The organism is Trujillonella humicola (assembly GCF_046233715.1).
GTDB classification, from domain to species: domain Bacteria; phylum Actinomycetota; class Actinomycetes; order Mycobacteriales; family Geodermatophilaceae; genus Trujillonella; species Trujillonella humicola.
On record NZ_JBJNRJ010000017.1, the window covers coordinates 1 to 54,324 of the forward strand.

Here is a 54,324-nt window from a genome sequence, read left to right on the forward strand (position 1 = left end):
CCCCCCCCCCCCCCCCCCCCCCCCCCCCCCCCCCCCCCCCCCCCCCCCCCCCCCCCCCCCCCCCCCCCCCCCCCCCCCCCCCCCCCCCCCCCCCCGGCCGCACGGTCAGGTGAGGTTGGCGGGGGCCTCGGCGGGGACGTCGAGGTGCTCGAGCAGGGCGACGACGAACTCCTGCGGCCGCTCCACGTGCGGCGAGTGCCCGACCCCGGGCAGGAGCACCTCGCGGTAGGCGCCGCCGGTCGCGGCGTAGCGGTCCAGCAGCGCGCGGGTCTGGGTGACCATCGGCTGCGGCGGGCACTCCGCCTCTCCCGGCCAGCCCGGCACCGCGCCGAGCGAACCGAGGTAGGCCAGGTCGAACGCGGAGGTGTCGGAGACGATCGCGTCGGCGTCCCCGCGGATCCACAGGACCGGCGGCTTGGCCTCCAGGTCCACGACCGGGGACAGGTCCAGCACCGTCGGCGCCATCGTGTTGAGGACGCCGCGGCTCCCCGGGGCCACCCCCGGCCAGGTGCTGCTCGGCGTGCTGTCGCCGGGGTAGTGGTCGTCACCGGTGCGCGTGCTGAGCATCGAGGCGACCAGCACGTCCTCGACCGCCGGGTCCAGCGGCAGCGCGCCGGGGGCGACGTAGAAGGCGCGCAGGATCGAGCGCGGGCTGGTGGGCGCGTCGGCCGTGGTGTCGCCGGCGGCGAGCGCCGCGACGAACTCGGGGTTGGCCGCTCCGCCGCCCGAGCCCGCGCCGTCGGCCGCGAGCAGGCGCCCCTCGGGCCCGGCGGTGCCACCGAAACCGTGCGGGGACACCGGCGCGACGAGCGCGACCGAGGCCACCCGCGCCGGCGCGTCCAGCAGGTACTGCAGGACGACGGCAGCGCCCATGCTCCAGCCGACGAGGTGGACCCGGGCCGGGCCGAGCGTGTCGACCAGCGCGGCGACGTCGTCGGCCCAGTCGCGCACGCCGCGGCGGGCGTCGACCGGCAGCGGATCGGTGTCGCCGTATCCGCGCAGGTCGACGGCGAGCGGGCGCACCCGGCCGGTGCCGGCCAGCGCGAGCATCGTCGGCTGCCAGAACAGCGACGAGCTCACGTTGCCGTGCACGAACAGGACGACGTCCCCGCCGGCCCCGGCCAGCCCACCGAGGTCGACGTTGTCGGGGTGGACGACGTTCTGCGTCAGCCGCGGGGTCGCCACCCGGGTGGCGCGGACGTCGGGCAGCAGCACACCTGTCATGGGGCCTCCTCGGGGCACGGGGTGGCCCACGCTAACCGGGCGGCGACGACGCCCGCCGCATCCCGGGAACTGCCAGGGAGCCGACCTACCCTCGGTGGCGATGTCCACCCCCCGCCACCGGAGCCGGTCCGGCGCCCGCGGCGGGACCGGACGCCGAGGAGCCACCGCGCGGCGGGGCGGGACCAGAACCCGCCGGCGGGGGCCGGGACGACCCGTCGGCCGGCGCGGACGCCGGAGCCTGGCGCCGGCGTGGCTGGGCTGGGCCGCCGCCCTGGTGGTCCTGACGGTGCTGGTGGTCGTGGGGATCACCAGGGCCGGTGAGCGCACCCCCGCCACGGCGACCGGCCGGTGCACCGTGGCCGGCAGCGATCTGGTGCTGACCGGCGAGCAGGCCGCGTCCGCGGCGACGATCGCGGCGGTGGCACGGGCACGGGGCCTGCCGGAGCGGGCGGTGGTCATCGCCCTGGCGACCGCGCAGCAGGAGTCGACGCTGCGCAACCTCGACTACGGCGACCGCGACTCCCTCGGGCTGTTCCAGCAGCGGCCCTCGCAGGGGTGGGGCAGCCCGGAGCAGGTGCAGGACCCGGTGTACGCGGCGGGCAAGTTCTACGACGGCCTGGTCGAGGTGCGCGGCTGGGAGACGGGCCGGCTGACGGAGGTGGCCCAGGAGGTGCAGCGCAGCGGCTTCCCGGAGGCCTACCAGAAGCACGAGCCGATGGCCCGGGCCTTGACGACCGCGCTGCTCACCGGCGGCCTCGGCTGCACGTGGCAGCCGCCGGAGGTGGGCGGACGGCTCAGCGAGCGGACCGCGGCGGCCGCCGGGCAGGCGGAGCGGGAGCTGGGCGTGCCGGCCGACGAGGAGTTCGGTGCCGTCTCGATCGACCCCGCCGCCGGCTGGCTGGGCGCGAGCTGGGCCGTCGCGCACGCCGAGCGGCTGCAGGTGGACTCGGTCTCCTACGCCGGCCGGACGTGGACCGTCGACGCCGGCTGGGCCGACTCCGGCGCGGGCGACGGCGCCGTCCGCCTCGAGTTGATCACCTAGGCCAGGCCCATGCGGGCGCGGCCGTCCGGCGCCCCGGTGCAGCCGGCGGGCGAGGGGTGGGCGGGCTCGGTCAGGCGACGCGCAACCGGAGCGCGTACAGCTCGGGGTGGTCGGCGAAGGCTGGCGCCCCGCGCGGGGCGCGGCCGGGGATGCCGACGCTCCAGGTCTGGGCCAGGGCCAGCAGCGACACGACGGCGAGGACGGCGAGGAGGACGAACAGCGCGGTCACGGGAGACCTCCAGGTGCGGGGGCGCGGCGCCCCGGGGCGGGTGGCGCGCCGCCGGTTCGGCGGTGGCGCGTCGCGACGGTGCGCCCGGTCGCTTGCACGGAGGTGGCGGTGCACCTGCACCGCACTGGCAGTGCCGCCTGCGGGAGGCCGGTCAGTAGTAGCCGGTGCTCCCGTCCAGCAGTTCCCGCACGGCGTCGAGGTGCCCCACGTGCCGGGCCGTCTCCTCGACCATGTGGGTCAGCACCCACCGCAGGTGCACGCCGGCGCAGTACTGCTCGTTGCGGCAGGCGTCGTCCAGCGCGGCCGCGGCCACGATCTCGTTCGACCGGGCGCACTGCGCCGCGTACTCGTCGAGCAGCCGCTGCAGCGGAGCGCCCTCCACCTGCATGTCGGCGTCCGGCCGGGACTCGTCGAACTGCACGTTCGTGCCGGTCGGCGCGCCGGCGACGAGCACCTCGAACCAGCAGTGCTCGGTCCACCGCAGGTGGGACACGATGCCGGCCACCGTCATCAGCGGCGAGCTCGGCAGCACCGGCCGGTGCGCGTCGGCCTCGGCCAGGCCCTGGCACTTCCAGGGGACCAGCGCGCGCTGCAGGTCCAGCCAGCCGGTCAGCTGCGTGCGCTCGTCCCCGTCGACGGGCGGGCGCACGCGAGGTGGCGTCATGCCGCCCGATGCTGGCCCGCCCCCGGGGCTACCGCAGCCCGATCACGCCGAGAGCCGCTCCGCGGCCGCGTCGATGCGCTCGTCGGTCGCCGTCAGCGCCATGCGGACGTGCCGCGCGCCGGCCGGACCGTAGAAGGAGCCGGGCGCGGCGACGACGCCCAGGCCGGCCAGCCAGTCGATCGTCGCCCAGCAGTCCTCGTCGCGGGTGACCCACAGGTACAGCCCCGCCTCGGAGGCGTCGATCCGGGCGCCGGCGCCGCGCACGGCGGCGGCGAGCCGCTCCCGGCGGGCGCGGTAGCGCTCGCGTTGGCGGTCGACGTGCGCGTCGTCGGCCAGGGCCGCGGCCATCGCGGCCTGGACCGGCCCGGGCACGAGCAGGCCGAGGTGCCGGCGGACGTCCCACACCCGGCGCACCAGCTGCGGGTCGCCGGACAGCAGCCCGGCGCGGTAGCCCGCGGCGGTGGACTGCTTGGACAGCGAGTGCACCGCGAGCAGGCCGGTGAGGTCGTCACCGGCGACGGCGGGGTGCAGGAGGGACCGGGGCGCGACGTCCCAGCCGAGCATCGCGTAGCACTCGTCGGCGACCACCGGGACGCCGTGCCGGCGCCCCCAGGCCACCCAGTCGCGCAGCTGGTCGTCGGAGAGGACGCGGCCGTGCGGGTTGCCCGGCGAGTTCAGCCAGACCAGCACGACGTCCCCGGGTTCGCCCGGCGGGACGTCGCTGCGCAGCACCGACAGCCCGGCCACCACGGCGCCGACCTCGTAGGTCGGGTAGGCGATCTCGGGGATCACCACCGTGCCCGCGCCGCGCAGACCCAGCAGCGTGGGCAGCAGGGCGACGAGCTCCTTGGAGCCCACCGTCGGGACGACCGAGGGAGCGGCCGCGAGCGGGTCGGGCAGCCGCACGCCGAGCCGGCGCTCCAGCCAGCCGGCCGCCGCCGTCCGCACGTCCGCGGTACCCAGCGCCGTCGGGTACCCGGGCGAGTTGCCCGCCGCGGCGAGCGCGGCGGTCAGGACCTCAGGGGTGTCGTCGACCGGGGTGCCGATGGACAGGTCGACGACGCCGCCGGGGTGCGGGGGGGGGGGGGGGGGGGGGGGGGGGGGGGGGGGGGGGGGGGGGGGGTGGGGGGGGGGGGGGGGGGGGGGGGCGGGGGGCGGGGGCGGGCGGGGGCCGCCGGGGGGGGGGGGGGGGGGGCCGCCGCCGGGGGGGGCGCCCGCCAGCGAGTCCCAGGGGAAGTCCGGCAGCCCGGCGCCCGCCTCGTGGGGCGTCAGTGCCCTTCGCCCTGGGGCGGCAGCGCCGCGACCAGGGGGTGGTCCTTGGCGATCTTGCCGGTCTTGGCCGCGCCGCCGGGGCTGCCCAGGTCGGAGAAGAACTCCACGTTGGCGTTGTAGAAGTCCTTCCACTTGTCCGGGACGTCGTCCTCGTAGTAGATGGCCTCCACCGGGCAGACCGGCTCGCACGCACCGCAGTCGACGCACTCGTCGGGGTGGATGTAGAGCATCCGGTCGCCCTCGTAGATGCAGTCCACCGGACACTCGTCGATGCAGGCCTTGTCGAGGACGTCGACGCAGGCCTGGGTGATCACGTAGGTCACGGTGTTGCCTCCCGAACACGCGGCTCGACCGGGGCTCCCGCCTCCGGCCACATCTCGTCGCACAGTATGACGTCCCGCCCGTCGGCGGGTGCGACCGGCCGGGGAACTCACCCCGTCGAGTCGTCCGCGACCGGCGCCGCGGAGGATCGGACCATGGGACAGAGCCGCTCGCCGCTGGACGTCGCCGGGCTGGAGCGCCTGGCCGCCCGCGGGTGGCACGGCTGGGAGTGCGACCGGCTCGGGGACTGGCTGCTGCGCGCCGGCGGGGGCTTCACCGGCCGCGCCAACTCCGCGCTGGTGGTCGGGGACCCGGGACGCGCCCTGCCCGAGGCGGTCGACGCGGTCGCCCGCTGGTACGCCGAGCGCGGCCTGCGACCGACGGTGCAGCTGCCCGGCGCGCAGGCCCGCGCGGCGGGGACCGCCTTCACCGCGGCCGGCTGGGAGCGCGACGAGGACGTCCTGGTGCTGACCGCGCCGCTACCGCCGGGGAGCGGGGACCCGGCGGTGCCGGTCGTCCTCTCCCCCGCCCCGGACGACGCCTGGCTGGCCGGTTACCGGCACCGGGGCTCGCCGCTCCCGCCGGCCGCACGGCGCGTGCTCACCGGCGCGGAGGACGTCGTCTTCGCCTCGGTCCGGCCGGCCGCCCCGCCGGCGCCGCCGGCCGCCGTCGCCCGGGGGGTGGTCACCGACGACTGGCTGGGCGTCAGTGCCGTGACGGTGGCCGAGGAGCACCGCCGCCAGGGTCTGGCCACCGCCGTGACGGCCGCGCTGTACGCGTGGGCCGCGGGACGGGGCGCGCGCTGGGCGTATCTGCAGGTGGCCGCCTCGAACACGCCGGCGCGGGCGCTCTACCGACGGGACGGCTTCATCGAGCACCACCGCTACCACTACCGGCGGGCGCCGCTGTCCTGAGCGGAACCGGACGGCTCGCGCGGCACGGGCGGGGTCCCGAGCACGCGGCCGACGGCGACCGAGGCCCCGAGCACGCCGAGCAGCAGGAAGCCCAGGCCGCGCCAGTCCCCGGGCAGGAGGACGTCCCCCTCGGGCCGCTGCTGGCTGGCCGGGACGACGACGAGGAGCCACACCACCGCGGGGACCACCGCGGCCACCCGTGAGCGGGTGACGTGGTGGGTGAGGGTGACCAGCAGGAGGTTCGCGGCGAAGGCGGCGGGGATCGACAGCGGCAGGGGGACGGAGCCGACGTGCAGCGGCAGCCAGAACACCTGCACGACGGCGAACCAGGCGGCCACGACCGCGGCGACCAGACCGCCGGCGACGGCTCGGAGGCGGCCGGCCGGCGTCACCCGGTCAGCCCGGCGAACAGGTCGTCCTCCCAGCCCTCGGGCCCGGTCCCGGCCGGCCCGCGCTCGCCCCGGACCAGGCGGTAGTGCTCGATGCCGAGCACCTCCTGCCCGAAGTTGTTCGACAGCGCGAAGAACGGGCCGTCGACGGTGATCTGGGTGGCGTGCGCGCGCATGGCGGCGTCCTTGGCACCGGCGTGCCCCCGCCCGTCGACGGCGGCGGTGACCAGCTCGTCGGGCACCCCGAAGGGGATCTCGTCGATCTCGCCCAGCTGCTCGAACGGCGAGGCCTGCCCCAGCGACGCCATGGCCTCGGCGCCGGCCCGCAGCACCGACCGCGGGACGCAGCACCAGTAGACCTTCGCCACGTCCCACGGCTGCCCCAGGTCCGGGCGGTAGGCGGGATCGGCGGCGGCGTCCACCGCGGCCATCGCGACCCGGTGGGCCTGGATGTGGTCGGGGTGGCCGTAGCCGCCGTTCTCGTCGTAGGTGACGACGACCTGCGGCCGGATCTCCCGGACGACGGCGACGGCGTGCCCGACCGCCTCGTCCAGGTCGGCGTTCCAGAAGGCGCGCGGCTTGGTGTTGGCCTCGGTGCCCATCATCCCGGAGTCGCGGTAGCGCCCCGCGCCGCCGAGGAAGCGCCAGTCGGTCACCCCGAGCGCGGTCATCGCCGCCGACAGCTCGCCGATGCGGAAGCCGCCGAGCTGGTCGGCCTGGTCGGCGGCGAGCTGGGCGAGCCCGGGGACGAGGACCTCGCCCTCCTCGCCCAGCGTGCAGGTCAGCAGCGTGACCTCGGCGCCCTCGGCGACGTAGCGGGCCATGGTGGCGCCGTTGTTGATCGTCTCGTCGTCGGGGTGGGCGTGCACGAGCAGCAGCCGGCGGTCAGCGGTCACGGTGGGCCATCCTCCCGCACGGGGATCACCCAGCCCGCTCGACGGGGACGACCGTGCGGGCCTCGGCGAAGTGGCAGGCCGACGGGTGCCCCTGGCCGCGGTCGACGAGCGCGGGCGGCTCCTCGGCGCAGATGTCCTGGGCCTTCCAGCAGCGGGTGCGGAACCGGCAGCCGGAGGGCGGGTCGGCGGGGCTGGGGACGTCCCCCTGCAGCAGGATCCGGTCCTTCTGCCCGCGCAGCGCCGGCTCGTGCAGCGGCACCGAGGACAGCAGCGCCTGCGTGTAGGGGTGCGACGGGGTCGTGTAGACCTCGACGTCGGTGCCCTCCTCGACGATGGAGCCGAGGTACATGACCGCGACGCGGTCGGAGATGTGCCGCACCACCGACAGGTCGTGGGCGATGAAGAGGTAGGAGAGCCCGAGCTCGTCCTGCAGGTCCTCGAGCAGGTTGACGACCTGGGCCTGCACGGAGACGTCGAGGGCCGACACCGGCTCGTCGCACACGATGACCTCGGGGCGCAGTGCGAGGGCCCGGGCGATGCCGATCCGCTGCCGCTGGCCGCCGGAGAACTGGTGCGGGTAGCGGTTGACGTAGTCGGGGTTGAGGCCGACGCGGTCGAGCAGTTCCTGGGTCCGCTGCAGGCGGCCCTTCTTCGGCGCGACGTCGGAGTGCACCGACCACCCCTCGGCGACGATGTCGCCGACGGTCATCCGCGGGTTCAGCGACGCGTACGGGTCCTGGAAGATGATCTGCACCTCGCGCCGGTAGGCCTTGAGCGCGCGGCCGGTGAGCCGGGTGACGTCGCTCCCCTTGTAGACGATGGAGCCGTCGGTCGGCTTCTCCAGCGCGACCAGCAGCTTCGACACCGTCGACTTGCCGCAGCCGGACTCGCCGACCAGGCCGACGGTCTCGCCGCGGCGCAGCGTCAGGTCGACGCCGTCGACCGCGCGGACGTGGCCGATGGTCCGCTTGAAGACGACGCCCTGGGTGAGCGGGAAGTGCTTCTTCAGGCCGCGGATCTCGAGCAGGGTCTCCCCGTCCGCGCCGCGGATGCGGCCGGCCGGGGACGACGCGGACGCCGCCGTGGCACCGGTGGGCTCAGACACCCAGGACCTCCTCGCTGTAGTGGCAGGCCGCCTCCCGGCCCGGGACGACCAGGCGCAGCGGCGGGACGTCGGTGGCGCACTCGCGGCCCGGCGCCGCGGCGGCGCCCAGCTTGCGGTGCGCGCACCGCGGGTGGAACGGGCAGCCGGCCGGGATCGCGGCGAGGTTCGGCGGCTGGCCCACGATCGGCTGCAGACGGCCCCCCTTCGCCTCGACCTGCGGGACGGAGCTCATGAGCCCGCCGGTGTAGGGGTGCGCCGGGTCGGTGAACACGTCGTCGACGGTGCCCCACTCGACGATGCGGCCGGCGTACATGACCGCGACGTCGTCGGCGACCTCGTTCACCACGCCCAGGTCGTGGGTGATGAGGATCAGGCCCATCCCGGTCTCCCGCTGCAGGTCCTTGAGCAGGTCCATGACCTGCGCCTGCACGGTGACGTCGAGAGCCGTGGTGGGCTCGTCGGCGATGAGGATGCGCGGGTCGAGCGCGATCGCCATGGCGATCATGACCCGCTGGCGCATGCCGCCGGAGAACTGGTGCGGGTAGTCGTCCACCCGCTTGGCCGCCGCCGGGATGCGGACGCGGTCCATCAGCTCCACCGCGCGCCGCTTGGCCTCCTTGCGCGAGGCGCCCTGGTGGACCCTGAACATCTCGCCGATCTGCCATCCGACGCTGTAGACCGGGTTCAGCGACGACAGGGCGTCCTGGAAGATCATCGAGATGCCCGGGCCGCGCAGCTTGCGCTGCTCCTCGGCCGACATCTGCAGCATGTCCCGGCCCTGGAAGCGGATGCCGCCCCCCGTGATGACCGCCGGCGGCGTGTCGAGGATGCCCATGATCGCCTGGGCGGAGACCGACTTGCCCGACCCGGACTCGCCCAGGATGGCGAGGGTCTGCCCCTCGGCGAGGGTGTAGCTCACCCCGTTGACGGCGTTGACCACACCGGCGCGGGTGCGGAACTCGACGTGCAGGTCGTCGACGTCCAGCAGCGCCGCGCCCGGGGCGGCCGGCGGGAGGGTGGACGTGGTCTCGGGTCGGGTCATGCGCGCTGCCTCGGGTCGAGGGCGTCGCGCAGCGCGTCGCCCATCATGATGAAGGCCATCACGGTCAGGGTCAGGACGATGCTGGGGAACAGCACCAGGTGGGGCTCGGTCCGGATGAGGTCCTGGCCGGCGGCGATCTGCAGCCCCCACGACAACGCCGGCCGCTGCAGCCCGACGCCCAGGTAGGTCAGGGTCGCCTCGGCCGCGATCAGCACGCCGATGGTGATCGTCGTGTAGACCAGCACGGGCGCGACCGCGTTGGGCAGGATGTGCCGGAGCAGGATGCGGCTGTTGGAGGCGCCCATGGCGCGGGCGGCGGCCACGTAGTCGGAGCTCTTGACCGCGATGACCTGGGAGCGCACCAGCCGCATCGCCGTCATCCAGCCGAACAGCGCCAGTGCCAGCGCGACGGCGCCCGGTCCCCGGCTGTTGATGATCGGGATGTCGGTCTGCGGCCCCACCCGGAGCAGCACCAGCGCCCCGAGGACCAGCGGCAGGGCGTAGAAGACGTCGGCGATCCGGGAGAGCACCCCGTCGGTGAAGCCGCCGAAGTACCCGGCGATGGCGCCGACGACCACACCGAGCAGCAGCACGACCAGGACGGCGAACACGCCGATGATCAGCGAGTTCCGGGCGCCGTAGACCACGGCGGCCTGGTAGTCGCACCCCTGCTGGTCGAACCCGAACCAGTGCTGCGCCGACGGCCTGGCCCTGGAGTTGGCCAGCACGCAGTCGCGCGGGTCGGCCCCGCGGGCGAACAGCTGCGGGAACAGGGCCATCAGGACGAACACGAGGGTGAGGAAGGCGCCGATCCAGAAGAGGACGTTGCGCTTGAGCGAGTCCCACGCGTCGGACCACAGGCTGTTCTGCCGGGCGCTGGTGACGTCGACCGACGGGCTGGCCAGCCCGGTGGTGGTGCCGGCCTCGACCTCGTCGTGCAGCAGGTCGCGCTGTTGCTGGTCAGTCATAGCGGATCCTCGGGTCGAGGACGGCGTAGAGCACGTCGACGACCAGGTTGAAGAAGATGAAGAAGAAGACCATCAGCGTCACGATGCCGACGACGACGGCGCCTTCCTGCCGGCCGATGGAGTTGAAGACCTCGCGGCCGATGCCGGGCAGGTTGAACACCGACTCGGTGACGATCGCGCCGCCGAGCAGGGCCCCGATGTCGGCGCCGATGAACGTCACGACGGGGATCAGGCTGTTGCGCAGCGTGTGCCGGACGACGACCCGGCTCGGGGGCAGTCCCTTCGCCTTCGCCGTCCGCACGTAGTCGGCGCGCATGTTCTCCGCGATGCTGGTCCGCGTCAGCCGCGCCACGTAGGCGAGGGAACCCGCGGCGAGGACCAGCCCCGGGAGGATGTAGCTGTACCAGCCCTCGCGGGTGCCGGCGATGGGGAACCAGCCGAGCTTGAGCCCGAAGGTGAGCTGCGCGAGGAAGGCGAGCACCAGGATCGGGATGGACACGATGACGGTGGTGGAGACCAGCACCAGGTTGTCGAAGAAGCTGTTGCGGCGGATCCCGGCGAGCACGCCGGCGATCAGGCCGATGACGGCTTCGAAGATCACCGCGACGATGGTCAGCCGGATGGTGACCGGCAGCGTGCGCTCGATCGTGTCCAGCACCGGCCGGTCACGGAAGTCGGTGCCCAGGTCACCCTGGAACAGGCCCTGCAGGTAGTACCAGTACTGCTGCCACAACGGGGCGTCCAGGTGGTATCGCTCCCTGAGCACGGCCTCGGTGGCGGGCGAGACCCGCCGGTCGCCGCCCAGGGCGGCGATGGGGTCACCCGGCAGGGCGTACACCATCGCGAAGATCAGGACGGATGCCCCGAGCAGCACGGGGATGGTCAGCAGAAGTCGGCGGGCGATGTAGCGGCCCATGGTCCCCCTCCGGGGTGCGTGGCGACGCGGTCAGCTCCCGCGCGCCGGAGTCCATCGTGCCGGTCGGTCGCCGCACGCGCTCGCGCGTGCGAGCAGCGTCACGGGCGCCACCAGCGCGCCGGCAGCGCACGCGCCGCCGGGGACGACCGTCCTGGTCGGACGGACGCCCCCGGCGGGTGGTGCGGGTCCTGCTGGCGGGTCAGGTCAGTTGACGGTGACCTCGGTGAGGACGACCCGCTGGAACAGGTCGAGCCGCACGTTGTCCACGTTCTCGCTGTGGACGCTCTGGATCTCGGTGAAGAACATCGGGGCCATGGGCATGGCCTCGGCGATGATGTCCTCCGCCTGCTGGTACAGCTCGATGGCCTCGTCCTCGCTACCGGCCTGGTCGCCCTGGCTGATCAGGTCGGCCACCTGCGGGTCGGTGTAGAAGGAGTAGTTCGACCCGACGGGCGGCAGCGAGGCCTGGGTGAGCAGCGGGGTCAGGTAGCTCTCAGCCGCCGGGTAGTCGAAGCTCCAGCCGAAGCGGAACGGACCCGTGAAGCCCTGCTCCTCGCCCAGCGGCAGGTACTGGGCGAAGTCCAGGTCCCCGCGCAGGGCGAAGTCGACGCCGAGGTTCTGGCGCAGCTGGTTGCCCACGGCCTCCATCCAGGCGTCGTGGCCGGCGCCGGCGTTGAACCAGAGGTCGACCGGCTGGCTGCGGTCGAAGCCCGCCTCGTCCAGCAGGGCGTTGGCGGCGTCGGCGTCGAAGGTGCAGAAAGTGCAGGAGGCCTCGCGGTAGCCGTCGACGACCGGCGCGATGAACGAGTCGGCCGGGGTGCGGGTGCCGGAGAAGATCGCCTCGGAGATGGCGCCCCGGTCGATGCCCATGGAGATCGCCTGGCGGACCCGCGGGTCACCGAAGCGGGCATCGTAGGTCGGGAAGCCGAGGTAGGTGATCTGCGAGACCTCGGTCCGGATGAAGCGGTCGCCGAACTCGCTCTCCGCCGACTCGATGACCTCCGGCGGGATGACGTCGACGATGTCGACGTTGCCGTCCTGGGCGTCGGTGTAGGCGGTGCTCTGCTCGGTGTAGATGACGAACTCGACGCCGTCGGCCTGGGCGGCGTCGTCCCCGGCGTAGTCGTCGTAGCGGGTCAGCGTGATGCCCTGACCCGGCTGGAAGTCGCCGTCGGCCTGGAAGGGGCCGTTGCCGATCGGCCGGGTGCCGAAGGCGTCGGGGTCCTCGAAGAAGGCGTCGGGCAGCGGGTAGAACGAGTTGTAGCCCACGACCGCGGGGAACAGCGCGAAGGGCGCGGTCAGCTCGACGGTGAAGGTCAGGTCGTCCTGGACCTGCAGGCCGGACAGCTCGGTCGCCGCCCCGCTCTCCAGCTCGGAGTACCCGTCGATGCGGGACAGGTAGGAGCCGCCGTCCTGCGTGTTCTGCGGGTCGGCGGTGTAGTTCCAGGCGTCGACGAACGACTGGGCGTCGACCGCGGTCCCGTCGTGGAACGTCCACCCGTCCTTGAGGGTGATGGTCCAGCTCTGGTTGTCCTCGGACTCGATCGACTCGGCGACGCCGTCGTAGACGACCTCGCCCTCCTCGCTGAACTTCACGAGGCCGGTCCACAGCGCGTTGACGATGCGGTCGCCGTTCTGCTCGGTCGTGTCGCCGGGGACCAGCGCGTTCTCCGGCTCCGAGGTGTAGATGGTGAACGTGCCGGCGCCACCGCCACCGCCGGAACCGCCGTCGTCGCCTCCGCCGCCGCAGGCGGACAGCAGCATGGCGCCGGCCACGGCGGTCGCGACGAGCGCGGCAGGGCGCTTGTTGAGCTTCACGTGAGAGGCCTCTCTCGTCCCGTGTTCACGGGTGATACGGACTGGGCAGACCAGGCCCCGGCGCGAGGCCGGCGGCCTGGCGGTCATCTGTCGGGCGTGTGAACGGAGAGTGATCGCTCCGTGACACTGCACCAACGCTAGGCGGCCTCCCGGGGGCCCGCCACCGGCGTTGTCCGATTGTGACCGGAGCTCACGATCGCACACCGCCACCGGAAGCCATCCGTGGGGAGGGGGCCCCGACAGGAGCGCTTGCGGCCCGCGCGGCTGACACCCGGACGGATTACGGCGACCGCGGAGCGTGTCGTCGCAGGTCGGGGTGGGTAGTGCTTCCTCCGCATCCGAGGAGAGGAGCTCACCATGAGCAGCGAGGACAAGCTCAGCAACAAGGCCCAGGAGCTGGCCGGCCGGGGCAAGGAGACGCTGGGCGCGGCCACCCACGACCGGGACCTCGAGGCCGAGGGCAAGAAGGACCAGACGGCGGGCAGCCTCAAGCAGGCCGGCGAGAAGATCAAGGACGCCTTCAAGTGATCCGGCCGGCCTGCGGGCCGGCGGTACGGCGCACCGACGAGGGGGTGCGGGCTGCGGCCCGCACCCCCTCGTGGCGTGCGGTCAGCGGGCTGCGCCGCGCCCCAGCAGGGCGGTGACGGCCGGCAGCAGCGGGCGGTCGGCCGGGATCCAGTCCAGCTCCGGCAGGTCGGCGGCGCGCACCCAGCGCAGCTCGGCGTGCTCGTGCGGGGTGACCACGCCGGCGGCGACCCGGCCCCACCACACGCGCAGCGTCGACGCCCCGGGAGCGCCCCCGCCCACGACGCCGTCCAGGGGGACCTCGCCGAGGAACGCCTGCGGCGCCACGTCGACCCCGAGTTCCTCGCGGCACTCCCGGACCAGCGCGTCCAGGTCGGGCTCCCCCGGCTCGACCTTGCCGCCGGGGAACTCCCAGCAGCCGGCGAAGGGGCCGCCGGCGCGCTGGGCGACCAGCACGCGGTCTCCCTGCACGAGGGCGACCCCGACCACCTGCACGACGTCGAGGGCCGCTCGCGCGGCCGCGGCGGCGTAGGCGTCCAGGTGGGCCTGCATCGCCCGGACGACGCGCCGGCGCAGGACCAGCTGGTCGACCGCGCCGGCGACTCCCGGCGGCAGGGCGGTCGCCCAGTCCAGCTGCTCGTCCACGAGCGTGCCCGCCCCGGTCGCCGAGTAGCGGCGGGAGTGGGTGAGCCACCGCCACCCGCGGCGCGGCCCGGCGGCGTAGACGTCGCGGAACGGCCGCAGGGACACGACCTCCTGCAGCGGCTCGCCCCACGGACGGCCCAGGGCCCGGGCGACGTCGAAGGCAACGGTCAGCGGGGCCTCGACCACCGTGGTGAAGCGGAGCTGGTACACCGCGTCACCCTGGCAGACGGCGCCGCAGTGGCCGGAGAGGCGGCAGGATGGGGCGATGCGCATCACCGCCCGGGTGGACTACGCCGTCCGCGCCGCCGTCGAGCTGGCCGCCGTCGCACCCGGCGCCCTGACCTGCGGCGAGATCGCCGCCGCGCAGGAGATCCCCGCCCGGTTCCTGCAGTCGATCCTGGGCGACCTCCAGCACGCCCGGCTGGTGACCAGCCAGCGCGGCCGGGAGGGCGGGTACCGCCTGGCGCTGCCGCCGGAGGAGATCTCGATCGCCCGCGTCATGCGCGTCGAGCAGGGCTTCCTCGCCGAGGTGCACGGCCAGCGCCCCGAGGACGTCAGCTACCCCGGCACCGCCGAGCCGCTGGCCGCGGTGTGGGTGGCCGCGCGGGCCGCCTACCGCCGCGTGCTCGAGGAGGTCTCGCTGGCCGACGTCGTCGCCGGCAAGCTGCCGGCCGACGTGGCCGAGCTGGCGGCGGTCGAGGACGCCTGGCGGTCCTTCGGCGACTCCCCCGGGGCCTGACCGCCGCAGCGCTGCGCGAGACTGGCGCCCATGAGCAGCTCTCCCCGGGCCGGCGTCGCCGTCTTCCTCACCGGGCTCTCCGGCGCGGGGAAGTCCACGATCGCCGACGCCCTGGTGGCGCGGCTCGAGGCCGACGGGCGGCCGGTCACCGTGCTGGACGGGGACGTCGTCCGCACGCACCTGTCCAGCGAGCTCGACTTCAGCCGGGAGCACCGCGACCTCAACATCCGGCGCATCGGCTTCGTCTCCGGCGAGGTGGTCCGGCACGGCGGCACGGTCGTGGTCGCGGCGATCGCGCCCTACGAGCGGGCCCGCGAGGAGGCCCGCGCGCTCGTCGAGGAGCACGGTCGCTTCCTCCTGGTGCACCTGTCCACGCCGCTGGCGGTGTGCGAGGGGCGCGACGTCAAGGGGCTGTACGCTCGCGCCCGCGCCGGGGAGATCCCCGGCTTCACCGGGATCGACGACCCCTACGAGGCGCCCGCCCGGCCCGACCTCGTCATCGACACCTCGGTGACCCCGCTGGAGGAGTCGGTGGCGCGCATCCGGGCGGCGATGGACGGGCAGCCCGCGCCGGTCGCCTGAGGGGACACCGGCGGCCGGCCGTCGCCCGGGTCACACCTGCCGCACGCCGGCGGTGTGAGACGATCGCTGGCGTGACCGGTGGTGGCGTGCTCCTCGTCGCGCGCCGGCACGTCGACCTGGCGCGCGTGAGCAGCGCCGCGTGTCGCGCCGCGCGCTGACACCAGTCCGCCCCGCAGCACCACGCTGCGCCTCCGACCTGGCAGCGCCTCCCGACCGGGACCGGCCCCGGCGAACGGCGCAGGAAGAAGTACCTGTCGTGTCCTCACCCACGCGAACCAGCAACCGCCCCCAGCGAGGCCAGGGCCAGTGGGCGCTCGGCTACCGCGAGCCCCTCAACCCCAACGAGCGGATGAAGAAGGACTCCGACGGCCTCGAGGTCCGCCAGCGGATCATCGACATCTACGCGAAGGCCGGCTTCGAGTCCATCGACCCGCAGGACCTGCGCGGGCGGATGCGCTGGATGGGCCTGTACACGCAGCGCGCCCAGGGCATCCCCGGCGGCAAGACCGCCGTCCTGGAGCCCGAGGAGCTCGAGGACTCCTACTTCATGATGCGGGTGCGCATCGACGGCGGGCAGCTGACCAGCGACGCGCTGCGGGTCATCGGCGGCATCAGCACCGAGTTCGGCCGCGACGTCGCCGACGTCACCGACCGGCAGAACGTGCAGTACCACTGGATCCGCATCGAGGACGTGCCCGAGATCTGGCGGCGGCTGGAGACGGTCGGCCTCAGCAGCATGGAGGCCTGCGGGGACGTGCCGCGCGTCATGCTCGGCTGCCCCCTCGCCGGGATCCTCGAGGACGAGGTCCTCGACGCCACCGACGTGATCGCGCAGACCGTCGAGAAGTACGTGGGCAACCCCGAGTTCAGCAACCTGCCGCGCAAGTGGAAGACGTCGATGTCCGGCTGCGTCGACCACTGCACCGAGCCGGAGATCGACGACGTCGCCTTCGTCGGCGTCCGCAACGAGGCCGGCGAGGCCGGCTACGACCTGTGGGTCGGCGGCGGGCTGTCGACCAACCCGATGTTCGGCAAGCGGCTCGGCGTCTTCGTCCGTCCCGACGAGGTGACCGAGGTCTGGGCCGGCGTCACGTCGGTGTTCCGGGACTACGGCTACCGCCGGCAGCGCAACCGCGCCCGCATCAAGTTCCTGGTGGCCGACTGGGGGCCGGAGAAGTTCCGCCAGGTCCTGCAGGACGAGTACCTGCACCGCGCCCTGCCCGACGGCCCGGCGCCCGCGCCGGCCAAGCACGACCAGCGCGACCACGTCGGCGTCAGCCGGCAGAAGGACGGCCGCAACGCCGTCGGCTTCGCGCTGCGCACCGGCCGGATCAGCGGCTCGCTGCTCACGACGATCGGGGACCTCGCCGACGAGTACGGCCGGGGCCGCGTCCGGACGACGACGCAGCAGAAGCTGGTCATCCTCGACGTCCCGGACGAGAAGGTGGAGGCGCTGGTCGAGGCACTGGCCGCGCACGACCTGCAGGTGCGGCCCAGCGCCTTCCGCCGCGGCACCATGGCCTGCACCGGCCTGGAGTTCTGCAAGCTGGCGATCGTCGAGACCAAGCAGCACGCGCAGGACCTCTACGCGGAGCTGGAGAAGCGGCTGCCCGACTTCGACGTGCCGATCGGGATCAACGTCAACGGCTGCCCGAACAGCTGCGCCCGCTTCCAGACCGCCGACATCGGCTTCAAGGGCTCGATGGTCAAGGACGACTCCGGCGAGATGGTGGAGGGCTTCCAGGTGCACCTGGGCGGCCACCTCGGCGTCGAGGCGGCGTTCGGCCGCAAGTTCCGCGGGCACAAGGTGACCAAGGCCGAGACCGCCGACTACTGCGAGCGCGTCCTGCGCGGCTTCCTCGACCGCCGCACCGACGGCGAGTCGTTCGCGCACTACGTCTCGCGGGCGGACGAGGACTGGCTCCTGTGAGTGACGAGGGCGGCGGATCGGGAAGGCAGCGCCAGCTGCCGGTGTTCCACTGCCCGTACTGCGGGGACGAGGACCTCACCCCCTACGACGACGAGAAGGCCTCGGGCTGGCGTTGCAGCGCCTGCCTGCGGGCGTTCTCCGTCCGCCTGATCGGGACGGGAGTGCAGCAGGGATGACGACCGCCATCGCGGCGACGCCGGAGCTCGCGGCCGAGGCCGACGCCCGCTTCGAGGGCATCGCCGACCCGGTGGAGCAGGCGCTGGCCGTGCTCGCCTGGGCCGGGGAGACCTTCGGCGACGACTTCGCGGTCACCTCGTCAATGGCCGACGGCCTGCTCGCGCACCTGGCCTCGCGCGCCGTCCCCGGGGTGCAGGTCGTCTTCCTCGACACCGGCTACCACTTCGCCGAGACCCTCGGCACCCGTGACTGGGTGAGCGGCGTCATGCCGATCACGCTGGTGAACGTCACCCCGCCGCGGACCGTCGCCGAGCAGGACGCGGAGCACGGCCCGGAGCTGCACCAGCGCGACCCCGACCTGTGCTGCTCGCTGCGCAAGGTCCAGCCGCTGGCGCAGGCGCTGGCCGGCTACGTCGCGTGGGGCTCGGGCGTGCGCCGGGACGAGTCGCCCACCCGCGCGGGCACCCGCGTGGTCGACTGGGACGCCAAGCGCGGCATGGTCAAGGTGAACCCGCTCGCGGCCTGGACCGATGCCGACGTCGACGCCTACCTCGCCGAGCACGGGGTGCCGGTGAACCCGCTGCAGGAGATCGGCTACCCCTCGATCGGCTGCGCGCCGTGCACCCGCCCGGTCGCACCGGGCGAGGACCCGCGCGCCGGCCGCTGGGCCGGCCGCGGCAAGACCGAGTGCGGCCTGCACACCTGAGGAAGGACCCCGTCCTCCGCACCCTCCGCGAGCTCGGGGTGAGCCTCGGGACGGGGCCGTAGCGGCAGACTGGGCGTCATGTCACGACCCCCGCGTTTGTCCCCCGACGAGGTCTTCGCCGCCCTGCGGGAGCTGCCGCTGTGGTCCGGCGACGCCGACGGCCTGCGGCGCAGCGTCGAGCTGCCCGCGTTCGCCGACGCCGTCGCCGCGCTCGTGCGGATCGGGTTCCTCGCCGAGGCGATGGACCACCACCCCGACGTCGACCTGCGCTGGCGGACCCTGCACCTGGCGCTGGTGAGCCACTCCGCCGGCGGGGTGACCGAGCTGGACCTGGAGCTGGCCCGCCGGATCGACACGGCCCTGCCCGCCTGAGGGGACAGGGCCGCGCCGGCCCTCAGCTGCCGATCACACCGCCGTCGTCCTTGGTGACGACCACGGTCGCCGAGCGGGGCGTGTCGATCCCGTCCTGCTGCGGCCAGGTGCTGCCCCCGTTCTCACCCGGGTGCTGCAGGTTGACGAACATCGTCCGCCGATCCGGCGTGACCGCGATGCCGGTCACCTCGCAGCCCGTGACGCCGGTGAGGAAGCGGCGGACCTCCGGCTGCGCGGCCCACGGCGCCGTGGCGTCCGCGGCCAGCATCTGGTTGTTGACCCCGCCGGGCTGCGAGCCGTCGGTCTGGATCCACGCCCGGCTGTCGGGGTCGATCCACAGGCCGTCGGGTGAGCCGAAGGCGTCCTCGGCGTCGATCGTCGAGCCGTCGACGCCGCCGCCCGGGCCGGCGAGCAGGAACAGGTCCCACCGGAAGCGGGTGGCGGTGTGGTCGCCGCCCTGCTCGTCCCACCGCACGATGTGGCCCCAACGGTTGGCGATCCGCGGGTTGGGGCCGTTGGGGGCGGTCCGGGACGTGTTGTTGGTCAGGGTGACGAAGACCGTGCCGGTGCGCGGGTCGACCGACGTCCACTCCGGCCGGTCCATCGGCGTGGCGCCCACGGCGGTGGCCGCGAGCCGGGTCTTGACCATGACGTCGCCCTGGTCGGCGTACCCGTTGGCGGCCGTGAGCGGCCCCTGGCCGTGGACCAGCGGGATCCAGTCCCCGCTGCCGTCCTCGTTGAAGCGGGCGACGTAGAGGGTCCCCTCGTCCAGCGGGCTCCTGCCCTGGGCCCGCATCGACTGCCAGTTGCGCGCGCTGACGAACTTGTAGACGTGCTCGCCGGCCTGGTCGTCGCCCATGTAGACGACGACCCGCCCGCCCCGGGACACGTGGACGGTGGCGTCCTCGTGCTTCAGCCGGCCGAGCGCTGTCCGCTTGACCGGGGTCGAGGTCGGGTCGAACGGGTCGATCTCGACGACCCAGCCGAAGCGGTTGGGCTCGTTGGGGTCCTGCGGGGTCACCCGGAACCGGGCGTCGTGGACCGCCCAGCCGTTGCGGTCGCCGCCGACGCCGTAGCGGGTGGCCAGGCCGGCGTTCTCGCCGTCCAGCGCGCCGTCGACGCGGAAGTAGCCGTTGAAGTTCTCCTCGCAGGTCAGGTACGTGGCCCACGGGGTCTCGCCGTTGGCGCAGTTGTTGACGGTGCCCAGCGGGGTGCGGCCCTGGGGGTCGACGGCGGTGCGCACGAGCCGGTGACCGGCGGCGGGACCGGAGAAGGACATCGGGGTGTTCGCGGTGATCCGCCGGTTGCGGCGCGACCGCAGGACCTCCCACTGGCCGTTGCGCGCGCGCTGCACCTCGACGACCGCGACGCCGTGGGCGTTCTGCGACTTCCTGACGCCCTCGGCCGTGACCGGGACGTAGTTCGGCACGTAGGTGCCCGTGTGCAGGTAGAACTCGTCGGTGTACTCGTGGTTGAGCACCAGCAGACCGTTCTCGCTGCCGCGGGGGCCGTTGTGCAGCGGGAAGTAGGTCATGCCGTCGTGGTGCATGCCGACCTGCTCGGCCTGCTGCGCGGCCGTGTTCCCGCCGGGGTTGCCACCCGGCTCGCCGGGGGTGCCCGGCACGAAGGCGGGGAACGAGCCGAGGATCGGCGTCCCCCACGGGATGAAGGGCCGGGCGGTGTAACCGCGCGGGACGACGACCTCGTCGGCGGTGCTCGGCGGGATCGGCTGGAAACCGAGGCGACCGCCGTGGGGACCCCCTCCACCGCCGGGGCCGCCGCCGGGGCCGGCGGGTCGCGCCGCGGCGGCCGGCGGGTCGATCAGACCGGCGGTGAGGAAGCCGGCCGCGGCGAGGAAGCCGCCGGCCAGGACGCCGCGCCGGCTGAGCCGGCTCTCGGCGACGGCCATCAGGTGCGGGGCCGTGGACGGGTTGGTGGGGACGTCCTCGGGGTCGAGGGGGTCGGCCGCGCGCTCGTGCAGCGTCGTCACGGGAGGTGCTCCAGGGGTCCGGGGATCGGGGCGGACCGAAGCTAGGAACGCCGATCGACGCAGGCATGGCCGTCGGGCACAGCGGACGTGAAGAGACCGTCCACGCCGCGTTCACCTGCGCGGTGTACCGCCGGGGATCAGTCGGTCGGCGGCAGCACGAGGAGCCGGAGCAGGCGGTCGGCCTCCGCGTCGGGATCGGCCGTGAGGCCGGTGTGCACCGGACCGGTCTGGACGACGGTGCTGCGCGGCGCCGTCAGCCAGCGGAACCGCGAGCCGAGCGCCTCCCGGCCGGCCGCGCCCGCCGCCCCGTCGGCGGCGCACACGTCGGCCACGGCCTGCAGTGCCCGGGCGATCGCGTCGGCGTCGGCCGTCGGGTCCACGGCGTGCAGCCGCGCGGGGTCCAGGTGCAGCCGGACGCCGAGGTAGTCCCGCTGCCGGCTGTAGACGATCACGCCGGCGTTGAGGAACTCGCCCCGCTCGACGCGCGGCACCACCCGCACGACGGCGTACTCGAAGGTGTCCCTCACCGCTGGATCACGCAGCTCCGGTTCGTCCCTCACCGCTGGATCACGCAGCTCCGGTTCGTCCCTCACCGCTGGATCACGCAGCTCCGGTTCGTCCCTCACCGCTGGGTCACCCCTTCGGGCGGCGGCGGCCCCAGCCAGGCCGGGCGGTTCTGCCCGGCCCGGTGCCGCTGCCGGCCGGCACCCCCGGCGGCCGCGGCGGCGACGAGGCCGGGCAGCCAGGCGTCCCGGGCCGCCAGCCGGGAGAGGAGCTGGTCGACGTAGCGCTGCCGCACCGCGGACGGCGGCTCGTCGGCCGCCGGGCCCTCGAGCCACTCGTCGGGCACCTGGCCCAGCACCCGCTCGAGCAGCGGCCGGCTCACCCGCGGGCCGAGGTCGGCGTCCGCGGCGCGGACGTCGGGCCGGCACTCGACGAGCGCGTGCTGCGCGGCGTCGTAGGGGCGCGCCACCGCCGCCTGCGCGCCCGGCCAGTTGTGGTGGAAGGTCAGCGCGGCGCCGTGGTCGATGAGCTGCAGGCGACCGTGCCAGAACAGCATGTTCGGGTTGCGCCACGACCGGTCGACGTTGCCGATCAGCGCGTCGAACCACAGCACGCGGCCGGCGAGGGCCCCGTCGACCTCGGCCACCCCGGCCTCGAGGTCCAGCGCTCCGGGGAGGTAGTCCAGGCCGAGGTTGCGGCCGGCGGAGCGCTGCAGCAGCTCCTGCACCTCCTGATCGGGCTCGCCCACCGCCAGCTCGGCGGCCACGTCGACCGTGACCAGAGCGGGCACGGGCAGGGCCAGTGCACGGGCGAGCTCCCCGCAGACCACCTCGGCGACCAGCACCCGCACGCCCTGCCCGGCAGCCCGCCACTTGACCACGTAGGTGCCGAGGTCGTCGGCCTCCATGAGACCCGGCAGCGAGCCACCCTCGCGCAGCGGGGTGACGTAGCGGGTGGCGGTGACGGCGGGCAGCACAGTGCGGGTCAACCTAGCGGCCGGGCACACTCGGCAGGCGTGGGACTCCTCCGCGCCGTGACCCCGGCCGACCTCGCCGACGTGCCGCTGACCTACCCGGAGGTCGGCGCCACCGCCGATCCGGTGCTGCCGGCGGGCTACCGGCACAGCGAGCACACCGTCGTCGTGGGCACCGGTCGCGCGGCCTTCGAGCGGACGGTGGCGGCGGTGTTCGGCTGGGCGGTGCAGCGCGGCGTGGGTCTGCGGGTGCGGGCCAGCGGACCCGCGACGGAGCCGGGCACGGTCGTCGTCCTCACCGCCGGGCTGGACCGGCTGGGCTACGACATCCCCTGCCGGGTCGTCTGGGCGCGCACCGAGGGGGACGAGCAGGGCTTCGCCTACGGCACGCTGCCCGGGCACCCGGAGAGCGGGGAGGAGGCGTTCCTCGTGCGGATCTCCGGCTCCGGCGAGGTCACCGTGGTGCTGCGGGTCTTCTCCCGGCTCGCCTCGCCCGCGGCGCGGCTGGCCGGGCCCGCGGCCTGGTGGGTGCAGGCGCTGGCCACCCGGCGCTACCTGGCCACCCTCCGGAGGGCCGCCCGCGGTCGATGAGTCCGCGGCCCGGAGCCGGTCGGTACGGCATGGGACTGGGAGAGGACGTCGAGGCGGCGGTGCGCGGCGCGGTGGCCGAGGACCAGGTGCCCGGAGCGGCCTGGTGGGCAGCCCGCGGCGGCGAGGTCGCCCGCGGAGCGGCGGGCACCCACACGCCGGGCGGGCAGGACGCGGTGACGCCCGACGCGGTGTTCCGCATCTCCTCGATGACCAAGCCGGTCGTGGCCGCAGCGGCCCTGGCACTGGTCGACGACGGCGTGGTGGCCCTCGACGAGCCGGTCGACCGGCTGCTGCCCGAGCTGGCCGACCGGGTGGTGCTCGCCGATCCGCTCGACGCCGCCGCGGGCACCGTGCCGGCCCGCCGCCCGATCACCGTGCGCGACGTGCTCACGTTCCGGCTGGGGCTGGGCATCGACTTCGGCGCTCCGTGGCCCACCCCCCACGATGGCGGCGCTGGGCGGGGCCGGGCTGCCGGCCGGACCACCGCAGCCCCAGGCCGCTCCCCCGCCCGACGAGTGGCTGCGGCGGGTGGCGACGGTCCCGCTGGCGCACCAGCCCGGCGAGCGGTGGCTGTACCACGTGGGCGCGAGCGTGCTCGGCGTCCTCGTCGGCCGCGCCACCGGGCGCGCGCTGCCCGAGGTGCTCGCCGAGCGGGTGCTGACGCCGCTGGGCATGTGCGCGACCGGTTTCGGCGTCCCGGAGCGCGCCCGGGGCAGGCTCGGCGCGCACTGGACGCCGCCGGACGGGGACGGCCGCCGCGAGTGCTACGACCCGGCCGACGGCCAGTGGGCGCGGCGGCCGGCGTTCCCCGACGGCGGCGACGGGCTGGTGTCGACCGTCGACGACCTCGCCGCGTTCGCCGGGATGCTCGCCGCGGGCGGCCGCTCCCCCGGTGGCCGGCGCGTCCTGGCGGACGGCACCGTCGCGGCGATGCTGACCGAGCAGGCCGGCCCGGTCGACGACGAGGGCGGCGGCTGGGGGCTGGGCGTCGGCGTCCGCCGGGAGGGCGAGCCCGGCGGACGGTCGGCCGGCTCCTACGGCTGGGACGGCGGGCTGGGCAGCTCGTGGTGGACCGACCCGGTCACCGGCGCGACCGGCGTGCTGCTCACCAACCAGATGTGGTCCTCTCCGCAGCCGCCGCCGCTGTTCGACGCCTTCCGCGCGGCGGTGTTCGGCCGCCGCTGACGGTCTTTGCGGTGTCGTGACGATGCCCGTCCGCCGACGCCCCGGGCCTGCTGCGGGGGTAGCCCGGGAGCCGGGAACCGAGCGGACGCCGAGGAGGCAGTCGTGACCGGAGGCGACGAGGACCGGACCGCCCCGCCCACCGGGCGGATGGTGCAGCTGCGCGACACGGACCGGACCGTCGCCGACGCGGACTCCGACGTCCGCGGCCGCCGGGCCGTCGACGCGCGGGGCGAGGCGATCGGCGAGGTCGACGACCTGCTCGTCGACGACGCCGAGGGCCGGGTCCGGTTCCTGCAGGTCGGCACGGGTGGGCTGCTCGGCCTGGGCCGGCAGTCGGTCCTGGTCCCCGTCGAGGCGGTGGTGGCGATCGATGCCGAGACCGTGACCATCACCCGGGACCGGGAAGCCATGGCCGCCGCACCGGCCTACGACCCGGAGCTGGCGGAGGACCCGGCCTACTACGCGACGGTGTACGGGTGGTGGAGCCCCACCCCGTACTGGACGCCGGGCCCCGGCCCCACGCCGCACGTCCGCTGACCGCGGACGCCGTCAGCACCGTGTCCGGCCGCAGCCGAGCGACACCACGGACCACCGGAGGACCAGGGAGGACGACGTGACGACGGACGAGATCGGCCAGCTGTACCGGCTCGGCGACACCGACAAGACCGTGGCGGACCCGGCCGCCGACGTGCGCGGCCGGCAGGTCGTGGACGCCGACGGGGAGGACGTCGGGCGGGTGGAGGACCTGCTCGTCGACGACGCCGAGGGGCGGGTCCGGTTCCTCCGCGTCGGAGAGGGCGGCTTCCTCGGTCTCGGTGGACGCCACTTCCTCGTGCCGGTCGAGGCCGTGGTGGGGATCGACCCCGAGACGGTGCGCATCAGCCGGGACCGCGGCGCCATGGCGAACGTGCCCACGTACGACCCGCAGCTCACCGACGCTCCCGAGCACTACGGCGCCGTGTACGGGTGGTGGGGGTATCCCCCCTTCTGGGGCCCCGGCTACGCCTACCCGCCGTTCCCGCGCTTCTGACGTCGCGACCGCGAGGGACGTCGCCCTGCCCGACGGCCCCGGGGACCTGCCGGTTCCGCCGGAGCCCTCCGGGTAGGGGGAGGACGTCGAAGCCGACGACCCGTCTGGAGATCCGCATGCCCCCCGCACGCCAGCCCGACCAGTCCGCACCCGCGACGGTCAGCCCGACCGGAGTGACCTACGAGGGACCGCGGGAGGGCCGCGACCCGCGCGCCCAGGCCGGGGAGTTCGTGACCTCGCCCACCGGCGTCCGCATCCCCGACACCGACCACTCCCTCAAGGCCGGGCCGCGCGGACCCGTCCTGCTGGAGGACTTCCACCTCCGCGAGAAGATCAACGCCTTCGACCACGAGCGGATCCCCGAGCGGGTGGTGCACGCCCGCGGCGCCGCCGCCCACGGCGTCTTCACCGCCTACGGGACCGCCGCGAAGCTGACGCGCGCCGCCGTCCTCGCCGAGGAGGGCCTGGAGACGCCGGTCTTCGTGCGCTTCTCCACGGTCCTCGGCTCCCGCGGCTCGGCCGACACCGTGCGCGACACCCGCGGGTTCGCGACGAAGTTCTACACGAAGGAGGGGATCTGGGACCTGGTCGGCAACAACATGCCGGTCTTCTTCATCCAGGACGCGATCAAGTTCCCCGACATCATCCACGCGGGCAAGCCGCACCCCGACCGCGAGATCCCCCAGGCCCAGTCGGCCCACGACACCTTCTGGGACTTCGTCACCCTGCACACCGAGGCCACCCACCACACGATCTGGAACATGAGCGACCGGGGCATCCCCCGCAGCTACCGGACGATGGAGGGCTTCGGCGTCCACACGTTCCGGCTGGTCGACGCCGACCGTCGGACCTGCCTGGTCAAGTTCCACTGGAAGCCCACGCTCGGCGTGCACTCGCTGACCTGGGAGGAGGCCCAGCTGGCCGCCGGCTTCGACCCGGACTTCCACCGCCGGGACCTCGCCGAGGCCATCGAGAACGGCGCCTTCCCGGAGTGGGAGCTGGGTGTCCAGGTCTTCCCCGACACCCCGGAGGAGACCTTCGAGGGCATCGACCTGCTCGACCCGACCAAGCTCGTGCCGGAGGAGCTCGCCCCGGTGCAGCGGATCGGGAAGCTGGTGCTGAACGCCAACCCGACGAACTACTTCGCGGAGACCGAGCAGGTGGCCTTCAACACCGGGCACGTGGTGCCGGGGATCGACTTCACGAACGACCCGCTGCTGCAGGGCCGCAACTTCTCCTACCTGGACACCCAGCTGCTCCGCCTGGGCGGGCCGAACTGGCGGCAGATCCCGGTCAACCGCCCGCACGCGCCGGTGAACGACAACCACCGCGACGGCTTCCACCAGGACGCCGTCCACGAGGGGCGGGCCGCGTACCTGCCGAACTCCCTCGACGGCGGCTCCCCGGGACCGGCGGGCGCGGACGAGGGCGGCTTCATCAGCGTCCCCCGCCCGGTCGCCGGAGAGGTGGGCCGCGCCGCGCCCGCGTCCTTCGACGACCACTACTCCCAGCCGGCGATGTTCTACGCGAGCCTGACCAGCATCGAGCAGCAGCACATCGCCGACGCCTACACCTTCGAGCTCGGCAAGGTCTACGAGCAGGCCGTCAAGGAGCGGGCCCTCACCGTGCTCGCCAAGATCGACGGCGACCTGTGCGCCCAGGTCGCGGCCGGCCTCGGCCTGCCGGCACCGGCCCCCGAGCCGGTGGAGCCCGGCGTCCTCTCCCCCGCGCTGCGCCAGGTGAAGCCCGAGCCGTTCCCGGTCACCGGCCGGATCGTCGGCGTCGTGGCGGGTCCGGGCGCCGACCTCGCGGGCATCGCGGCGCTGCGCGAGGCGCTGGAGGCCGAGGGCGCGCTGCTGCGGGTCATCGCCCCGCACGGCGGGCGGCTGGTGGACGGCGACGACGTGGAGATCGTCGAGCGCACCTTCGCCACCGGCCGGTCGATCGAGTTCGACGCGATCGTGGTGGCCGACGGCGCGCCGAAGGACGGCGACTTCCGGGCCCTCGTGATGCTCCAGGAGGCCTTCCGGCACCTGAAGGCCGTCGGCGCCTGGGGCGACGGCGTGGAGGTCCTCCGCGCCGCCGGCATCGACCCGGAGGCGCCCGGCGTGATCACCGGCGACAGCGCGAGCGCCGCGATGGCGGCCGAGACTGTGGCGGCGCTGGGCATGCACCGGGCCTGGGACCGCACACCGCTGGTGACCAACAACGCCGTGCCCCCGGCGCCGGTGGCCTGAGGTGACGCCGGAGGGCGGCAGCCCGGCCGCCCTCCGGCGTCACAGCCGGTGGAGGAGCAGGACCTCGTCGCGGTCGTCGCCCGCGGCGACCCGGATCGCGCCGGGCATCCGGCCGAAGACCTGGTAGCCCAGGCCCTCGTAGAAGCCCTCCAGGCCGTACCCCCCACGCACGGTCAGGTGCAGGAACTCCAGGCCCCGGGACCGGGCGACGTCGTGCACGCCGGCCATCAGCACCCGGCCCAGGCCCTGCCCCTGGCGGTCCGGGTGCACCTGCACCCGGAGCACAGTCGCCCAGTGCCGGCGCAGCGGGCTGAGCGAGGTCGAGAGGACGGCGAAGCCGGCCACCTCGCCGTCGACCCGCAGCAGGCACAGCGTCTGCGTGCCGGCGTGCACCCGCTCGACGAGGGCGTCCAGGAGCGGGACGACGACGTCCGGCGTGACGGGGGCGACGAAGCCGACCGCACCGCCGGCGTTGGTCACCGCGGTCCACAGGTCGAGCAGGGTGGCGCGGAGGTCGCCGTCCACCTCGGTGGACGTGGTGACCTCGGCGCGCGGCATACCGTGATCCTCCCGCCCCCCGGCGGCGGGGCCGCGCGCGCCCCCCTGGGCAGCCGTGCGGGGATGGTGCAGGCTGCGCCGGCCGTCGTGCACGACGGACGGCCGACGACGGACGGGGAGCACGCGTGTCACGTGGGCGACGGGCACGGGCCTGGGCGACGGCGCTCATCGGTGTGTTCCTGGTGGCGGCCGGCTGCACCACCGGGGTCGCGGGCACCGCCACGCCGGCCGGGACCCCGGGGGCCGACGGTTTCGGAGACCCGTACTTCCCGCAGGACGGCAACGGCGGGTACGACGTCGACAGCTACGCCCTCGACCTGCGCTTCGACCCCGGCTCCGACGTGCTGAGCGGCACGGCCACCGTCGTCGCCACCGCCACGCAGAGCCTGTCGGCGTTCAACCTCGACCTGTTCGGCTTCGAGGTCTCCTCGGTCACCGTGGACGGCGAGGAGGCCGAGGTCGCGCGCGCCGGCGGGGAGCTCACCGTCACCCCGCCCGCCGACGTGCCCGCCGGCTCGGCGTTCACGACCGTCGTGACCTACGAGGGGGTCCCCGAGCCGCTGGACGACGGCCTCGGTCCCGCCGGCTTCCTCCAGACCGACGACGGCGCGCTCGCCGTCGGGCAGCCCGACGTCGCGGCCAGCTGGTTCCCGGTCAACGACCACCCGGCCGACGCGGCGACCGTCGAGGTCTCGGTGGCGGTGCCCGAGGGGCTGGAGGCGCTCTCCAACGGCGCGCTGGTCGGCTCCACCACCGAGGACGGCTGGACCACCTGGGAGTGGGCGGCCGAGGAACCGATGGCCCCCTACCTCGTGATGCTCGCCGTCGGCGAGTTCGACATCGACGAGTACGAGGAGGGCGGCATCCGCTACTGGGACGCCGTCGACCCGGCACTGGCCGACCGGCAGGCCTCGGGCTCGGCGTCGGTGGCCGACGTGGCCCGCGACTCCCTCGCCCTCCAGCCCGAGGCGATCGCCGTCCTCGAGGAGTGGTTCGGCCCCTACCCGTTCGGGGTGGCCGGCGGCATCGTCGACGACGTCCCCGACCTCGGGTTCGCGCTGGAGAACCAGACGCGGCCGGTCTACTCCCCGGTCTTCTTCGACGACACCGACTCCGGCGCGGCGGTGGTGGTGCACGAGCTGGCGCACCAGTGGGCCGGGGACAGCGTCCGCCTGGCCGGCTGGCAGCACATCTGGCTCAACGAGGGCTTCGCCACCTACGCCGAGTGGCTGTGGGCCGACAGCCAGGGGACGGGCACGCCGCAGGAGGCGTTCGACCAGATCGCCGAGGTGCCCGCGGGCAACCGCTTCTGGCAGGTCGCGATCGGCGATCCCGGTCCGGAGTCCGACGGGCTGTTCTCCGAGGCCGTGTACTACCGCGGCGCCATGACGGTGCACGCGCTGCGGCTGGAGGTCGGCGAGGAGGCGTTCGCGGAGATCGTCCGCCGGTGGTTCGACTCCCGGGCCGGGGAGGCGGTCACCACCGACGACTTCGTGGCGCTGGCCGAGGAGGTCTCCGGGCAGCAGCTCGACGGGTTCTTCGCCGAGTGGCTGGGCGAGGGCAAGCCCGCCTCCCTCGGGTGAGGGCTAGCCGGAGGGGCCGAAGCGCTCCACCCGGATGTCCGGCGCCGGCACGCCCAGCCCGGTGAGCACCCGGGTCGCGGCCTCGGCGAAGGGCGTCGAGCCGCACACGAAGACGTCCTGCCCCGGCTCCCACAGCGGCACGAGGTCGGCGGCCGTCAGCCGCCCGGGCGGGCGGATGCCCCAGGGCTCCCGCGTCGTGAGCACGACCGCGCCCGCCGCCTCCAGCTCGGCGAGGTAGGGGAGCTCGGCGCGGGTGCGGGTGGACACGGCGAGCCGCAGCAGCTCCGGGCGGCCCAGCTCGGCGGCGGTGCGCACCATCGACACGAACGGGACGACGCCGGTGCCGCCACCGACCAGCAGCGCCGGGGACCCGCCCTCCCAGACGAACCACCCGCCGATCGGCCCCCGCACCTCCAGCTCGTCACCGGGCTCCACGACGTCGGCGAGGTAGGTGGACACCTCGCCGTCGTCCAGCCGCTCGACCAGCAGCTCCACCAGCGGGTCGCCCGGGGACGACGCCAGCGAGTAGGAGCGCTGCGCCCGGTAGCCGTCCTCGGCGGTCAGCCGGACGACGTAGTGCTGGCCGGCGAGGTGGTCGGTGCGATCGGGCACCTCCAGGCGGAGCCGGACGGTGCGCGCGGTGGGACGGACCACCTCGCGCACCGTCGCCGTCCGCCAGCCGCCGGCCGGGGCGCGCCGGCCGGCGCCCAGCATCGGGCCGGTCACCGGCTCAGTCGCCCTGGTAGCGCTGCTCGAGCCACGGGTCGCCGCGGTCGTGGTAGCCGTTCTGCTCCCAGAAGCCCTGCTGGTCGCGGTTCATCAGGGTCAGGCGGGTGACCCACTTGGCGCTCTTCCAGAAGTACAGGTGCGGCACGAGCAGCCGCACGGGCCCACCGTGCTCGATCGGCAGCGGCGCGCCGTCGTATTCCCAGACCACCCACGCCTTGCCGCCGGTGACGTCGGCCAGCGGCAGGTTGGTCGTGTAGCCGGTCTTCGACGTGGCCATGACGAAGTGCGCCTCGGCCGTCGGGCGCGCGGCCTCCAGCAGGGTGTCGACGCTGATGCCGGCGAAGAACGTGTCGAACTTCGACCACGTCGTCACGCAGTGGATGTCGCCGCGGTACTCGGAGCGGGGCAGCGCGTGCGCCTCGTCCCAGCTCCACGTCGTGGGCTGCTCCACCCGCCCGTCGACGGTGATGCTCCAGGTCTCGGGGCTGATCCGCGGAGTGGGCTCGGCGGTGAGCACCGGCCAGTCCTTGCCGGCGTCGTACTGGCCCGGGGGCAGCCGCGGGTCGCGCTCGCGGCGGCGGCCCAGGAAGCCGCGGGTGGGTCCTGCCACGGTCGTCGTCCTCTCCTCGTCGTGCTCCCAGCCTGCCCCACGGCGCCGGGCGCGCGCGTGCCAGGTAACGATTCGGGAACCGACCGACGATTGGACCGCTCACACGGCCATTAGGCAAGCCTTACATGAGCTGAGTCACCCCGTGTTTACCTGGCCGCAAAGGGGTGGGGGTCCTACCTTCGTGCCTGTGGTGACGGTGACGACGCAGTCCGGCCAGCGCAGGGCGCCCAAGGCCGCGAAGACCAACTCGGTCTTCAAGAAGGTGGTCATGGCGGTCAGCGGCATCATCCTGGTGCTGTACCTGATCGCGCACATGATCGGGAACCTCAAGGCCTTCTCGGGGGCCGAGGAGTTCAACGACTACTCCGGGTGGATCCGCACCATCGGCAACCCGGCGCTGCCGGGCGCGACCGCGCTGTGGGTCATCCGCATCGTCCTGCTGGTCGCCGTCGCGGCGCACATCTGGGCCGCGGTCTCGCTGTGGCGGCAGGCCAAGCGGGCGCGCCCCCAGGGCTACGTGACCAAGAAGGCCAACGCGCAGAGCTACGCCTCCCGGACGATGCGCTGGGGCGGCGTGATCATCGCCGCCTTCGTCATCTGGCACCTGCTCGACCTCACCTGGGGCACGGTCAACAGCCAGGGCGACGCCGAGCCCTACGACCGCCTGGTCGCCAGCTTCTCCAACCCGGTGTCCACCGCCTTCTACGCGATCGCGGTGATCCTGGTGGGCATGCACCTGCGGCACGGCATCTGGAGCGCGACCCAGACGCTGGGGCAGAGCAACCGGCGCCGCGAGCTCACGGTGAACTACGCCGCGATCGCGATCGCGACCGTGCTCACCCTCGGCTTCCTGCTCGTGCCCTTCTCCGTCCTCTTCGGTCTGATCGACTAAGGATCCCCAGGCATGCCTCTCGACCTCTTCACCGTCGGCGACCCGATCGCCGACACCAAGGCGCCCACGGACGTCCCGATCGGGGAGCGCTGGAGCGAGCGCCGCTTCCGCGGCCGGCTGGTCAACCCGGCCAACCGCCGCAAGATGACGATCATCGTGGTCGGCACCGGCCTGGCCGGCGGCTCCGCCGCGGCCACGCTGGGCGAGGCCGGCTACAAGGTCAAGTCCTTCTGGTACCAGGACAGCCCCCGCCGGGCGCACAGCGTCGCGGCCCAGGGCGGCATCAACGCGGCGAAGAACTACCGCAACGACGGCGACAGCGTGCACCGGCTGTTCTACGACACGGTCAAGGGCGGCGACTTCCGCGCCCGCGAGAACAACGTGCACCGGCTGGCCGAGGTCAGCGTCAACATCATCGACCAGGCCGTGGCCCAGGGCGTCCCCTTCGCCCGCGAGTACGGCGGCCTGCTGGACAACCGCTCCTTCGGTGGCACCCAGGTGTCGCGCACCTTCTACGCCCGCGGCCAGACGGGCCAGCAGCTGCTGTACGGCGCCTACCAGGCCCTCGAGCGGCAGATGGCGCTGGGCAACGTCGAGCAGCACGCCCGCACCGAGATGCTCGACCTGATCGTCGTCGACGGCCGGGCCCGCGGGATCGTCGCTCGCGACCTGGTCACCGGCGAGCTGAGCACGCACTACGCCGACGCCGTCGTCCTGGCCACCGGCGGGTACGGCAACGTCTTCTACCTGTCGACCAACGCCAAGGGCTCCAACACCACGGCGATCTGGCGGGCGCACAAGCGCGGCGCCTTCTTCGGCAACCCGTGCTACACGCAGATCCACCCGACCTGCATCCCGGTGCACGGCGAGTACCAGTCGAAGCTCACGCTGATGAGCGAGTCGCTGCGCAACGACGGCCGCGTGTGGGTGCCCAAGGAGCGCGGCGACACCCGCGACCCCCGGCAGATCCCCGACGAGGACCGCGACTACTTCCTCGAGCGGCGCTACCCGGCGTTCGGCAACCTGGTGCCGCGGGACATCGCCTCGCGCGCGGCCAAGAACGTGTGCGACGAGGGGCGCGGCGTCGGCCCCGGCGGGCTGGGTGTCTACCTGGACTTCGCCGAGGCGATCCAGCGGCTGGGCCGGCCGGCCGTCGAGGCCAAGTACGGCAACCTCTTCGACATGTACGCCCAGATCACGGGCGAGGACCCCTACGCGACGCCGATGCGGATCTACCCCGCCGTCCACTACACGATGGGCGGCCTGTGGGTCGACTACGACCTGCAGTCGACGATCCCCGGCATGTTCGTGATCGGCGAGGCCAACTTCTCCGACCACGGCGCGAACCGGCTGGGCGCCAGCGCCCTGATGCAGGGCCTGGCCGACGGCTACTTCGTGCTGCCGTCGACCATCACCGAGTACCTCGCCGACGGGCCCTTCCCCGCGGTCGACGACAGCCACCCGGCGGCCCAGGAGGCCGTGCAGGGCGTCACCGACCAGATCCACCAGCTGCTGTCCATCCAGGGCACCCGCAGCGTGGCCTCCTTCCACCGGGAGCTGGGCCAGCTCATGTGGGACTACTGCGGGATGGAGCGCACCGACGAGGGCCTGCGCAAGGCCATCGACCGCATCCAGGAGATCCGCCAGGAGTTCTGGAGCAACGTCAAGGTGCTCGGCACCTGGGGCTCGTTCAACCAGAACCTCGAGCACGCCGGCCGGGTGGCCGACTTCATCGAGCTGGCCGAGCTCATGTGCATCGACGCCCTGCACCGCCGCGAGAGCTGCGGCGGGCACTTCCGGGCCGAGAGCCAGACCCCCGAGGGCGAGGCGCTGCGCGACGACGAGAACTTCGCCTACGTGGCGGCCTGGGAGTGGACGCCGCAGGGCACTCCCCCGGTGCTGCACCGCGAGGACCTCGTCTACGAGTACGTCCACCTCGCCCAGCGCTCTTACAAGTGACGAACCAGCGGAGCCAGCGATGACGATGACCGAGGACGGCCCCCGGGCCGCCACCGCGCCCCACGAGGAGCGCACCATGCGGCTGACGCTGCGCGTCTGGCGCCAGCCCGACGCCGCCTCCCCCGGCAAGATGGTCACCTACCGGCTGGACGACGTCTCGCCGGACATGTCCTTCCTCGAGATGCTCGACGTCCTCAACGAGCAGCTCATCATGGACGGTCAGGACCCGGTGGCCTTCGACCACGACTGCCGCGAGGGTATCTGCGGCATGTGCGGCGTCATGATCAACGGGCGGGCGCACGGGAACGGCATGCACGACGGCGCCGTCCAGACCACGACGTGCCAGCTGCACATGCGGTCGTTCAAGGACGGCGACACGATCGACATCGAGCCGTGGCGCGCGACGGCCTTCCCGGTGATCAAGGACCTCGCCGTGGACCGGCGGTCCTTCGACCGGATCATCCAGGCCGGCGGCTACATCAGCGTGCCGACCGGGACCGCCCCCGAGGCGCACGCGACGCCGGTGCCGAAGAAGGACGCCGACAACGCCTTCGACGCGGCCACCTGCATCGGCTGCGGCGCCTGCGTGGCCGCGTGCCCGAACGCCTCCTCGATGCTGTTCACCGCGGCCAAGGTGACCCACCTGGGCCTGCTGCCCCAGGGCCAGCCCGAGCGCGACGACCGGGTGGTCAACATGGTCGCCCAGCAGGACCGCGAGGGCTTCGGCGGCTGCACCAACATCGGCGAGTGCTCCGCCGCCTGCCCGAAGGGCATCTCGATGGAGACCATCTCGCGGCTCAACCACGACCTGCTCGGCGCCCTGCGCGCCGGCGCCCGGCCGAAGAGCTAGTCCCCGGCCCGCGTCCCGGGCAATTGCGTGCTCCTGCTCCGTGCAGAAGTGCGCAGTTGCCCGGAGGGGTCAGCGGTCGAGGCGCTCGAGGACCGTCGCGTTGGCCAGCCCGCCGGCCTCGCACATGGTCTGCAGCCCGTAGCGGGCCCCGCGCTGGTGGAGGGTGTCGACCAGCGTCGTCATGATCCGCGCACCGCTGGCCCCCAGCGGGTGACCGATCGAGATGCCGCCGCCGTTGACGTTCACCTTGTCGGTGGTCACGCCGGTCTCCGCCTGCCAGGCGAGGACGACGGACGCGAAGGCCTCGTTGACCTCGAACAGGTCGACGTCGCCGATCGAGAGGCCGGCCCGGCGCAGCGCCTTCGCCGTGGCAGGGACGACGGCGGTGAGCATCAGCAGCGGGTCGTCGCCGACGACGGTCGTCGTGTGGATCCGCGCGCGGGGGCGCAGCCCCAGCTCGCGCGCCTTCTCGCTGGTGGTGACCAGCAGCGCGGCGGCGCCGTCGTTGAGCGGACTGCTGTTGCCGGGGGTGACCTTCCAGCCGATCTCGGGGAAGCGGGCCGCGACGCGCTCGTCGTAGAAGGCCGGGCGCAGCCGGGCCAGGGTCTCCAGGTCGGTGCCCGGCCGGACCGTCTCGTCCGTGGTGACCAGGGCCAGCGAGCCGTCGGACCGCCGCGCCTTGACCGGCACGACCTGGTCGGCGAACAGCCCGCCGGCCCACGCCTCGGCGGCGCGGGCATGGCTGCGGGCGGCGTAGGCGTCCAACTGCGACCGGGACAGGCCCCAGCGGGCCGCGATGAGCTCGGCGGCCACGCCCTGCCCGACCCCGCCCTCGGGGTAGCGGGCGGCGTAGCGCTCCCCCATCACGTCCTCGGCGCCGCGGGCGGCGCTGCCCATCGGGACCCGGCTCATCGACTCGACCCCGCCGACGACCGCGACGTCGTAGGCGCCGGAGATCACCCCCTGGGCGGCGAAGTGCACCGCCTGCTGGCTGCTGCCGCACTGCCGGTCCACGGTCGTGGCCGGCACCTGCTCGGGGAAGCCGGCACCGAGGGCCGCGCGCCGGGCGATGTTGGCGGCCTGCTCCCCCGCCTGGGACACGCACCCGACGATCACGTCGTCCACCACGGCCGGGTCGACGCCGGACCGCTCCACGAGGCTCTCCAGCACCCCCGCGAGCAGATCGGCGGGGTGGACCCCCGACAGCAACCCCCCGGGCTTGCCCTTGCCGACCGGCGTCCGGACGGCCTCGACGATCACCGCGTCCCGCATTCCCGGGCCTCCTGGGTTGGGATGTCCAACTGACAGCGCGACGGTAGCGCGCGTTGGTTTGATGTGCAAACCTGGGGTCATGACCGCCGCCGTCGACCTGGCCGGGCTGCCCGGCCGCCCCTGCTCGATCGCCGCCGCCCTGGAGCTGGTCGGCGAGCGCTGGTCCCTGCTCGTCATCCGGGAGGTGTCGCTGGGCAACCACCGCTTCAGCGACATCGTGCGCGGCACCGGCGCCCCGCGGGACCGGCTCACCGCCCGGCTGAACGCCCTGGTGGCCGCCGGCGTGCTGGAGAAGCGGCCCTACAGCGACGCGCCGCCGCGGTCGGGGTACCACCTGACCGCGTCCGGCCGGGACCTGCTGCCGGTGCTGCAGGCGCTGCTGCAGTGGGGCAACCGCTGGGCCACCGACGAGCCACCCGTGCGCCTGGTGCACGCCCCCGGCGACCACGAGGCGCACGAGGTCGACGCCGAGTGGGTGTGCCGCACGTGCGGCGAGCCGGTGGCGGGGTCGCGGGTGACCCGCGAGCTCACCCCCGCCGGCCGGGTGCTGTCCGGGCTGCCGGCGCACGAGGACGGGGAGGACGCCGACCGTGACCGTTGAGCCGGCCGCTGCGACGACCCCCGCGACCTGGGGCGAGCCGCGTTCCCGCACGGTCACCTGGTTCGACCCGATGGTCACCGCGGCCGGTGCGCTCGAGCGGTCCGGGCTGGAGACCCTCGAGGCGCTGCGTGACGGCGTCCTTCCCCCGCCGCCGATCGTGCCGCTCGTGCAGATGGACCTGCTCGCCGTCGAGGAGGGCCGCGTCGAGTTCTCCTGCCTGGTCGACGAGTCGGTCTACAACCCGATCGGCGTCGTGCACGGCGGGCTGGTCTGCACGCTGCTCGACACGGTCGCCGGCTGCGCCGTCCACTCCACGCTGCCGCGCGGCACCGGGTACACGTCCATCGAGCTGAAGGTCACCTACCTCCGGGCGGTCACGGCCGCCAGCGGGCCGCTGCGCGCGATCGGCCGCGTCGTCAAGCCCGGGCGCCGGGTCGCCTTCGCCGAGGGCGAGGTGCTCGACGCAGCGGGCCGGAGCGTGGCCACGGCCTCGAGCTCACTGCTGGTGTTCCCGCTCTCCGGCTGAGCCGGCGCCGCCGGCCACCCGCTCCGGCAGGATCCGCGCCATCAGGTCGGCGTCGACCAGGCCGGCGGTGCCGAAGCGACGGCCGATCTCCACGAACTGCGGCGCGGCCCCGGCCAGCTCCGACAACAGCGCCCTCGCGGCGTCCTCGCGGCCGGCGAGCCCGGCGACGACGGCGCGCCAGAGCACGTGGTCGGGCTCGGTGTCCGGGTCGGGCAGCCGCAGCTCCTCCAGCACCCGGTCGGCGGTGACCGGGTCCCCGCCGATGGCCTGCTGGAACGCGCGGACGACGTCCTGGTAGCGCGCCAGCCGGACCACCAGCTCGTCCAGTTCCGCGACGGGGTCCTCGGAGTCGTCGACGCGGAGGTCGACCACGGTGTCGTGCCACGGCCGGCCGGTGGGGACGGCGCGGACGACGAACACCGCCGCCGACCGCCGGCCCCGGACGTCGCCACCGGCGTCCTCCCCGGCGTGCAGCGCCAGCAGCAGCCGGTGGGCCAGCGCCCCCTGCGAGGTCTCGAAGGTGGCGACCATCGACTCCCACACCTGCGGGGAGTCGACCATGTTGGCCAGGGCGACGCAGCCCTCCCCCACCTGGTGGCCGGCCTCGGCGACGCAGTTGTCGCCGGTGTAGACGGCCAGGTCGCCGGAGACGTGCAGGACCGCGACCTGCCGGCGCTCGGGGTGCGGGTCGACGCTGCGCAGCGCGGTGAGCACCTCCTGCGCGGTGAAGCCCCCGCGCAGCAGGTCCAGCCCGATCTGGCCGTACATCGGTTCGGCCATCGACTGGCTGGCGATGACCCCCTGCCCGGGCAGGGCGTACGGCACGCTGCTGCCGACGGCGAAGGCCTGCGACTGGGTGGCGACGCCCATCTCCCCGGTCGTGGTGTCCCGGGCGACGATCGAGTAGGTCACGCCCTGCCGCCTGCCCGCGCCGGGTCACCGGTCAAACACCGACCCGGTCCTGCGGAGATCTTGCGGGATCGCGGCGGGCGGCCTGCGGTTCGGCGCCCAGAGTCCTCCCTGCCGGCGCAGACAGCCGCCGCCACGGACCGGAGGAACCCGAGATGACGTCGTCCCGCACCGTCCCCGCCCGCCGCCGCACCCAGGTGCTCGGCTCGCTGGGTGTCGTGGCCGCTGCCGCCGCCGTGGCCGGTCTGGGCACGTTCGGCACGTTCACCGACAGCACCACCCCGATCTCGACGAGCGTCTCGAGCGGCACGGTCTCGATCGACGTCAGCCAGCGCGGCGCCGCGATCCCGGTGACCACGGCCGGCTTCCTGCCCGGCGACTCCATGACCCGTGCGGTCGACCTGGTCAACGACGGCACCTCGCCGCTGGGCCAGGTGAGCCTCGCCTCGACCGCCTCCGCGGCGAGCGTGCTGACCAGCGACGCCGCGAGCGGCCTGCAGCTGGCGGTGCGGTCCTGCTCGACCGCGTGGACCCAGGGCGGCACCGCCTCGGCACCGACCTACACCTGCGCCGGCACGGTCTCCACCCTCTACTCCGGCCGCGCGGTCATGGACGCCCCGCTCGCCGGGGTGGCCAGCCTCCAGCCGGGCGGGGTCGACCACCTGGTCCTCTCCGTCTCGCTGCCCGCCACGGCCGGCGACGCCTTCCAGGGGACGACCGCGACCCTCGGTCTCACCTTCACCGGCGTGCAGCGCCCCGGCACCGCCCGCTGACCCGGCCCGCCCCCACCCCGCCGTCCGCGGGGAGACGACGGAGGCGGCGCGCCGCACGACGACGTCCCCGCTCCCCCTGACGCGGGAGCGGGGACGTCGCCGCGTGCGGGCCGCCCCCGCGGGTGGCGGCACGCTGCTGGCTTCCGCGACCGCCGCGCGGATCCGCGCGAGCCGACGCGAGGGGGACGTGGTGCAGGAGCACGAGCGCGCACTGGCCGAGGCCGACGCACGGCAGGCCCGGCGCGAACGGCGCCGGGCCCGGATCGGCTACGTGCTCGCCACCCTCGCCGCGGTGGCCCTCTTCACCGACCCCGTGCTGTCGGTGGACCGGCGGATCGCCGTCGGGACGGCGCTGGCGCTGTTCGCGCTGGCCGTGCCGTTCCTGATCGCCGCCGACTGGAGACGCCGGATCGACTGGACCTGACCCGGACCGCGCCCGGACGGTCAGGCCGGCGGCGCCGGAGTCCCCGACTCCAGGGCGCGCAGCCGCTGCTCGACCACGGCCAGCCGGTCCGCCACCGGGTCCCCGCCGACCTCCTCGGCAGCCGGCGGCTGCGCCAGCCCGGCCAGCGCCGCGGTGAGCCGACCGACCAGGGACGCCGCCTCGACGGGGGTCAGCCGGACCGAGCCGGCGCACCGGTCGTCACGCCAGAAGCTGACCGTCAGCAGTCCGGCCTCGGCGTGCGCCGAGACCCGCACCGCGCGGCTGAGCCCGCGGGCGCTCTCCCACGTCCACCTGTCGGCCGGGAACGGCACCACGGACATGTGCCGAGCGTGGTCCCCCGCCGCCTGCCCGTCAACGACCGGGCGCGCGACCGCCACCTGCGGATTCACCGCGCGCCGGCCGGGTATCGCGCCGCGCACGGGACATCGACGGCCACCGGCCGGAACAGGAGTCGACTCATGGGCAAGCTGTCACTGGCACTGGGCATCGGGGTGGGCTACGTCCTGGGCACCCGCGCGGGACGGGAGCGGTACCAGCAGATCCAGCAGGCCACCGCGCGGCTGACCGGCCGCCCGGAGGTGCAGCAGGCGGTGGGGAAGGTGCGCGAGACCCTGCCGCCGCCGCTGCAGGGCGCCGTGGACAAGCTGGTGGAGAGCTCCCCCTCCGGCGGGCCGGCCACGACGTCGTCCGCCGGCGGGGGGTTCCCGCTCGAGGACGGTGAGCCGGTGTCGCAGACGTTCTCAGCGTTCGGCGAGCGCAGCGCGGCGGCGCCGTCGACCGGGGCCGGGAGCACGGGCGGGCAGGCCCCGGTGGTCCCCGCCCCGGACGACGAGGAGCCGGTGGCGCAGACGTTCTCGGCCTTCACCGAGCGCAGCGCGGACGAGCCCCGCACCGACCCCTCCCGCTAGCCGCCGTCCCCGGCCCGGCCCGGCGCAGCCCGCGGGCCGGGCCGGGCCGGGCCGAGCACGAAACGTCCCCACAGCCCTTCCCTCCGGCCGTCGTCCGTGGTCGGATGCGCCCCACCGCCATGCGGCGGCGCGTCAGCAACGGTGCTGGAGGCGCTCATGGACGACGTGTCGTTGGAGGCTCCTGCCGGGGCTCATCCCCCTGGCGTCACCAGGACGCCCTGTCCCGGCGGCCGGCGGACCACGCCGTGACCGCGACCGCTCCGCGCAGAACCGGGGCGGTCACCCCCGGGCGCGGCACGAGCGAGACCCCACCCCGCCGCGCGGCCATCGCGGCCCGCACCCTGCGCACCGATCGCTGGTGGCTGCAGCCGCTGGTCACGGTCGTCGTCCTGGCGCTCTTCATCGCCTACTCGACGTTCCGCGCGCTCCAGAACGCGCACTACTACACCGAGCCCTACATCTCGCCGTTCTACTCCCCGTGCATCACGACGTGGTGCGAGGGCGACAGCTTCCCGGAGCTCATCACCGGCCCGTCGTGGATCTCCCCGGCGGTCTACATCCTCGTGCTGCCCCTGGGCATCCGGCTGACCTGCTACTACTACCGCAAGGCCTACTACCGGTCCTTCTGGGCCTCCCCGCCGGCCTGCGCGGTGGCCGAACCGCACCGCCGCTACTCCGGTGAGACGCGGCTCCCGCTGGTCGGGCAGAACGTGCACCGGTACTTCCTGTACGCCGCCCTGGTGTTCAACGCGATCCTCTTCTACGAGGCGTTCCGGGGCTTCCGCGACGAGACCGGCGAGTGGGGGCACATGGGCCTCGGGACGCTGATCCTGCTGGTCAACGCGGTGCTGCTGTTCCTCTACTCGATCTCCTGCCACTCCTGCCGGCACATCGTCGGCGGCCGGCTGAACAGCTTCTCGGCGCACCCCCTGCGCTACCGCGCCTGGACGGTGGCCTCCCGGCTCAACGCCCGGCACATGCAGTACGCCTGGGCGTCGCTGTTCTTCGTCGCCTTCACCGACTTCTACATCTTCCTGCTGGCGACCGACACGATCTCGGATCTCCGCTTCTTCTAGGGGATGGGGCCTCAACGATGGTGGAGCTGGAGCGGCACGAGTACGACGTCGTGGTGGTGGGGGCCGGCGGCGCCGGCCTGCGGGCGGCGATCGAGGCGCACGAGCAGGGCGCCCGGACGGCGGTGGTGTGCAAGTCGCTGCTGGGCAAGGCGCACACCGTCATGGCCGAGGGCGGCATCGCCGCGGCCATGGCCAACCTCTACCCCGAGGACAACTGGCGGGTGCACTTCCGGGACACCATGCGCGGCGGGAAGATGCTCAACCACTGGCGCATGGCCCAGCTGCACGCCCAGGAGGCGCCCGACCGGGTCCGCGAGCTCGAGGACTGGGGCGCGCTGTTCGACCGCACACCCGACGGGCTGATCAGCCAGCGCGACTTCGGCGGGCACCGCTACGCCCGGCTGGCGCACGTCGGCGACCGCACCGGGCTGGAGCTCATCCGCACCCTGCAGCAGCGCACGGTCGCGCTCGGGGTCGACGTGTTCATGGAGTGCACGGTGACCCGGCTGCTGACCGACGCGGAGGGGGTCACCGGCGCCTTCGGCTACTGGCGGGAGTCCGGCCGGTTCGTCGCCTGGCAGGCCCCGTCGGTCGTGCTGGCCACCGGCGGCATCGGCAAGTCCTACAAGGTGACGTCGAACTCCTGGGAGTACACCGGCGACGGGCACTCGCTGGCGCTGCAGGCCGGCGCCTCGCTGGTCAACATGGAGTTCGTCCAGTTCCACCCGACCGGCATGGTGTGGCCGCCGTCGGTGCGCGGCATCCTGGTGACCGAGAGCGTGCGCGGCGACGGCGGGGTGCTGCGCAACTCGGCCGGCAACCGGTTCATGTTCGACTACATCCCGGACTTCTTCCGCAAGGAGACGGCGGAGACCGAGGACGAGGCCGACCGCTGGTACGACGACAAGAAGAACAACCGTCGCCCGCCCGAGCTGCTCCCCCGCGACGAGGTCGCCCGCGCCATCAACAGCGAGGTCAAGGCCGGCCGCGGCAGCCCGCACGGCGGGGTCTTCCTCGACATCGCCTCTCGCCGGTCGGCCGAGTACATCCGCCGCCGGCTGCCCTCGATGTACCACCAGTTCAAGGAGCTGGCCGAGGTCGACATCACCGCCGAGGCGATGGAGGTCGGCCCGACCTGCCACTACGTGATGGGCGGGGTGGAGGTCGACCCCGACAGCGAGGCGGCGCGGGTGCCCGGCCTGTTCGCCGCCGGCGAGGTGGCCGGGGGCATGCACGGCTCCAACCGGCTGGGCGGCAACTCGCTGTCGGACCTCCTGGTGTTCGGACGGCGGGCGGGCGCCGCCGCCGCCGAGCACGCGCTGAAGCGGACCGGCGCGGTGGCGCTGGCCGACGAGGCGCTGACCGAGGCGGCCCGGGCCGCGCTGGCGCCGTTCGAGCGGGAGGGCGGGGAGAACCCCTACGCCGTCCAGCACGACCTGCAGCAGACCATGCACGACCTGGTCGGGATCATCCGCACCGCGGCGGAGATGGAGCAGGCGCTCGAACGGATCGAGGCGCTGAAGCGGCGGGTGGCGGCCCTGTCGGTGGAGGGGCACCGCCAGTACAACCCCGGCTGGCACCTGGCGCTGGACCTGCCGCACATGCTGCGGGTCAGCGAGTGCATCGCCCGGGCGGCGCTGGAGCGGCAGGAGAGCCGCGGGGGGCACACCCGCGACGACTTCCCGGCGACGGATGCGGAGTGGGCGCGGACGAACCTCGTCTGCTCCCTGGCCCCCGACGGCTCCGTGTCGGTGGCCCGGCAGCCGCTCCCCCAGATGCCACCCGAGCTGGCCGAGATCGTCGAGGGGTGACCCCATGAGCTACGACGCGACGTTCCGGGTGTGGCGCGGGGACGCCTCCGGAGGGGACCTGCAGACGTACACGGTGCCGGTGAACGAGGGCGAGGTGGTGCTCGACGTCGTCCACCGGCTGCAGGCGACGCAGGCCGGCGACCTCGCCGTCCGGTGGAACTGCAAGGCCGGCAAGTGCGGCTCGTGCAGCGCCGAGATCAACGGCCGCCCGCGGCTGATGTGCATGACGCGGATGAGCACCTTCGCCGAGGACGAGACGGTGACGGTGACGCCGCTGCGGACGTTCCCCGTGGTCCGGGACCTGGTCACCGACGTCTCCTACAACTACGAGAAGGCGGCGCAGATCCCGGCGTTCACCCCGCGCCCGCGCGACGCCGACGGCAACCACCGGATGCAGCAGGTCGACGTCGAGCGCTCGCAGGAGTTCCGCAAGTGCATCGAGTGCTACCTCTGCCAGAACACCTGCCACGTGATCCGCGACCACGAGGAGAACAAGGCCGTCTTCGCCGGGCCGCGGTTCCTGATCCGGCTCGCCGAGCTCGACATGCACCCGCTGGACACCGTCGACCGCCGGGACCTGGCGCAGGACGAGTTCGGCCTGGGCTACTGCAACATCACCAAGTGCTGCAGTGAGGTGTGCCCGGAGCACATCCACCTGACCGACAACGGGATCATCCCGCTCAAGGAGCGCGTGGTGGACCGCCGGTACGACCCGCTCACCTGGCTCGGCTCGCGGATCCGGCGGCGCCCGCGGGACTGAGGGAACCGACTCTGCCGGCGGGTTCCGCACGTCGCCGGCGGGATCCGGCCGGCAGAGCGGAGAACTCCCCGGCAGAGCGGGCCGGCCGTCCCCGACCCGACGGTGGGCCTCCGCCATCGCCGGCACCATCCGGGCCGGCACCCGGTGGGACAGGTCGGCACCCGCCGGGACCTCGTCGCACGACGGGCGGCATCCGGCCGCGGCGCCCCCCGCACGAGCCGTGGCCGACGACGGCGACCGCTGCTAGTTTCGCGAGGCCGTGCGAGAGATCGAGGAGGTGGTACCCGTGGACGCAGTGTCGACAGGGGTGCTCCCCTCCGGGGTCACGGTCGGGCGATAGGTCGTCCGGGAGCGCCGTCACGAGCCCTCCCGAAAGGCACGACCGTGCACGTCACCTCCGAACGGCGCCTCGACGACGGCGTACTCGAGCGCGAGTTCACCCTCGGCGAGATCCCCGGCACCCTGTGGACGCGTGGCTCCTCGCCGGCCCCGCTGGTCCTGATGCCGCACAACAACGGCCTGCCCCGGGCAGACCCCCGGCTGGTGGCCCGGGCCCGCTACACCGCGGCCCGCGGCTACTCGGTGGCCACCATCGACGCCGCCGGCTGCGGTGGCCGTCCTGGTCCCGCCGGCCACGAGCAGGCCCGCAGCGACCTCCGCCGGGCGATGCAGGCCGGCGAGCCGGTCGACGAGATCCTGGAGTCGGTCGTCGGCCCTCTCGTCAGGAGCGCGGTCCCGGAATGGCGGGCCACGCTGGATGCCCTCCTCGAGCTGCCCGGCATCGTCGGCCCGGTCGGCTACTCCGGGGGGTGGACCGCCCTCGGCATCGGGCTGGTGGTGGTCGAGCCACGCATCGCGGCGGCCGGCTTCTTCGCCGGGGGGTACGTACCCCGTGCCCAGCGCGACGCGGCCCGGCAGGTCACCGTCCCGCTGCTGTTCCTCCTGCAGTGGGACGACGAGGGGAACCCGCGGGACCGGGCCCTGGAGCTGTTCGATGCCTTCGGCAGCAGGGAGAAGACGCTGCACGCCAACGCGGGCGGGCACACCGGAACCCCGTGGTTCGAGTTGGAGGACGGGTGCCGGTTCCTGGACCGACACCTCAGGTGAGGCGGGCCGGCCTTCCCACCCCCGTGTGCCGCCTCAGTACATGCCGTCCCCGGCGACCATCCCGGCCGCGGGCAGGGGGCGGCGCACCACCGGCCGGACGCGCCGGGCCGCGGGCAGCCGCCGGGTGTAGCTCTCGGCGTTGCCGCGGATGTGCGCCAGGTCCTCCTCGGTCGCCGCCCGGACGACGCGCGCGGGCACGCCGGCCACCACCGACCACGGCGGCACCTGCGTGTTCGGGGTGACCACCGCGCCGGCGGCGACGATCGAGGCGCCGCCGATGTGCGCGCCGTTCATCACGACGCTGCCCATGCCCACGAGGACGTCGTCGTCGATCCGCGCGCCGTGCAGCACGACGCGGTGCCCGACGGTGACCCCGCGGCCGACGACGAGCGGGAACCCGGGGTCGGAGTGCAGCGCGCAACCGTCCTGCACGTTGGTGCCGGCTCCGAGCACGATGGCCTCCTCGTCGGCGCGGGCCACCGAGCCGTACCAGATGCTCGACAGCGGCCCCATGGTGACCGCACCCACCACCACTGCGGTCGGGGCGACGAAGGCCTCCTCGTCGATCTCCGGCCGGCCGAACGGCAGCTCGGCGATGTAGTTGTCCCGCTCCATGGCACCCTCCCGGTCCTCCGCACGGTGAGGGCAAGAGTGGCCCGCGTCACACCGATGGCGCCAGTGCCTGCGACGCCGTCAGCGCACCCCGGAGGGCGCTCGACGGCGGCGGGCGCAAAGCACGAGGCCCGTGCCGACGAGGAGGAGCACACCGCCGGCCCCGGCGAGCGGGAGCACGTCGGCACCGGTCTGCGCGAGCCCGCCGGGCGCCGTCACCGGTCCCGGTGTCGCGACCCCCCGGGTGACCGCCGGAACGGCCCCGCCGTCCCCGACCGTCCCGGTGCCCGCCCCGCCACCCGCTCCCGGGCCACCGGGACCCCCCGGGCCACCGGGGGTCCCTGCCGGGCCGCTCACCGCGGCCACCTCGCTGACCGTCGTCCCCGCGACGTTGGTGAACACCGCCCGGTAGGACACCGTCCCGGCCGTCACCGGCACGGTCAGCGTCGTCGCCGTCGCGCCGGGGACGTCGGTCCAGGTCGTACCGCCGTCGTCGGGCCGCTGCCACCGGACGGTCGGCACCGGGACGCCCACCGCGGCGGCGGTCAGCGTCACCGTCGTCCCGACCGCACCGCCGGCCGACGAGGGCTGGGCGGTGACCACGGGGGCCACGTCGACGCCGGGGGCCGCGACCAGCACCACCGTGGACAGCGCCACCGGAGTCCCCGACGGGGACGACCCGAGGGCCAGCACCTGCCAGACGCCGGCGCCGGGCAGCACAGGCGACGTGGTGAGGGACCCGGATCCGTCGGCCGCGGCCTCCCCGAGGTCCACCGGTGCGGGCGCGGCGGCCGACGTGCCCGTGACCGCCGCGGCCGCGTGCAGCGGATAGGCGGCGAGGGTGACCCGCGCGTGCGGCGCGAAGCCGTCTCCGGTGAGCGCCACCGGGTCACCCGGCGCGGTCGGCGCCGCGGGCGCGCCCAGCGGTCCCGTGGGCGCGGGCGGGGTCGGCGGGAGGGAGACGCGGAAGCAGCTCGCCGCGCCGTCGACCTCGTTGCCGCCGGCGTCCGCCACGGGATCCCAGGCGGGTGGCGCGGCGGCCGGGTCACGCAGGACCAGGCAGGTCCCCTTCGCGTTCCCGGCCATCCGCGTGCCGCGGACGACGAGAGGTCCCCGGGTGGCCACCGCGGCTCCGAAGTTACCGCTCCCCGCGTCCACCGCCCCGGCGGTGTTGGCCTCGACCGTCGAGTCGACCAGCTCGACCGGTCCACCGCGGGTGTAGAGGCCACCGCCGACGAACGCGCGGTTCCCCTCGACGATCGCGTCCTCGATCCGCGCCGGCGTGCCGTGCAGCGCGAGGCCGCCGCCGATGCCGTTGGCCGGGAGTCCGGCCACCCGGTCGGGGAAGCCGTTGCCGAGCACCTCCACCGCGGTCATCGTCGTCGGGGTGTCGCGGATCGAGGCGGCCAGGACGGCCCCGCCGTGGACGATGATCCCCTCGACCGTGTTGCGCTCGAACACGCTGCCCGTCACCGTCAGCGGGTGGTCGAAGGAGGCCACCGCCCCGCCGCCGTACATCCGGTCGAGGTCACCGAGCCCGGACACGGTGAGGGCGTTGTCCGTGAAGGTGCTGTCGGTGATCACCAGCGGCGCGCTGAACGGCGAGGCCGGGGCCGGGGTGGTGGGGGGCTCCACGGGGAAGCCGTTGAACCCGCTGCTCACCCAGGCCAGGACGGCGCCCCCGGAGGCGAACCCGGTCGCGGCGTTGCCGGTGAAGGTCGATCCGGTGATCGTCGTCGGGTTCCACTGGCGGACGGCGATGGCACCGCCGCCGGAGCCGTCCAGCGGGCAGGTGACGGTGTTGCCGGTGAAGCTGCTGGCCACCACCGTCGTGCTGCCCGACCCCACGCCCAGGATCGCCCCACCCCGGTCGAATGCGTGGTTGTCGGTGAACGCCACCCGCTCGACCACGAGGTGACCGGCGCTCCAGACGGCGCCGCCACCGGTGTAGCCGGTGTCCTGCGACCAGCCGCGGGTCAACGTCAGGTCGCGCAGGGTCACCGTGGGCAGGTCCGTCGGCGACGTGGCGCCCGCCGGCGCCTGGACGGCGAACAGCGACGTCCGGTATCCCCCGTCCACGACCACGTCGTGCCCGGTGCCGCTGATGAGGAGCGTCTTGTCCACGACGATCGTGCTGCCGCCCTCGGGGGTGACGACGATCGGGCCGTCGCAGGCGATCTGGACGGTGCCACCGTCGGGTGCGTCGCCGATCGCCGCGCGCAGCGCCGCCTCGGTGCACACGGTGACCGTCCGGGTGTCCCCCGGATCGGCCGCGGCCACCCCCGGGGCGAGGCCGGCGCCGAGGGCGGCGCAGGTCAGCACGGCGGCACGGACGGCGGAGCGGGTGGGCACGGCTCTCCCGGGGTCGACGGCGTCGCCCCAGCGGGCGCCGGGCGGCATCGTCGCCGGTCAGCGCGTCGCGGCCGGGTACCCGGGCACCGACACGGGGCGCGTGGGGCAGACGTGGCGTCGCCCGCCACCCGGTGCGGGGAGCGGCCGGGTCGTACCGTCGAGGGGGTGAGCATCGCGCCGCCGTCCAGCGTCCCCCTCGGGGACCGCTTCGCCCGCGAGCTGCCGGAACTCGCGCTGCCCTGGCAGGCCGCCGATGCGCCCGAGCCGCGGCTGCTCGTGCTGAACGAGCCGCTGGCCGCCGAGCTGGGGCTCGACCCGGCCGAGCTGCGCACCGACGCGGGGGTCCGCCTCCTGACGGGCACCGCCGTGCCGGACGGCGCGCGGCCGGTCGCGCAGGCCTACGCCGGGCACCAGTTCGGCGGCTACAACCCCCGCCTGGGCGATGGCCGGGCCCTGCTGCTCGGCGAGCTCGCCGGTCCCGACGGCCGGCTGCACGACCTGCACCTGAAGGGCTCGGGGCCCACGCCGTTCTCCCGCGGGGGCGACGGCTACGCCGCGGTGGGACCGATGCTGCGCGAGTACGTGGTCGGCGAGGCGATGCACGCCCTGGGCATCCCGACGACGCGGTCGCTGGCCGTCGTCGCCACCGGCCGGACCGTGTACCGCGAGACGGCGCTGCCCGGCGCCGTCCTCGCGCGCGTGGCCAGCAGCCACCTGCGGGTCGGCAGCTTCCAGTACGCGCGGGCCACCGGCGACGTCGACCTGCTGCGCCGGCTGGCCGACCACGCGATCGACCGGCACTGGAGCGCCGCGGCCGGTGCGGAGAACCGGTACCTGGCGCTGTTCGAGGCCGTGGTCACCGCCCAGGCGTCGCTGGTCGCGCAGTGGATGCTGGTCGGGTTCGTGCACGGCGTGATGAACACCGACAACACGACGATCTCCGGCGAGACCATCGACTACGGCCCCTGCGCGTTCATGGAGGCCGTCGACCCGAACACCGTCTACAGCTCGATCGACGCCGGCGGGCGCTACCGCTACGGCAACCAGCCGCTGGTCGCCGAGTGGAACCTGGCCCGGTTCGCCGAGGCGCTGCTCCCGCTGCTCGACGAGGAGCAGGAGCGGGCGGTGGAGCTCGCCGTCGCCGCGCTGCAGGGCTTCCGCCCGCGCTACAGCGCCGCGTGGACGGCGGGGATGCGGGCCAAGCTCGGGCTCCCCGAGGGCCTGGCCGACGACGTCACCGCCGGGCTGGCCGACGACCTGCTCGAGCTGCTGCAGGCCGGCCACGTCGACCACACGTCGTTCTTCCGCGCGCTCGGCCGGGCGGCCCGTGGGGACGTCGCCCCGGCGCGCGACCTGTTCCTCGACCTGGCGGGCTTCGACGCGTGGGCCCAGCGGTGGCGGGCGCTGCAGCCCGACGCCGCCGGGATGGACCGGGTCAACCCCGCCTACGTCCCGCGCAACCACCTCGTCGAGGAGGCGCTCGACGCGGCCACGGCCGGCGACCTGGCGCCGCTGGGCGGGTTGCTCGAGGCCGTCACCCGCCCGTTCGAGGAGCGGCCGGGTCTCGAGCGCTACGCCGCGCCCGCGCCCGCGGACTTCGGCGCGACCTACCGCACCTTCTGCGGCACCTGACCCGTCGACGAGATCTGCACACTCGTCACCATCAGCGGCTGATGCCGACGAGTGTGCAGATCTCGTCGAGGGGGTGGCGGGTCAGCGCAGGACGTCGCGGGACACGTCGGTGACGATCGCGCGGAAGGTGGTCGTGTCGACCTCGTCGTCCACGGTCACGCGGACGACGTCGGCCACCTGCTGCTCGGTGGTCGGCCGCAGGGCCGCCGCGCGGGCCGCCGCGACGAGGTGCAGGTAGCGGACGCGGTGCTCGTCGCCGGACGCCGGGTGGCTGCTGGGGTGCGCGTGCATGCCTCGACGGTGACAGCCGTCACCGCCGGCCGCGCGGACCACCGCCGGGTGTGCCGGACCGATCCGTCCCCGCCGTCACATCCGCCCCGCCGGCCACCGGTGTCCGGCCCTTCCCACCGCGGCCGGGGACTGCCGATGAGGAGGGCATGCGCGCCAGCCACCTCGCCACCGCCCTGACCGCCTTCGCGGCCGGCCTGTCGGCCGCCACCGTCCTGAACGCCCGCCGCGCCGAGCGCCACCGCCCGGCCGCTCCGGTCCTCGCCGCTCCTCCCGCCGCTCCTCCCGCCACCGCGCCCGCCGTCCCCACCCCGTCGCTCCCGGCCGCGCCGGGGACCGACGGCGTCGTCCTGCCCTTCCTGCGGACCGTCCCGACTCCTCCGGCACCGGCGGCGGGCCGCCCGGCCCGCTGCGGCGACAGCGGCGGCCTGACCCGCGCGGGCGCCCCGTGCGGCGCGCGCGCCACCAGCGGCGGCCGCTGCCACCACCACCCGCTGGCGGCCTGAGGCCGGGTTCCGCCCGGAGGACGGCGAGCCGGGCCGGGTCTCGTCTCAGGCCGGGTCGGCGGTGAACTCGCGGCGGGCGATCCGCCAGGTGCCCCCCACCCGGCGGAACTCGTCGCGGACCCGCCCGGCGCTGACGACGGCGGTGCCGGCCAGGACGACGATCGACGAGCGGCACACCGCCGTGTCGCCGTCCACGTCGATGACGTGGTTGAGCGACAGCCGGTGCACCGAGCCCGGCCGCAGGCCCGCCGCGAAGGCCTCGAGGGCGTTCCGGCCGGCGACGTCGTCCCCGCCGGTGCCGCCGCCGACGAAGACCCCGTCGTCGGTGTAGAGCGAGGCGAAGGTCGCCGCGTCGCCGGAGTCGAGGGCGCAGACGTAGCGGGCGTAGACGTCGCGGATGGCGTCGCGGTCCTCGGCGGGGGTCGGCACGGCGGGCATGCTCGCACCTCCCGCCCCGACGGCGTGCTCCCCACGGGGCAGAACTGCACTTCTGCCCCGTGCAGAAGTGCAGTTCTGCCCCTGACCGTCACCCGGAGACGGTGAGGACCGATGCCGGGCAGGCCGCGGCGGCCGCGCGCGCCGCATCCGCGTGCGCTGCATCGGGCGCGGGGTCGAGCAGGACCACGAGGCCGTCGTCCTCGTCCTGGTCGAACAGGTCCGGCGCGGCGAGCACGCACTGGCCCGCGCCGATGCACATGTCGCGGTCCGCCTCGATCCGCACGACCCCTCCTCCTCGTCCGGTGCACGTCGTGCATGCGTGCATGACGTGCATCATGAGACTAGCGTCACTCCGGGACGGTCGCCGGAGAGAGGACGCAGGGATGAGCACCGACAGCGCGCAGGCCGACGGCACCGTCGAGCGGGTCACCATCGAGATCCGCCGGCCGATCGCCGCCGACCTCGTGGAGCACCCGCCGGGCTGCCCGTTCGACCCGCCGCCGGGCATGGTCGAGCGCCGCGGCCGGGGCGCCGTGCAGTCCCTGCGCCTGCTCAACGGCGTCATCGCCTACCTGGTGACCGGGTTCGAGGAGGGCCGCTCCGTGCTGGCCGACCCCCGGTTCAGCGCCGACAAGATGCGCAACCGCGAGGCCACCTCCTTCCAGCCGGAGGAGGTGGCCGCCATGGGCGAGGCCGCCGACAGCGGACGGTGCCCGGTGGTCCCCGCCGCCGGCTCCGCACCCCGGGGCGACGGCTACTTCGTCTTCATGGACCCGCCCGAGCACACCCGGCTGCGGCGCCTGCTCACCGGCCAGTTCACCGTGCGCCGCATGCAGGCGCTGGAGTCGCGGCTGCGCGAGATCGCCGCCGAGCGGATCGCGGCGATGCAGGCGGCCGGCACCGAGGCCGACCTGGTGCCGGCGTACGCGCTGCCGATCCCCTCGCTGATGATCTGCGAGCTGCTCGGGGTGGACCCCGAGGACCGCGAGGCGTTCCAGCACAACACCTCGGTCGGCACGAACGTGCAGGCCAGCGACGAGGAGAAGGCGGTCGCCGGCGGCGAGCTGTACGCCTTCATGCAGCGGCTGGTCGCGGGCAAGCGCGCGAACCCCGGCGACGACATCCTCTCCGGGCTGGTGCGCGCCACGGACCCGGAGCTGACCGACCAGCAGCTCGTGGACATGTCGCTGGTGCTGCTCGGCGCCGGCCACGAGACGACGGCGAACATGCTGAGCCTGGGCGCCCTGGCCCTGCTGTCGCACCCCGAGCAGGTCGAGGCGCTGCGGGCGGACCCGGCGCTGTTCGACAACGCCGTCGAGGAGCTGCTGCGCTACCTGAGCATCGTCCAGTTCGGCGTCACCCGGATCGCGATGGAGGACCTCGAGCTCGGTGGCGTCGAGGTCCCGGCCGGGGCGACGGTCATCGTGGCGATGCCCGAGGTGAACCGGGACCCGGGGCACTTCCCGGACCCCGACCGGTTCGACGTCACCCGCCCGCGCTCCTCGCACCTGGCCTTCGGGCACGGCGTGCACCAGTGCCTCGGGCAGCAGCTGGCCCGCATCGAGATGCGGATCGGCCTGGAGGAGCTGGTCACCCGCCTACCCGGCCTGCGCCTGGCCGTGCCGGTCGAGGAGGTCCCGGTGAAGAACGAGATGCTCATCTACGGCCTGCACGCGCTGCCGGTCACCTGGGCGTGACCGATCCCGCCCGGGTCGCCGTCGTCACCGGCGCCGCCCCGCGGCCGGGCACCGGCGCCGCCGTCAGCGGCCAGGTCCTCGGCGTCAACGGCGGCCTGCACCCGGGCGGCTGAGATGGCAGCGGGTACACACGTCGGCGTGGACGGCGGCACGGGGACGGCGGCGGGGCGCCGGGAGCAGAAGAAGAGCGCGACGCGGGCCGCGATCCGGAACGCCGCCCTGCGGCTGGCCGTGCGCGACGGCGTGGAGAACGTGACCCTCGAGCAGATCGCGACCGAGGCAGACATCGCGCTGCGGACGTTCTTCAACTACTTCTCCAGCAAGGAGGAGGCGGTCGTGGCCTCCGCCGCGGGCGACTTCCACCGCCTGGTCGCCGCGTTCCGGGCCCGGCCCCGCGAGGAATCGGTGCTGCGGGCGCTGCGCGAGGCGGCGCTGCTGACGCTGGACCGGGCCGCGGCCGACGACCGCGACCACGTGGTCGCGCTGCGGGTGATCCGCGGGCAGCGCTCGCTGGTCCCCCAGCTGCTGGCGGCGCTGGCCGCGCAGGAGGAGGTCCTCGCCGACGCGATCGCCGAACGGCTGGATCCGCCGGCGGCGGCATCGGTCTACCCGCGGCTGTGCGCCACGACCGCGCTCGCCGGGATGCGGGTGGCCCTCGACCGGTGGCTGGGGGGCAGCGCCGTCCCCGCGTTCGCCGACCTGCGGACCGAGCTCGACCGGGTCTTCGCGCAGCTGGCCGCCGGGCTCGACCGGCCGGGGGTCCCGGAGGGCGCCTGAGGCGCCCCGCCGGGGACCCGGTCAGGCGTTGAACCGCAGGGCGCCGTCGAGCCGGACGACGTGGCCGTTGAGGTAGTCGTTCTCCGCGATCTGGTACGCGAGCTTGGCGTACTCCGCCGGGCGTCCCATCCGCTTGGGGTTGGGCACGACCTTCCCGTACATCTCGTCGGCCTTGACCGGGTCGGGGAAGGCCGGGGTGAGGAACGTGCCCGGGGCGATCCCCATGACCCGGATGCCGGCCGGCGCGAGGTCGCGGGCCGCGGCGAGGGTGAGGGCGATGACGCCGCCCTTGGCCATCGCGTAGCTGGTCTGCCCGGGCGCGGCCTCGAAGCCGGCGATGCTCGCGGTCATGATCACGACGCCGCGCTGGTTGTCCTCCAGCGGCTCGTTGCCCTGCATCGAGGCGGCCGCGCGCGACAGCACCCGGTAGGTGGCGGTGTAGTAGTACTCGGTCGTCTGGAGGAACGCCTCCATCGGCATCGGGGTGCCGTCGCGGGAGACGATCCGCTGCGCGGCCCCGCCGCCGGGTCCGCCGTTGACGATGACGGTGACGCGGAGGGGGCCAAGCGACTGCGCCCTGGCGACCGCGGCGTCGACCGACTCGTCGCTCGTGACGTCGGTGTGCACGAACTCCACGCCGTCGCCGAGCTCGGCCACGATGGCCTTCGCCTTCTCCTCGTTGACGTCGGCCATGACGACCTTGAGCCCCTCGGCCGCGTACTTCCGCACGGTCTGCTCGCCGAAGCCGCCGGCGCCGCCGACGACGAGTGCTGATGCGCCAGTGAGGTCCACCGTGTCTCCGCTCTCCGGGACGCGTACCACCGACGCGTCGCGCCGGGGACTGTAGGTGGCCGCGACGACGCCACGGGCGGTCCTGCCGCCGCGGGAGCGCCCCGCCGGTCCGGCCTGCCCGCCCCGCGCCGCCCGGACGGCCCGTCCGGCGGGCAGGAGGACGCCCGCCACGCGGGCGGTGACCGGGATCGGGCGGATCGGGCGCCACGAACCGAGGTGATCCCCCGGCGGTGCGACGGGACCGCGAGCGGCGCCGGGCTCCCCGGGAACGCGGACGAGCCCCGCGCACCTGCCCTCCCCCGAGGCGGTGCGCGGGGCTCCTCGCAGTTCCCCCTGCCGCCGGTCCCCCCGTGACCCGGCGACGAGGACGACTCTGCCCGCCGTCCCGCAGGATCCGCGCAGCCGTTCCGCACGATCTCCGCAAGAGCACGGTCGGCCACCGGCCGCGCCGGACCCGCGGCGCGACGGTCAGGTGTCGCGGTAGCGCACGGCCGCGGCCAGCTTCTCCCCCGCCAGCTCGGGCGTGGCCGGGCGGCCCGGTCCGGGGAACTCCGTGCCGGGTGCGAGGTACAGGCCGGCGTAGGCGGCGGTGTCGCGCTGGTAGCGCCAGCCCTCGGCCAGCGGCCCGGCGTCGTAGGCGTCGTAGCCGAGGGAGTCGAGGAACTCCGCCACCGTCCGCTTGGCGTCGGCGTCGTCGCCGGCGATGACCAGGACCGAGCGGTCCGGAGAGCCGGCCGGGCGGCCCAGGGTGGCCAGGTGCTCGAAGTAGATGTTGTTGAACGCCTTCACCACGCGGGACCCGGGCAGGTGGGCCTGCAGCAGCTCGCTCACCGTCGTCGACTCGTCGTCGAGCTCGGGGATCTGCCCGTCCCGCT

At 74.4% G+C, this 54,324-nt stretch carries 61 protein-coding genes and 1 pseudogene (1 of these 62 only partly in view); 33 read left to right on the plus strand and 29 right to left on the minus strand.

Annotation, left to right across the window (positions count from 1 at the left end; all coding sequences use genetic code 11):
- Nucleotides 1-105: 105 nt before the first annotated feature.
- Nucleotides 106-1,224 carry an alpha/beta hydrolase gene (locus ACK586_RS10940; protein WP_409330509.1) on the minus strand — a complete coding sequence of 373 codons (1,119 nt, stop codon included), beginning with the start codon at nucleotides 1,222-1,224 and terminating at the stop codon, nucleotides 106-108.
- Nucleotides 1,225-1,498: 274 nt separating this feature from the next.
- On the opposite strand from ACK586_RS10940, the gene ACK586_RS10945 reads away from it, so the two are divergent.
- Nucleotides 1,499-2,266, plus strand: coding sequence for a hypothetical protein (locus ACK586_RS10945; RefSeq protein WP_409330510.1), 768 nt, complete (start codon nucleotides 1,499-1,501; stop codon nucleotides 2,264-2,266).
- A 70-nt stretch (nucleotides 2,267-2,336) separates the two neighbouring features.
- Here the strand turns inward: ACK586_RS10945 and ACK586_RS10950 are convergent, their stop codons facing one another.
- The 4 genes from ACK586_RS10950 to fdxA form a co-directional block, all read right to left on the minus strand.
- Nucleotides 2,337-2,495, minus strand: a complete 159-nt coding sequence (locus tag ACK586_RS10950; protein WP_409330511.1) for a hypothetical protein — start codon at nucleotides 2,493-2,495, stop codon at nucleotides 2,337-2,339.
- Nucleotides 2,496-2,646: 151 nt separating this feature from the next.
- Nucleotides 2,647-3,159: a DinB family protein gene (locus ACK586_RS10955; protein WP_409330512.1), complete on the minus strand. Its 513-nt coding sequence runs from the start codon at nucleotides 3,157-3,159 to the stop codon at nucleotides 2,647-2,649.
- Between the two features lie 42 nt (nucleotides 3,160-3,201).
- Entirely contained in the window at nucleotides 3,202-4,431 is a 1,230-nt protein-coding gene (gene dapC, locus ACK586_RS10960; RefSeq protein ID WP_409330595.1) for a succinyldiaminopimelate transaminase, read from the minus strand.
- Nucleotides 4,428-4,754 carry a ferredoxin gene (gene fdxA, locus ACK586_RS10965; RefSeq protein ID WP_091114765.1) on the minus strand — a complete coding sequence of 109 codons (327 nt, stop codon included), beginning with the start codon at nucleotides 4,752-4,754 and terminating at the stop codon, nucleotides 4,428-4,430. Before fdxA ends, dapC begins: the two co-directional genes overlap by 4 nt.
- A gap of 153 nt (nucleotides 4,755-4,907) precedes the next feature.
- Between fdxA and ACK586_RS10970 the strand changes: the two genes are divergently transcribed.
- On the plus strand, nucleotides 4,908-5,666 hold the full coding sequence (locus ACK586_RS10970) for a GNAT family N-acetyltransferase (RefSeq protein WP_409330513.1): 759 nt from the start codon (nucleotides 4,908-4,910) through the stop codon (nucleotides 5,664-5,666).
- Here ACK586_RS10970 and ACK586_RS10975 read toward each other — a convergent pair.
- The 7 genes from ACK586_RS10975 to ACK586_RS11005 form a co-directional block, all read right to left on the minus strand.
- Entirely contained in the window at nucleotides 5,642-6,058 is a 417-nt protein-coding gene (locus tag ACK586_RS10975) for a DUF6113 family protein (protein WP_409330514.1), read from the minus strand. The genes ACK586_RS10970 and ACK586_RS10975 overlap by 25 nt on opposite strands.
- Nucleotides 6,055-6,951, minus strand: coding sequence for an N-acetyl-1-D-myo-inositol-2-amino-2-deoxy-alpha-D-glucopyranoside deacetylase (mshB, locus tag ACK586_RS10980; RefSeq protein ID WP_409330515.1), 897 nt, complete (start codon nucleotides 6,949-6,951; stop codon nucleotides 6,055-6,057). The genes ACK586_RS10975 and mshB overlap by 4 nt, the downstream gene beginning before the upstream one ends.
- Nucleotides 6,952-6,976: 25 nt before the next feature.
- Nucleotides 6,977-8,056, minus strand: a complete 1,080-nt coding sequence (locus ACK586_RS10985; RefSeq protein ID WP_409330516.1) for an ABC transporter ATP-binding protein — start codon at nucleotides 8,054-8,056, stop codon at nucleotides 6,977-6,979.
- Entirely contained in the window at nucleotides 8,049-9,098 is a 1,050-nt protein-coding gene (locus tag ACK586_RS10990) for an ABC transporter ATP-binding protein (RefSeq protein WP_409330517.1), read from the minus strand. The genes ACK586_RS10985 and ACK586_RS10990 overlap by 8 nt, the downstream gene beginning before the upstream one ends.
- Nucleotides 9,095-10,066: an ABC transporter permease gene (locus ACK586_RS10995; RefSeq protein ID WP_409330518.1), complete on the minus strand. Its 972-nt coding sequence runs from the start codon at nucleotides 10,064-10,066 to the stop codon at nucleotides 9,095-9,097. The genes ACK586_RS10990 and ACK586_RS10995 overlap by 4 nt, the downstream gene beginning before the upstream one ends.
- On the minus strand, nucleotides 10,059-10,982 hold the full coding sequence (locus tag ACK586_RS11000) for an ABC transporter permease (RefSeq protein ID WP_409330519.1): 924 nt from the start codon (nucleotides 10,980-10,982) through the stop codon (nucleotides 10,059-10,061). Before ACK586_RS11000 ends, ACK586_RS10995 begins: the two co-directional genes overlap by 8 nt.
- Nucleotides 10,983-11,186: 204 nt before the next feature.
- Entirely contained in the window at nucleotides 11,187-12,800 is a 1,614-nt protein-coding gene (locus tag ACK586_RS11005) for a peptide ABC transporter substrate-binding protein (protein WP_409330520.1), read from the minus strand.
- Between the two features lie 357 nt (nucleotides 12,801-13,157).
- On the opposite strand from ACK586_RS11005, the gene ACK586_RS11010 reads away from it, so the two are divergent.
- Entirely contained in the window at nucleotides 13,158-13,328 is a 171-nt protein-coding gene (locus ACK586_RS11010) for a CsbD family protein (RefSeq protein WP_409330521.1), read from the plus strand.
- An 81-nt stretch (nucleotides 13,329-13,409) separates the two neighbouring features.
- On the opposite strand, the gene ACK586_RS11015 is transcribed toward ACK586_RS11010, so the two are convergent.
- Complete coding sequence (locus tag ACK586_RS11015; RefSeq protein WP_409330522.1) at nucleotides 13,410-14,180, minus strand: (deoxy)nucleoside triphosphate pyrophosphohydrolase; 771 nt, start codon at nucleotides 14,178-14,180, stop codon at nucleotides 13,410-13,412.
- Nucleotides 14,181-14,235: 55 nt separating this feature from the next.
- On the opposite strand from ACK586_RS11015, the gene ACK586_RS11020 reads away from it, so the two are divergent.
- From ACK586_RS11020 to ACK586_RS11050, 7 genes are all read left to right on the plus strand, one after another.
- Nucleotides 14,236-14,709, plus strand: coding sequence for an RrF2 family transcriptional regulator (locus ACK586_RS11020; RefSeq protein ID WP_409330523.1), 474 nt, complete (start codon nucleotides 14,236-14,238; stop codon nucleotides 14,707-14,709).
- A gap of 30 nt (nucleotides 14,710-14,739) precedes the next feature.
- Nucleotides 14,740-15,291, plus strand: coding sequence for an adenylyl-sulfate kinase (cysC, locus tag ACK586_RS11025; RefSeq protein WP_409330524.1), 552 nt, complete (start codon nucleotides 14,740-14,742; stop codon nucleotides 15,289-15,291).
- Nucleotides 15,292-15,377: 86 nt separating this feature from the next.
- Complete coding sequence (locus tag ACK586_RS11030) at nucleotides 15,378-15,449, plus strand: putative leader peptide (protein ID WP_409330596.1); 72 nt, start codon at nucleotides 15,378-15,380, stop codon at nucleotides 15,447-15,449.
- A 98-nt stretch (nucleotides 15,450-15,547) separates the two neighbouring features.
- Nucleotides 15,548-17,221 carry a nitrite/sulfite reductase gene (locus ACK586_RS11035; protein WP_409330525.1) on the plus strand — a complete coding sequence of 558 codons (1,674 nt, stop codon included), beginning with the start codon at nucleotides 15,548-15,550 and terminating at the stop codon, nucleotides 17,219-17,221.
- Nucleotides 17,218-17,397, plus strand: a complete 180-nt coding sequence (locus tag ACK586_RS11040; RefSeq protein ID WP_409330526.1) for a hypothetical protein — start codon at nucleotides 17,218-17,220, stop codon at nucleotides 17,395-17,397. Before ACK586_RS11035 ends, ACK586_RS11040 begins: the two co-directional genes overlap by 4 nt.
- Entirely contained in the window at nucleotides 17,394-18,104 is a 711-nt protein-coding gene (locus tag ACK586_RS11045) for a phosphoadenylyl-sulfate reductase (protein WP_409330527.1), read from the plus strand. Before ACK586_RS11040 ends, ACK586_RS11045 begins: the two co-directional genes overlap by 4 nt.
- Nucleotides 18,105-18,182: 78 nt before the next feature.
- The gene (locus ACK586_RS11050) at nucleotides 18,183-18,476 is read left to right on the plus strand and encodes a 4a-hydroxytetrahydrobiopterin dehydratase (protein WP_409330528.1); all 294 of its coding nucleotides are present in this window, start codon (nucleotides 18,183-18,185) and stop codon (nucleotides 18,474-18,476) included.
- Nucleotides 18,477-18,498: 22 nt separating this feature from the next.
- On the opposite strand, the gene ACK586_RS11055 is transcribed toward ACK586_RS11050, so the two are convergent.
- The 3 genes from ACK586_RS11055 to ACK586_RS11065 form a co-directional block, all read right to left on the minus strand.
- Nucleotides 18,499-20,466: a PhoX family protein gene (locus tag ACK586_RS11055; protein ID WP_409330529.1), complete on the minus strand. Its 1,968-nt coding sequence runs from the start codon at nucleotides 20,464-20,466 to the stop codon at nucleotides 18,499-18,501.
- 137 nt (nucleotides 20,467-20,603) lie between these two features.
- Nucleotides 20,604-20,993 carry a DUF3037 domain-containing protein gene (locus ACK586_RS11060; RefSeq protein WP_409330530.1) on the minus strand — a complete coding sequence of 130 codons (390 nt, stop codon included), beginning with the start codon at nucleotides 20,991-20,993 and terminating at the stop codon, nucleotides 20,604-20,606.
- 95 nt (nucleotides 20,994-21,088) lie between these two features.
- On the minus strand, nucleotides 21,089-21,958 hold the full coding sequence (locus tag ACK586_RS11065) for a HipA family kinase (protein WP_409330531.1): 870 nt from the start codon (nucleotides 21,956-21,958) through the stop codon (nucleotides 21,089-21,091).
- 27 nt (nucleotides 21,959-21,985) lie between these two features.
- Between ACK586_RS11065 and ACK586_RS11070 the strand changes: the two genes are divergently transcribed.
- The 6 genes and pseudogenes from ACK586_RS11070 (at nucleotide 21,986) to ACK586_RS11095 (ending at nucleotide 26,986) form a co-directional block, all read left to right on the plus strand.
- The gene (locus ACK586_RS11070; protein ID WP_409330532.1) at nucleotides 21,986-22,534 is read left to right on the plus strand and encodes a DUF1990 domain-containing protein; all 549 of its coding nucleotides are present in this window, start codon (nucleotides 21,986-21,988) and stop codon (nucleotides 22,532-22,534) included.
- A 29-nt stretch (nucleotides 22,535-22,563) separates the two neighbouring features.
- Nucleotides 22,564-22,923 (plus strand): annotated as a pseudogene (locus ACK586_RS11075) (serine hydrolase); the annotation flags it as partial.
- Nucleotides 22,924-22,978: 55 nt separating this feature from the next.
- On the plus strand, nucleotides 22,979-23,719 hold the full coding sequence (locus ACK586_RS11080; RefSeq protein WP_409330533.1) for a serine hydrolase domain-containing protein: 741 nt from the start codon (nucleotides 22,979-22,981) through the stop codon (nucleotides 23,717-23,719).
- 102 nt (nucleotides 23,720-23,821) lie between these two features.
- A complete protein-coding gene (locus ACK586_RS11085; protein WP_409330534.1) occupies nucleotides 23,822-24,256 on the plus strand; it encodes a PRC-barrel domain-containing protein in 435 nt (144 codons plus the stop codon).
- Between the two features lie 76 nt (nucleotides 24,257-24,332).
- A complete protein-coding gene (locus tag ACK586_RS11090) occupies nucleotides 24,333-24,749 on the plus strand; it encodes a PRC-barrel domain-containing protein (protein ID WP_409330535.1) in 417 nt (138 codons plus the stop codon).
- 116 nt (nucleotides 24,750-24,865) lie between these two features.
- Nucleotides 24,866-26,986 carry a catalase gene (locus tag ACK586_RS11095; protein ID WP_409330536.1) on the plus strand — a complete coding sequence of 707 codons (2,121 nt, stop codon included), beginning with the start codon at nucleotides 24,866-24,868 and terminating at the stop codon, nucleotides 26,984-26,986.
- Nucleotides 26,987-27,025: 39 nt separating this feature from the next.
- Here the strand turns inward: ACK586_RS11095 and ACK586_RS11100 are convergent, their stop codons facing one another.
- A complete protein-coding gene (locus ACK586_RS11100) occupies nucleotides 27,026-27,544 on the minus strand; it encodes a GNAT family N-acetyltransferase (protein WP_409330537.1) in 519 nt (172 codons plus the stop codon).
- 125 nt (nucleotides 27,545-27,669) lie between these two features.
- Here ACK586_RS11100 and ACK586_RS11105 point away from each other — a divergent pair, with 125 nt between their 5' ends.
- Nucleotides 27,670-29,127: a M1 family metallopeptidase gene (locus tag ACK586_RS11105; protein WP_409330538.1), complete on the plus strand. Its 1,458-nt coding sequence runs from the start codon at nucleotides 27,670-27,672 to the stop codon at nucleotides 29,125-29,127.
- A 3-nt stretch (nucleotides 29,128-29,130) separates the two neighbouring features.
- On the opposite strand, the gene ACK586_RS11110 is transcribed toward ACK586_RS11105, so the two are convergent.
- Together ACK586_RS11110 and ACK586_RS11115 are read right to left on the minus strand one after the other, a co-directional pair.
- Nucleotides 29,131-29,853, minus strand: a complete 723-nt coding sequence (locus tag ACK586_RS11110; RefSeq protein ID WP_409330539.1) for an FAD-binding oxidoreductase — start codon at nucleotides 29,851-29,853, stop codon at nucleotides 29,131-29,133.
- 4 nt (nucleotides 29,854-29,857) lie between these two features.
- Complete coding sequence (locus ACK586_RS11115) at nucleotides 29,858-30,466, minus strand: sulfite oxidase-like oxidoreductase (RefSeq protein WP_409330540.1); 609 nt, start codon at nucleotides 30,464-30,466, stop codon at nucleotides 29,858-29,860.
- Nucleotides 30,467-30,656: 190 nt separating this feature from the next.
- Between ACK586_RS11115 and ACK586_RS11120 the strand changes: the two genes are divergently transcribed.
- From ACK586_RS11120 to ACK586_RS11130, 3 genes are read left to right on the plus strand one after another with little or no spacing between them, the layout of a single operon-like run.
- On the plus strand, nucleotides 30,657-31,358 hold the full coding sequence (locus ACK586_RS11120; protein ID WP_409330541.1) for a succinate dehydrogenase cytochrome b subunit: 702 nt from the start codon (nucleotides 30,657-30,659) through the stop codon (nucleotides 31,356-31,358).
- 12 nt (nucleotides 31,359-31,370) lie between these two features.
- Nucleotides 31,371-33,317, plus strand: a complete 1,947-nt coding sequence (locus ACK586_RS11125) for a fumarate reductase/succinate dehydrogenase flavoprotein subunit (protein WP_409330542.1) — start codon at nucleotides 31,371-31,373, stop codon at nucleotides 33,315-33,317.
- Between the two features lie 19 nt (nucleotides 33,318-33,336).
- Nucleotides 33,337-34,167, plus strand: coding sequence for a succinate dehydrogenase/fumarate reductase iron-sulfur subunit (locus tag ACK586_RS11130; RefSeq protein WP_425330377.1), 831 nt, complete (start codon nucleotides 33,337-33,339; stop codon nucleotides 34,165-34,167).
- Nucleotides 34,168-34,236: 69 nt separating this feature from the next.
- On the opposite strand, the gene ACK586_RS11135 is transcribed toward ACK586_RS11130, so the two are convergent.
- Nucleotides 34,237-35,439, minus strand: coding sequence for a thiolase family protein (locus tag ACK586_RS11135; protein WP_409330543.1), 1,203 nt, complete (start codon nucleotides 35,437-35,439; stop codon nucleotides 34,237-34,239).
- Nucleotides 35,440-35,518: 79 nt separating this feature from the next.
- Here ACK586_RS11135 and ACK586_RS11140 point away from each other — a divergent pair, with 79 nt between their 5' ends.
- Nucleotides 35,519-36,040, plus strand: a complete 522-nt coding sequence (locus ACK586_RS11140) for a winged helix-turn-helix transcriptional regulator (RefSeq protein ID WP_409330544.1) — start codon at nucleotides 35,519-35,521, stop codon at nucleotides 36,038-36,040.
- A complete protein-coding gene (locus ACK586_RS11145; RefSeq protein ID WP_409330545.1) occupies nucleotides 36,030-36,566 on the plus strand; it encodes a PaaI family thioesterase in 537 nt (178 codons plus the stop codon). Before ACK586_RS11140 ends, ACK586_RS11145 begins: the two co-directional genes overlap by 11 nt.
- On the opposite strand, the gene ACK586_RS11150 is transcribed toward ACK586_RS11145, so the two are convergent.
- Nucleotides 36,537-37,478: a DUF1028 domain-containing protein gene (locus ACK586_RS11150; protein ID WP_409330546.1), complete on the minus strand. Its 942-nt coding sequence runs from the start codon at nucleotides 37,476-37,478 to the stop codon at nucleotides 36,537-36,539. The genes ACK586_RS11145 and ACK586_RS11150 overlap by 30 nt on opposite strands.
- Before the next feature lie 152 nt (nucleotides 37,479-37,630).
- On the opposite strand from ACK586_RS11150, the gene ACK586_RS11155 reads away from it, so the two are divergent.
- Complete coding sequence (locus ACK586_RS11155; protein WP_409330547.1) at nucleotides 37,631-38,248, plus strand: TasA family protein; 618 nt, start codon at nucleotides 37,631-37,633, stop codon at nucleotides 38,246-38,248.
- Between the two features lie 103 nt (nucleotides 38,249-38,351).
- Nucleotides 38,352-38,672 (plus strand): hypothetical protein, encoded by a 321-nt coding sequence (locus ACK586_RS11160; RefSeq protein WP_409330548.1) that lies wholly within the window; start codon nucleotides 38,352-38,354, stop codon nucleotides 38,670-38,672.
- A 20-nt stretch (nucleotides 38,673-38,692) separates the two neighbouring features.
- Here the strand turns inward: ACK586_RS11160 and ACK586_RS11165 are convergent, their stop codons facing one another.
- Nucleotides 38,693-39,013 carry a hypothetical protein gene (locus ACK586_RS11165; protein ID WP_409330549.1) on the minus strand — a complete coding sequence of 107 codons (321 nt, stop codon included), beginning with the start codon at nucleotides 39,011-39,013 and terminating at the stop codon, nucleotides 38,693-38,695.
- Nucleotides 39,014-39,151: 138 nt separating this feature from the next.
- Here ACK586_RS11165 and ACK586_RS11170 point away from each other — a divergent pair, with 138 nt between their 5' ends.
- From ACK586_RS11170 to ACK586_RS11190, 5 genes are all read left to right on the plus strand, one after another.
- A complete protein-coding gene (locus tag ACK586_RS11170; protein WP_409330550.1) occupies nucleotides 39,152-39,601 on the plus strand; it encodes a hypothetical protein in 450 nt (149 codons plus the stop codon).
- Between the two features lie 245 nt (nucleotides 39,602-39,846).
- Nucleotides 39,847-40,677: a hypothetical protein gene (locus tag ACK586_RS11175; RefSeq protein ID WP_409330551.1), complete on the plus strand. Its 831-nt coding sequence runs from the start codon at nucleotides 39,847-39,849 to the stop codon at nucleotides 40,675-40,677.
- A 17-nt stretch (nucleotides 40,678-40,694) separates the two neighbouring features.
- Nucleotides 40,695-42,488, plus strand: coding sequence for a fumarate reductase/succinate dehydrogenase flavoprotein subunit (locus ACK586_RS11180; RefSeq protein WP_409330552.1), 1,794 nt, complete (start codon nucleotides 40,695-40,697; stop codon nucleotides 42,486-42,488).
- 4 nt (nucleotides 42,489-42,492) lie between these two features.
- Entirely contained in the window at nucleotides 42,493-43,248 is a 756-nt protein-coding gene (locus ACK586_RS11185) for a succinate dehydrogenase/fumarate reductase iron-sulfur subunit (protein WP_409330553.1), read from the plus strand.
- 384 nt (nucleotides 43,249-43,632) lie between these two features.
- The gene (locus ACK586_RS11190; protein WP_409330554.1) at nucleotides 43,633-44,355 is read left to right on the plus strand and encodes a dienelactone hydrolase family protein; all 723 of its coding nucleotides are present in this window, start codon (nucleotides 43,633-43,635) and stop codon (nucleotides 44,353-44,355) included.
- 33 nt (nucleotides 44,356-44,388) lie between these two features.
- Here the strand turns inward: ACK586_RS11190 and ACK586_RS11195 are convergent, their stop codons facing one another.
- Nucleotides 44,389-44,970 carry a gamma carbonic anhydrase family protein gene (locus ACK586_RS11195; RefSeq protein ID WP_409330555.1) on the minus strand — a complete coding sequence of 194 codons (582 nt, stop codon included), beginning with the start codon at nucleotides 44,968-44,970 and terminating at the stop codon, nucleotides 44,389-44,391.
- Nucleotides 44,971-45,048: 78 nt separating this feature from the next.
- Nucleotides 45,049-47,319, minus strand: coding sequence for a hypothetical protein (locus tag ACK586_RS11200; protein WP_409330556.1), 2,271 nt, complete (start codon nucleotides 47,317-47,319; stop codon nucleotides 45,049-45,051).
- A gap of 165 nt (nucleotides 47,320-47,484) precedes the next feature.
- Between ACK586_RS11200 and ACK586_RS11205 the strand changes: the two genes are divergently transcribed.
- The gene (locus ACK586_RS11205; protein WP_409330557.1) at nucleotides 47,485-48,951 is read left to right on the plus strand and encodes a protein adenylyltransferase SelO; all 1,467 of its coding nucleotides are present in this window, start codon (nucleotides 47,485-47,487) and stop codon (nucleotides 48,949-48,951) included.
- A gap of 81 nt (nucleotides 48,952-49,032) precedes the next feature.
- Here ACK586_RS11205 and ACK586_RS11210 read toward each other — a convergent pair whose 3' ends face one another.
- Nucleotides 49,033-49,242 carry a hypothetical protein gene (locus ACK586_RS11210; protein ID WP_409330558.1) on the minus strand — a complete coding sequence of 70 codons (210 nt, stop codon included), beginning with the start codon at nucleotides 49,240-49,242 and terminating at the stop codon, nucleotides 49,033-49,035.
- 146 nt (nucleotides 49,243-49,388) lie between these two features.
- On the opposite strand from ACK586_RS11210, the gene ACK586_RS11215 reads away from it, so the two are divergent.
- Nucleotides 49,389-49,745: a hypothetical protein gene (locus ACK586_RS11215; protein ID WP_409330559.1), complete on the plus strand. Its 357-nt coding sequence runs from the start codon at nucleotides 49,389-49,391 to the stop codon at nucleotides 49,743-49,745.
- Between the two features lie 45 nt (nucleotides 49,746-49,790).
- On the opposite strand, the gene ACK586_RS11220 is transcribed toward ACK586_RS11215, so the two are convergent.
- The gene (locus tag ACK586_RS11220; protein ID WP_409330560.1) at nucleotides 49,791-50,183 is read right to left on the minus strand and encodes a nuclear transport factor 2 family protein; all 393 of its coding nucleotides are present in this window, start codon (nucleotides 50,181-50,183) and stop codon (nucleotides 49,791-49,793) included.
- A gap of 88 nt (nucleotides 50,184-50,271) precedes the next feature.
- Nucleotides 50,272-50,466 carry a ferredoxin gene (locus tag ACK586_RS11225; protein ID WP_409330561.1) on the minus strand — a complete coding sequence of 65 codons (195 nt, stop codon included), beginning with the start codon at nucleotides 50,464-50,466 and terminating at the stop codon, nucleotides 50,272-50,274.
- Between the two features lie 100 nt (nucleotides 50,467-50,566).
- Between ACK586_RS11225 and ACK586_RS11230 the strand changes: the two genes are divergently transcribed.
- Nucleotides 50,567-51,880 (plus strand): cytochrome P450, encoded by a 1,314-nt coding sequence (locus tag ACK586_RS11230; RefSeq protein WP_409330562.1) that lies wholly within the window; start codon nucleotides 50,567-50,569, stop codon nucleotides 51,878-51,880.
- Between the two features lie 138 nt (nucleotides 51,881-52,018).
- A complete protein-coding gene (locus ACK586_RS11235) occupies nucleotides 52,019-52,657 on the plus strand; it encodes a TetR/AcrR family transcriptional regulator (protein ID WP_409330563.1) in 639 nt (212 codons plus the stop codon).
- A gap of 21 nt (nucleotides 52,658-52,678) precedes the next feature.
- On the opposite strand, the gene ACK586_RS11240 is transcribed toward ACK586_RS11235, so the two are convergent.
- Together ACK586_RS11240 and ACK586_RS11245 are read right to left on the minus strand one after the other, a co-directional pair.
- Nucleotides 52,679-53,449, minus strand: coding sequence for an SDR family NAD(P)-dependent oxidoreductase (locus ACK586_RS11240; RefSeq protein ID WP_409330564.1), 771 nt, complete (start codon nucleotides 53,447-53,449; stop codon nucleotides 52,679-52,681).
- A 468-nt stretch (nucleotides 53,450-53,917) separates the two neighbouring features.
- On the minus strand, nucleotides 53,918-54,324 hold the 3' portion of the coding sequence (locus ACK586_RS11245; protein ID WP_409330565.1) for an NADPH-dependent F420 reductase. 283 nt of this gene lie beyond the right edge of the window; only the last 407 of its 690 coding nucleotides appear in the window; the start codon falls outside the window, past its right edge; its stop codon occupies nucleotides 53,918-53,920.

Excerpts from the sequence above, each read along its gene's own strand:
- ACK586_RS10940 (WP_409330509.1), bottom strand. The coding sequence starts at position 1,224 with ATGACAGGTGTGCTGCTGCCCGACGTCCGCGCCACCCGGGTGGCGACC.
- ACK586_RS10955 (WP_409330512.1), bottom strand. The coding sequence starts at position 3,159 with ATGACGCCACCTCGCGTGCGCCCGCCCGTCGACGGGGACGAGCGCACG.
- ACK586_RS10970 (WP_409330513.1), top strand. The coding sequence starts at position 4,908 with ATGGGACAGAGCCGCTCGCCGCTGGACGTCGCCGGGCTGGAGCGCCTG.
- ACK586_RS10990 (WP_409330517.1), bottom strand. The coding sequence starts at position 9,098 with ATGACCCGACCCGAGACCACGTCCACCCTCCCGCCGGCCGCCCCGGGC.
- ACK586_RS10995 (WP_409330518.1), bottom strand. The coding sequence starts at position 10,066 with ATGACTGACCAGCAACAGCGCGACCTGCTGCACGACGAGGTCGAGGCC.
- ACK586_RS11000 (WP_409330519.1), bottom strand. The coding sequence starts at position 10,982 with ATGGGCCGCTACATCGCCCGCCGACTTCTGCTGACCATCCCCGTGCTG.
- ACK586_RS11010 (WP_409330521.1), top strand. The coding sequence starts at position 13,158 with ATGAGCAGCGAGGACAAGCTCAGCAACAAGGCCCAGGAGCTGGCCGGC.
- ACK586_RS11020 (WP_409330523.1), top strand. The coding sequence starts at position 14,236 with ATGCGCATCACCGCCCGGGTGGACTACGCCGTCCGCGCCGCCGTCGAG.
- cysC (WP_409330524.1), top strand. The coding sequence starts at position 14,740 with ATGAGCAGCTCTCCCCGGGCCGGCGTCGCCGTCTTCCTCACCGGGCTC.
- ACK586_RS11045 (WP_409330527.1), top strand. The coding sequence starts at position 17,394 with ATGACGACCGCCATCGCGGCGACGCCGGAGCTCGCGGCCGAGGCCGAC.
- ACK586_RS11050 (WP_409330528.1), top strand. The coding sequence starts at position 18,183 with ATGTCACGACCCCCGCGTTTGTCCCCCGACGAGGTCTTCGCCGCCCTG.
- ACK586_RS11080 (WP_409330533.1), top strand. The coding sequence starts at position 22,979 with ATGGCGGCGCTGGGCGGGGCCGGGCTGCCGGCCGGACCACCGCAGCCC.
- ACK586_RS11095 (WP_409330536.1), top strand. The coding sequence starts at position 24,866 with ATGCCCCCCGCACGCCAGCCCGACCAGTCCGCACCCGCGACGGTCAGC.
- ACK586_RS11100 (WP_409330537.1), bottom strand. The coding sequence starts at position 27,544 with ATGCCGCGCGCCGAGGTCACCACGTCCACCGAGGTGGACGGCGACCTC.
- ACK586_RS11125 (WP_409330542.1), top strand. The coding sequence starts at position 31,371 with ATGCCTCTCGACCTCTTCACCGTCGGCGACCCGATCGCCGACACCAAG.
- ACK586_RS11130 (WP_425330377.1), top strand. The coding sequence starts at position 33,337 with ATGACGATGACCGAGGACGGCCCCCGGGCCGCCACCGCGCCCCACGAG.
- ACK586_RS11135 (WP_409330543.1), bottom strand. The coding sequence starts at position 35,439 with ATGCGGGACGCGGTGATCGTCGAGGCCGTCCGGACGCCGGTCGGCAAG.
- ACK586_RS11140 (WP_409330544.1), top strand. The coding sequence starts at position 35,519 with ATGACCGCCGCCGTCGACCTGGCCGGGCTGCCCGGCCGCCCCTGCTCG.
- ACK586_RS11155 (WP_409330547.1), top strand. The coding sequence starts at position 37,631 with ATGACGTCGTCCCGCACCGTCCCCGCCCGCCGCCGCACCCAGGTGCTC.
- ACK586_RS11165 (WP_409330549.1), bottom strand. The coding sequence starts at position 39,013 with ATGTCCGTGGTGCCGTTCCCGGCCGACAGGTGGACGTGGGAGAGCGCC.
- ACK586_RS11170 (WP_409330550.1), top strand. The coding sequence starts at position 39,152 with ATGGGCAAGCTGTCACTGGCACTGGGCATCGGGGTGGGCTACGTCCTG.
- ACK586_RS11180 (WP_409330552.1), top strand. The coding sequence starts at position 40,695 with ATGGTGGAGCTGGAGCGGCACGAGTACGACGTCGTGGTGGTGGGGGCC.
- ACK586_RS11185 (WP_409330553.1), top strand. The coding sequence starts at position 42,493 with ATGAGCTACGACGCGACGTTCCGGGTGTGGCGCGGGGACGCCTCCGGA.
- ACK586_RS11195 (WP_409330555.1), bottom strand. The coding sequence starts at position 44,970 with ATGGAGCGGGACAACTACATCGCCGAGCTGCCGTTCGGCCGGCCGGAG.
- ACK586_RS11210 (WP_409330558.1), bottom strand. The coding sequence starts at position 49,242 with ATGCACGCGCACCCCAGCAGCCACCCGGCGTCCGGCGACGAGCACCGC.
- ACK586_RS11215 (WP_409330559.1), top strand. The coding sequence starts at position 49,389 with ATGCGCGCCAGCCACCTCGCCACCGCCCTGACCGCCTTCGCGGCCGGC.
- ACK586_RS11220 (WP_409330560.1), bottom strand. The coding sequence starts at position 50,183 with ATGCCCGCCGTGCCGACCCCCGCCGAGGACCGCGACGCCATCCGCGAC.
- ACK586_RS11230 (WP_409330562.1), top strand. The coding sequence starts at position 50,567 with ATGAGCACCGACAGCGCGCAGGCCGACGGCACCGTCGAGCGGGTCACC.